Annotated in this window: 52 protein-coding genes, 2 tRNA genes and 3 pseudogenes (1 of these 57 running past the window's edge); 26 read left to right on the forward strand and 31 right to left on the reverse strand. The window is 47.6% G+C overall.

The features are described from left to right. Positions 1 to 209 precede the first annotated feature (209 nt). From EYR25_RS00005 to yceD, 11 genes are all read right to left on the reverse strand, one after another. Positions 210 to 1,085: an NAD(P)-dependent oxidoreductase gene (locus EYR25_RS00005; protein WP_133178117.1), complete on the reverse strand. Its 876-nt coding sequence runs from the start codon at positions 1,083 to 1,085 to the stop codon at positions 210 to 212. A 341-nt stretch (positions 1,086 to 1,426) separates the two neighbouring features. Continuing rightward, the gene (locus EYR25_RS00010; RefSeq protein ID WP_011623149.1) at positions 1,427 to 1,906 is read right to left on the reverse strand and encodes an acyl-CoA thioesterase; all 480 of its coding nucleotides are present in this window, start codon (positions 1,904 to 1,906) and stop codon (positions 1,427 to 1,429) included. A 116-nt stretch (positions 1,907 to 2,022) separates the two neighbouring features. Continuing rightward, positions 2,023 to 2,391, reverse strand: a complete 369-nt coding sequence (locus tag EYR25_RS00015) for a hypothetical protein (RefSeq protein WP_039978490.1) — start codon at positions 2,389 to 2,391, stop codon at positions 2,023 to 2,025. 177 nt (positions 2,392 to 2,568) lie between these two features. Beyond that, complete coding sequence (fabF, locus tag EYR25_RS00020) at positions 2,569 to 3,807, reverse strand: beta-ketoacyl-ACP synthase II (protein ID WP_039978489.1); 1,239 nt, start codon at positions 3,805 to 3,807, stop codon at positions 2,569 to 2,571. Between the two features lie 207 nt (positions 3,808 to 4,014). Next, positions 4,015 to 4,248 carry an acyl carrier protein gene (acpP, locus tag EYR25_RS00025; RefSeq protein WP_006081231.1) on the reverse strand — a complete coding sequence of 78 codons (234 nt, stop codon included), beginning with the start codon at positions 4,246 to 4,248 and terminating at the stop codon, positions 4,015 to 4,017. 163 nt (positions 4,249 to 4,411) lie between these two features. Next, positions 4,412 to 5,158 (reverse strand): 3-oxoacyl-ACP reductase FabG, encoded by a 747-nt coding sequence (gene fabG / locus EYR25_RS00030; RefSeq protein WP_011623152.1) that lies wholly within the window; start codon positions 5,156 to 5,158, stop codon positions 4,412 to 4,414. Positions 5,159 to 5,167: 9 nt separating this feature from the next. Then, on the reverse strand, positions 5,168 to 6,094 hold the full coding sequence (gene fabD / locus EYR25_RS00035) for an ACP S-malonyltransferase (RefSeq protein WP_133178118.1): 927 nt from the start codon (positions 6,092 to 6,094) through the stop codon (positions 5,168 to 5,170). 104 nt (positions 6,095 to 6,198) lie between these two features. Continuing rightward, complete coding sequence (locus EYR25_RS00040) at positions 6,199 to 7,158, reverse strand: beta-ketoacyl-ACP synthase III (RefSeq protein ID WP_133178119.1); 960 nt, start codon at positions 7,156 to 7,158, stop codon at positions 6,199 to 6,201. 9 nt (positions 7,159 to 7,167) lie between these two features. After that, positions 7,168 to 8,196 carry a phosphate acyltransferase PlsX gene (gene plsX / locus EYR25_RS00045; protein WP_023267848.1) on the reverse strand — a complete coding sequence of 343 codons (1,029 nt, stop codon included), beginning with the start codon at positions 8,194 to 8,196 and terminating at the stop codon, positions 7,168 to 7,170. 15 nt (positions 8,197 to 8,211) lie between these two features. Then, a complete protein-coding gene (rpmF, locus tag EYR25_RS00050) occupies positions 8,212 to 8,382 on the reverse strand; it encodes a 50S ribosomal protein L32 (RefSeq protein WP_011072715.1) in 171 nt (56 codons plus the stop codon). A 17-nt stretch (positions 8,383 to 8,399) separates the two neighbouring features. Next, positions 8,400 to 8,924, reverse strand: a complete 525-nt coding sequence (gene yceD, locus EYR25_RS00055) for a 23S rRNA accumulation protein YceD (RefSeq protein WP_023267847.1) — start codon at positions 8,922 to 8,924, stop codon at positions 8,400 to 8,402. Positions 8,925 to 9,210: 286 nt separating this feature from the next. Between yceD and EYR25_RS00060 the strand changes: the two genes are divergently transcribed. Further along, the gene (locus EYR25_RS00060; RefSeq protein ID WP_133178120.1) at positions 9,211 to 9,798 is read left to right on the forward strand and encodes a Maf family protein; all 588 of its coding nucleotides are present in this window, start codon (positions 9,211 to 9,213) and stop codon (positions 9,796 to 9,798) included. A gap of 160 nt (positions 9,799 to 9,958) precedes the next feature. On the opposite strand, the gene EYR25_RS00065 is transcribed toward EYR25_RS00060, so the two are convergent. Together EYR25_RS00065 and rluC are read right to left on the reverse strand one after the other, a co-directional pair. Continuing rightward, positions 9,959 to 10,633 carry an HAD-IA family hydrolase gene (locus EYR25_RS00065; protein WP_243729978.1) on the reverse strand — a complete coding sequence of 225 codons (675 nt, stop codon included), beginning with the start codon at positions 10,631 to 10,633 and terminating at the stop codon, positions 9,959 to 9,961. 112 nt (positions 10,634 to 10,745) lie between these two features. Then, the gene (gene rluC / locus EYR25_RS00070) at positions 10,746 to 11,705 is read right to left on the reverse strand and encodes a 23S rRNA pseudouridine(955/2504/2580) synthase RluC (protein ID WP_088211697.1); all 960 of its coding nucleotides are present in this window, start codon (positions 11,703 to 11,705) and stop codon (positions 10,746 to 10,748) included. 595 nt (positions 11,706 to 12,300) lie between these two features. Between rluC and rne the strand changes: the two genes are divergently transcribed. After that, positions 12,301 to 15,594, forward strand: coding sequence for a ribonuclease E (rne, locus tag EYR25_RS00075; protein WP_133178122.1), 3,294 nt, complete (start codon positions 12,301 to 12,303; stop codon positions 15,592 to 15,594). A gap of 340 nt (positions 15,595 to 15,934) precedes the next feature. Here the strand turns inward: rne and EYR25_RS21240 are convergent. From EYR25_RS21240 to EYR25_RS21460, 3 genes and pseudogenes are all read right to left on the reverse strand, one after another. Next, positions 15,935 to 16,420: pseudogene (locus EYR25_RS21240) on the reverse strand (transposase); the annotation flags it as partial. A gap of 18 nt (positions 16,421 to 16,438) precedes the next feature. Continuing rightward, positions 16,439 to 16,822: pseudogene (locus tag EYR25_RS21245) on the reverse strand (transposase domain-containing protein); the annotation flags it as partial. 12 nt (positions 16,823 to 16,834) lie between these two features. Next, positions 16,835 to 16,963 carry a hypothetical protein gene (locus EYR25_RS21460; protein ID WP_279535262.1) on the reverse strand — a complete coding sequence of 43 codons (129 nt, stop codon included), beginning with the start codon at positions 16,961 to 16,963 and terminating at the stop codon, positions 16,835 to 16,837. 170 nt (positions 16,964 to 17,133) lie between these two features. On the opposite strand from EYR25_RS21460, the gene sohB reads away from it, so the two are divergent. Both sohB and EYR25_RS21250 read left to right on the forward strand, forming a co-directional pair. Next, complete coding sequence (gene sohB / locus EYR25_RS00085) at positions 17,134 to 18,150, forward strand: protease SohB (protein WP_039977702.1); 1,017 nt, start codon at positions 17,134 to 17,136, stop codon at positions 18,148 to 18,150. 126 nt (positions 18,151 to 18,276) lie between these two features. Next, complete coding sequence (locus EYR25_RS21250) at positions 18,277 to 18,801, forward strand: transposase domain-containing protein (RefSeq protein ID WP_207953668.1); 525 nt, start codon at positions 18,277 to 18,279, stop codon at positions 18,799 to 18,801. 896 nt (positions 18,802 to 19,697) lie between these two features. On the opposite strand, the gene EYR25_RS00095 is transcribed toward EYR25_RS21250, so the two are convergent. The 8 genes from EYR25_RS00095 to pspF form a co-directional block, all read right to left on the reverse strand. After that, the gene (locus tag EYR25_RS00095) at positions 19,698 to 19,910 is read right to left on the reverse strand and encodes a TOBE domain-containing protein (protein ID WP_011717545.1); all 213 of its coding nucleotides are present in this window, start codon (positions 19,908 to 19,910) and stop codon (positions 19,698 to 19,700) included. Between the two features lie 118 nt (positions 19,911 to 20,028). Then, positions 20,029 to 21,231, reverse strand: coding sequence for an enoyl-ACP reductase FabV (fabV, locus tag EYR25_RS00100; protein WP_039978341.1), 1,203 nt, complete (start codon positions 21,229 to 21,231; stop codon positions 20,029 to 20,031). 105 nt (positions 21,232 to 21,336) lie between these two features. Beyond that, the gene (locus tag EYR25_RS00105) at positions 21,337 to 22,122 is read right to left on the reverse strand and encodes a peptide ABC transporter ATP-binding protein (RefSeq protein ID WP_023267526.1); all 786 of its coding nucleotides are present in this window, start codon (positions 22,120 to 22,122) and stop codon (positions 21,337 to 21,339) included. After that, entirely contained in the window at positions 22,103 to 23,110 is a 1,008-nt protein-coding gene (locus tag EYR25_RS00110) for a peptide ABC transporter ATP-binding protein (RefSeq protein WP_023267527.1), read from the reverse strand. The genes EYR25_RS00105 and EYR25_RS00110 overlap by 20 nt, the downstream gene beginning before the upstream one ends. A 3-nt stretch (positions 23,111 to 23,113) precedes the next feature. Beyond that, positions 23,114 to 24,004: an ABC transporter permease subunit gene (locus EYR25_RS00115; protein ID WP_023267528.1), complete on the reverse strand. Its 891-nt coding sequence runs from the start codon at positions 24,002 to 24,004 to the stop codon at positions 23,114 to 23,116. After that, positions 23,991 to 25,022 (reverse strand): ABC transporter permease, encoded by a 1,032-nt coding sequence (locus EYR25_RS00120; RefSeq protein WP_133178123.1) that lies wholly within the window; start codon positions 25,020 to 25,022, stop codon positions 23,991 to 23,993. Before EYR25_RS00120 ends, EYR25_RS00115 begins: the two co-directional genes overlap by 14 nt. Beyond that, on the reverse strand, positions 25,022 to 26,647 hold the full coding sequence (gene sapA / locus EYR25_RS00125; RefSeq protein WP_133178124.1) for an ABC transporter substrate-binding protein SapA: 1,626 nt from the start codon (positions 26,645 to 26,647) through the stop codon (positions 25,022 to 25,024). The genes EYR25_RS00120 and sapA overlap by 1 nt, the downstream gene beginning before the upstream one ends. 69 nt (positions 26,648 to 26,716) lie before the next feature. Beyond that, entirely contained in the window at positions 26,717 to 27,805 is a 1,089-nt protein-coding gene (pspF, locus tag EYR25_RS00130; protein WP_133178125.1) for a phage shock protein operon transcriptional activator, read from the reverse strand. A 177-nt stretch (positions 27,806 to 27,982) separates the two neighbouring features. Between pspF and pspA the strand changes: the two genes are divergently transcribed. From pspA to EYR25_RS00170, 8 genes and pseudogenes are all read left to right on the forward strand, one after another. Next, positions 27,983 to 28,666, forward strand: coding sequence for a phage shock protein PspA (gene pspA, locus EYR25_RS00135; protein WP_023267532.1), 684 nt, complete (start codon positions 27,983 to 27,985; stop codon positions 28,664 to 28,666). Between the two features lie 17 nt (positions 28,667 to 28,683). Further along, positions 28,684 to 28,923, forward strand: a complete 240-nt coding sequence (pspB, locus tag EYR25_RS00140; protein ID WP_011071929.1) for an envelope stress response membrane protein PspB — start codon at positions 28,684 to 28,686, stop codon at positions 28,921 to 28,923. After that, a complete protein-coding gene (gene pspC / locus EYR25_RS00145) occupies positions 28,910 to 29,296 on the forward strand; it encodes an envelope stress response membrane protein PspC (RefSeq protein ID WP_011717538.1) in 387 nt (128 codons plus the stop codon). Before pspB ends, pspC begins: the two co-directional genes overlap by 14 nt. Positions 29,297 to 29,390: 94 nt before the next feature. After that, positions 29,391 to 30,851 carry a YcjX family GTP-binding protein gene (locus EYR25_RS00150; protein ID WP_133178126.1) on the forward strand — a complete coding sequence of 487 codons (1,461 nt, stop codon included), beginning with the start codon at positions 29,391 to 29,393 and terminating at the stop codon, positions 30,849 to 30,851. Next, on the forward strand, positions 30,848 to 32,050 hold the full coding sequence (locus tag EYR25_RS00155; RefSeq protein ID WP_133178127.1) for a TIGR01620 family protein: 1,203 nt from the start codon (positions 30,848 to 30,850) through the stop codon (positions 32,048 to 32,050). Before EYR25_RS00150 ends, EYR25_RS00155 begins: the two co-directional genes overlap by 4 nt. A 325-nt stretch (positions 32,051 to 32,375) precedes the next feature. Beyond that, positions 32,376 to 33,569 carry a methionine gamma-lyase gene (gene megL / locus EYR25_RS00160; RefSeq protein ID WP_133178128.1) on the forward strand — a complete coding sequence of 398 codons (1,194 nt, stop codon included), beginning with the start codon at positions 32,376 to 32,378 and terminating at the stop codon, positions 33,567 to 33,569. Positions 33,570 to 33,774: 205 nt separating this feature from the next. Continuing rightward, entirely contained in the window at positions 33,775 to 34,140 is a 366-nt protein-coding gene (locus tag EYR25_RS00165; protein ID WP_023267537.1) for a ComEA family DNA-binding protein, read from the forward strand. 175 nt (positions 34,141 to 34,315) lie between these two features. Next, positions 34,316 to 35,698, forward strand: a pseudogene (locus tag EYR25_RS00170) (IS4-like element ISUnCu8 family transposase). Positions 35,699 to 35,750: 52 nt separating this feature from the next. Here the strand turns inward: EYR25_RS00170 and asnB are convergent. From asnB to purM, 5 genes are all read right to left on the reverse strand, one after another. Further along, a complete protein-coding gene (asnB, locus tag EYR25_RS00175; protein ID WP_133178129.1) occupies positions 35,751 to 37,415 on the reverse strand; it encodes an asparagine synthase B in 1,665 nt (554 codons plus the stop codon). A 469-nt stretch (positions 37,416 to 37,884) separates the two neighbouring features. Next, positions 37,885 to 39,558, reverse strand: coding sequence for a M28 family metallopeptidase (locus EYR25_RS00180; protein ID WP_133178130.1), 1,674 nt, complete (start codon positions 39,556 to 39,558; stop codon positions 37,885 to 37,887). 197 nt (positions 39,559 to 39,755) lie between these two features. Then, entirely contained in the window at positions 39,756 to 40,502 is a 747-nt protein-coding gene (locus EYR25_RS00185) for an HAD-IIA family hydrolase (protein ID WP_011626525.1), read from the reverse strand. A gap of 138 nt (positions 40,503 to 40,640) precedes the next feature. Further along, complete coding sequence (gene purN, locus EYR25_RS00190; protein ID WP_011623140.1) at positions 40,641 to 41,285, reverse strand: phosphoribosylglycinamide formyltransferase; 645 nt, start codon at positions 41,283 to 41,285, stop codon at positions 40,641 to 40,643. Beyond that, complete coding sequence (gene purM / locus EYR25_RS00195; RefSeq protein ID WP_133178131.1) at positions 41,285 to 42,322, reverse strand: phosphoribosylformylglycinamidine cyclo-ligase; 1,038 nt, start codon at positions 42,320 to 42,322, stop codon at positions 41,285 to 41,287. Before purM ends, purN begins: the two co-directional genes overlap by 1 nt. Before the next feature lie 327 nt (positions 42,323 to 42,649). Between purM and upp the strand changes: the two genes are divergently transcribed. Continuing rightward, a complete protein-coding gene (gene upp / locus EYR25_RS00200) occupies positions 42,650 to 43,276 on the forward strand; it encodes a uracil phosphoribosyltransferase (RefSeq protein WP_023267861.1) in 627 nt (208 codons plus the stop codon). A 189-nt stretch (positions 43,277 to 43,465) separates the two neighbouring features. Continuing rightward, complete coding sequence (locus EYR25_RS00205; RefSeq protein WP_133178132.1) at positions 43,466 to 44,866, forward strand: GGDEF domain-containing protein; 1,401 nt, start codon at positions 43,466 to 43,468, stop codon at positions 44,864 to 44,866. 74 nt (positions 44,867 to 44,940) lie between these two features. On the opposite strand, the gene EYR25_RS00210 is transcribed toward EYR25_RS00205, so the two are convergent. Beyond that, a complete protein-coding gene (locus EYR25_RS00210; protein WP_133178133.1) occupies positions 44,941 to 46,260 on the reverse strand; it encodes a Na+/H+ antiporter family protein in 1,320 nt (439 codons plus the stop codon). 370 nt (positions 46,261 to 46,630) lie between these two features. Between EYR25_RS00210 and EYR25_RS00215 the strand changes: the two genes are divergently transcribed. Continuing rightward, on the forward strand, positions 46,631 to 47,236 hold the full coding sequence (locus tag EYR25_RS00215; protein ID WP_011623136.1) for a peroxiredoxin: 606 nt from the start codon (positions 46,631 to 46,633) through the stop codon (positions 47,234 to 47,236). A gap of 113 nt (positions 47,237 to 47,349) precedes the next feature. Here EYR25_RS00215 and rnt read toward each other — a convergent pair whose 3' ends face one another. Next, positions 47,350 to 48,018 (reverse strand): ribonuclease T, encoded by a 669-nt coding sequence (gene rnt, locus EYR25_RS00220; RefSeq protein ID WP_133178134.1) that lies wholly within the window; start codon positions 48,016 to 48,018, stop codon positions 47,350 to 47,352. A 142-nt stretch (positions 48,019 to 48,160) separates the two neighbouring features. Here rnt and motY point away from each other — a divergent pair, with 142 nt between their 5' ends. The 11 genes from motY to EYR25_RS00275 form a co-directional block, all read left to right on the forward strand. Then, positions 48,161 to 49,033, forward strand: a complete 873-nt coding sequence (gene motY, locus EYR25_RS00225; RefSeq protein WP_039978495.1) for a flagellar protein MotY — start codon at positions 48,161 to 48,163, stop codon at positions 49,031 to 49,033. 780 nt (positions 49,034 to 49,813) lie between these two features. Further along, the gene (locus EYR25_RS00230; protein WP_133178135.1) at positions 49,814 to 51,994 is read left to right on the forward strand and encodes a prolyl oligopeptidase family serine peptidase; all 2,181 of its coding nucleotides are present in this window, start codon (positions 49,814 to 49,816) and stop codon (positions 51,992 to 51,994) included. A 170-nt stretch (positions 51,995 to 52,164) separates the two neighbouring features. Continuing rightward, the gene (gene ybgC / locus EYR25_RS00235; RefSeq protein ID WP_011626519.1) at positions 52,165 to 52,566 is read left to right on the forward strand and encodes a tol-pal system-associated acyl-CoA thioesterase; all 402 of its coding nucleotides are present in this window, start codon (positions 52,165 to 52,167) and stop codon (positions 52,564 to 52,566) included. After that, the gene (gene tolQ, locus EYR25_RS00240; RefSeq protein ID WP_011626518.1) at positions 52,556 to 53,242 is read left to right on the forward strand and encodes a protein TolQ; all 687 of its coding nucleotides are present in this window, start codon (positions 52,556 to 52,558) and stop codon (positions 53,240 to 53,242) included. The genes ybgC and tolQ overlap by 11 nt, the downstream gene beginning before the upstream one ends. Beyond that, positions 53,242 to 53,676 (forward strand): protein TolR, encoded by a 435-nt coding sequence (tolR, locus tag EYR25_RS00245; protein WP_011623130.1) that lies wholly within the window; start codon positions 53,242 to 53,244, stop codon positions 53,674 to 53,676. Before tolQ ends, tolR begins: the two co-directional genes overlap by 1 nt. Then, complete coding sequence (gene tolA / locus EYR25_RS00250) at positions 53,677 to 54,699, forward strand: cell envelope integrity protein TolA (RefSeq protein ID WP_133178136.1); 1,023 nt, start codon at positions 53,677 to 53,679, stop codon at positions 54,697 to 54,699. It abuts the gene before it with no gap. Positions 54,700 to 54,708: 9 nt separating this feature from the next. After that, a complete protein-coding gene (gene tolB, locus EYR25_RS00255) occupies positions 54,709 to 56,037 on the forward strand; it encodes a Tol-Pal system beta propeller repeat protein TolB (protein ID WP_023267868.1) in 1,329 nt (442 codons plus the stop codon). Between the two features lie 46 nt (positions 56,038 to 56,083). After that, positions 56,084 to 56,620 (forward strand): peptidoglycan-associated lipoprotein Pal, encoded by a 537-nt coding sequence (gene pal / locus EYR25_RS00260; protein WP_023267869.1) that lies wholly within the window; start codon positions 56,084 to 56,086, stop codon positions 56,618 to 56,620. A 24-nt stretch (positions 56,621 to 56,644) separates the two neighbouring features. After that, positions 56,645 to 57,397: a tol-pal system protein YbgF gene (gene ybgF / locus EYR25_RS00265; RefSeq protein WP_023267870.1), complete on the forward strand. Its 753-nt coding sequence runs from the start codon at positions 56,645 to 56,647 to the stop codon at positions 57,395 to 57,397. 142 nt (positions 57,398 to 57,539) lie between these two features. Then, positions 57,540 to 57,615: transfer RNA gene (locus tag EYR25_RS00270), tRNA-Lys, on the forward strand. 54 nt (positions 57,616 to 57,669) lie between these two features. Continuing rightward, positions 57,670 to 57,671 (forward strand) — tRNA-Lys (locus tag EYR25_RS00275) (it continues 74 nt past the right edge of the window).

A 57,671-nucleotide genomic window follows, 5' to 3' on the forward strand; every position in this document is an offset into this window, starting at 1 on the left:
TACATCAATATCCTGTGATTGGCAAAATTCAGCAGTAACAAGTAGCTCTTTAGAAAATTCAGACATAAAAAAATCAGCCGCAACTTAGGTTGCGGCTGATTATGAAGCCCTTGAAAGATCGTTCAACTATTTAAAACGATCTGCATTAAGTGCATGACTGGGCTTTTTTATGCCATCAAACCTATGATGGCAATCTATTAGGCAACAACCTACTTAGTGTTTTTCTCAAAACGCGCTAACAAGCTTGAGGTATCCCAGCGATTACCGCCCATGGCTTGAACTTCAGAATAAAACTGATCCACTAATGCGGTTAAGGGTAAGTGCGAACCATTGCGGCGAGCTTCTTCTAGGGCAATACCTAAATCCTTACGCATCCAATCGACGGCAAAACCAAAATCATAGCTTTGGCCCCACATGGTTTTGTAGCGATTTTCCATCTGCCAGCTTTGCGCCGCGCCTTTACTGATCACTTCAACCACTTTTTCACCGTCAAGGCCTGCTTTGCGGGCAAATTGCAGCGCTTCGGCAAGGCCTTGTACCACACCTGCGATACAAATTTGGTTGACCATCTTAGTGAGCTGACCTGCACCGACCTCACCTAAACGCTCTGCGCAGCGCGCAAACGCCTCGATAACGGGCTTTACACGCTCGAACACGGCTTGATCGCCCCCGACCATCACGGTCAGCACGCCATTTTCGGCGCCAGCTTGGCCACCCGATACTGGCGCATCGAGAAAATCGATGCCTTTTTCGGCCAGCGCTTTATGTAATTCACGGGCCACATCGGCAGAAGCCGTTGTATGGTCAACCAGAACTGTACCTTGAGCCATACCATGGATCACGCCATCATTGCCTAATACCACTTCACGCAAGTCGTTATCGTTGCCTACGCAGGTAAACACAATATCTTGGCCGATAGCCGCCTCTTTGGGCGTTGGGCAGCAGCGACCGCCGTAGTTCTCGACCCAAGCTTGTGCCTTAGCAAAAGTACGGTTATACACAGTAACCTCATGGCCCTTGTTGAGTAAGTGTCTTGCCATGGGGTAACCCATTACGCCTAAACCAATAAATGCGACTTTTGCCATGAGGAATTCCTTTAATTGATAAACAAGATGAAACGTTTTACACCGCACATTTGCTCTGCGTTCATTAACACCACTCAATTGGCGACACTGAATTGACAAAATGGACTAACGACACGCAGAACGCGCGCTTATGTTACTCCGAGAAAGACCCGACCTAAACTAAAAAAATGCGAGCAAGTGTTTCAACTTAAAGGGTCAATCGGTAGAAAAAACGCTGGCGGCAGTGTAGCACTCGCTTAGGCGAGCGTCAGAGCAATAATGCCCTCGGCAGCAAACGCAGTGTTCGACAGAAACAACAAAGGCGCACATTGGCGCCTTTGTATTTTAATCACAAACCAAAATCACTTTTGCACGTGGGCTTCCATTTCGGCGCCAATTTTCTTGCGCATTTCCATTAAACGCAGCGCAGAATCACGCAGGTGAATATCATGCTCAGTCTGCGGCACCCATTCAGGCACAGGTGTCGGTTGCCCGTTTTCATCCACGGCCACCATGATAACGATACAGTGAGTCGTGAGATGGCGCTCTGAGACCTTAGGGTCCCCTGCCCGCACATCAATACCGATATGCATCGAGGTCTTGCCGGTATAAATTACCTTAGCGCTAACTTCGACAATATTGCCAACGAGGATCGGCTGTACAAATCGAATTCCCCCCGCATAGGCAGTTATGCAATATTTACCACTCCAACCTGCTGCGCAGGCATAGGCCGCAAGGTCAATCCATTTCATCACAGCGCCGCCGTGAACCTTACCACCAAAATTCACATCCGCGGGCTCAGACAAAAATCTCAGGGTAATTTGTCTATCGATACCAGCCATATAACCTCAACTTATTCAGCCTCTGTGGCTCAATGATTTTGCAATAAGTTGAGTTTACGATAGAAATGCGCAATAGCGTAAAGATAATTGCGATTGTCCCAGTGAAGAGAACCGATTTAGCCAAAGTAGCTTATCAGCCCGCAGGAGAGTAATAATCCCGGCAACGCCAGGCGATACAACCACAGCTGTAATTGGCTGCTAACAAACCGAGTCCCCTTGCCATAAGTGTAAATACCCAACCCCGCCAAAAACAGCCCAATCACTTCAAATCCCGATGACATATGGTTGCTGCCACCGACACTGATGGCGGTCACCAACAACGCAAACCACACCAGCACATATGCGGCAATGGCAAAAGTGAAGGTCTTCATGCCGATATCCATATTGGGATGCCAAACTTTGGATTCACCACGGATAAGTTCGGTCAAATTTGCGGTTACGGCGCCAACGATTGGCACAAGCGGGATCACCAGAGGGTTTAACATGACAAGCATCCTTTTAAGCGATATATGCCTGTCATTATCGGCGGCAAGCTGGATTAAACAAGCTTGATGAACAAAGGTTAACTATTTGGATATCAGCACGTTAGAAAGTGATATTCGGCACAATTCGGGCATAAAAAATGCGCCAATAGGCGCATTTTTTATCGAGCTAACCGCAGTTTAGACTTTCTTAAACAGCAATGAGCCGTTAGTGCCACCAAATCCGAAGGAGTTACATAGAGCGTACTCTAATTTCACATCGCGAGCAGTGTGCGCAACGAAGTCTAAATCACAGCCTTCGTCTGGATTATCGAGGTTGATGGTCGGTGGTACGGCTTGGTCGCGCAGCGCAAGCAGGGTGAAAATCGCTTCTACTGCACCCGCAGCGCCCAGCAAGTGACCCGTCATAGACTTAGTCGAACTGACCAGCAGGTTGTAGGCATGATCGCCAAACACAGATTTCACTGCTGCCGCTTCGGCTTTATCGCCCGCAGGCGTTGAAGTGCCGTGGGCATTGATATAACCAATTTTTTCAAATGGCAGCTTGGCATCATTCACCGCATTGACCATAGCCGCAGCAGCGCCCGCACCATCGCTTGGTGGCGATGTCATATGGAACGCATCACCGCTCATACCAAAGCCGACGAGTTCGCCATAAATGGTCGCGCCGCGCGCCTTAGCGTGCTCGTATTCTTCCATCACCATCACACCCGCGCCATCGCCGATGACAAAACCATCACGGTCTTTATCCCATGGACGGCTGGCTGCCGTTGGGTCATCGTTACGGGTCGACAGCGCTTTAGCTGCGCCAAAACCACCCACGCCTAATGGACAAGTGACGTCTTCGGCGCCACCAGCAACCATCACGTCTGCATCGCCATAGGCGATAGTACGTGCCGCAAAACCTATGTTGTGCACACCGGTAGTACAAGCGGTCGTGACGGCAAAGTTAGGGCCTGTCATGCCGTACATAATCGATAAATGGCCAGCAATCATATTGATGATGGTGCTTGGCACGAAGAAAGGCGAAATCTTACGGGGGCCACCGCTTAAGAGTGCGCTGTGGTTTTGTTCGATTAACCACATGCCGCCCATGCCCGCACCAATTGCGGTACCGACGCGGCCAGGATTTACTTTGCTCATATCCAGACCCGAGTCTTGGATAGCTTGGATGCCCGCAGCCATACCATATTGAATAAAGAGGTCCATTTTACGGGCGTCTTTCTTGGTTAAGTACTGCTCAACATCAAAATCTTTTACAGAACCACTGAAACGAGTGGTGAATTCGCTGGCATCAAATTTGGTTATAGGTGCAATACCACTCTTACCCGAAAGCAGCGCCTTCCAAGTAGTATCGACAGTATTACCCACGGGAGTTACTAACCCTAAACCGGTTACCACTACACGACGTTTAGACACGGCAGTCACCTTTTAATGCTAAATAGATAAGGTTATGACAGATAACGGTGTTTCTATCATAAAGAATCTTCGCCAATCTGCGGCGAGCATCTCATGGACAAATGCAACACAGCTTCCAGAGACGATTGAATGGCACTATTGCAGAATTGGGCGGAGCTAAAACAAAAACAGGCGGCATATTTGCCGCCTGTTCTCTAGAATTCAGAATTACTGATTCTTAGAAACGTAATCGATCGCTGCTTGAACAGTAGTGATCTTTTCAGCTTCTTCATCAGGGATCTCGGTATCAAACTCTTCTTCCAGAGCCATAACCAACTCAACAGTGTCCAGAGAATCTGCACCCAGATCGTCAACGAAAGATGCCGCTGGTTTAACGTCTTCTTCTTTAACGCCCAGTTGCTCTACAATGATTTTCTTTACACGTTCTTCGATGTTGCTCATTAGTTTTCTTTCCTATTCAAATTACGCACTTGCGTAAGATTGCGAGTAGTTTATTAGATTTGGCTGACAATGCAAGCTTAGTTTTCGTGGTCTAACCACGAAATTTAGCGACCAATTGATACAGATCACTACTCAGTTGCGACAGTATCCCTGCCATCCGCCCTTAAACCATGTACATTCCGCCATTCACATGCAAGGTCTCGCCTGTGATATAAGCGGCAGAATCCGACGCTAGGAAGAGTACGGCATTAGCAATTTCTTGCGCTTGCCCTAATCGTTCCATCGGAACCTGAGACATGATAGCTTTTTGCTGATCTTCGGTCAGCTCATCAGTCATATCGGTCTGGATAAATCCAGGAGCGATAGCATTAACTGTAATTTGACGAGATGCAACCTCTCTTGCAAGAGATTTTGTAAATCCGATCAAACCAGCTTTTGCTGCCGAGTAGTTAACTTGACCTGCATTGCCCATAGTGCCTACCACTGAACCGATATTGATGATCCGGCCAAAGCGCTTTTTCATCATGGTACGCATCACAGGTTTTGATAGTCTGAATAATGATGTCAGGTTGGTATCGATGATATCGTTCCATTCATCATCTTTCATTCGCATCAGCAAGTTATCACGGGTGATACCCGCGTTGTTGACTAGAATATCAACATCACCCGCTTTTTCTTTGATCGAATCGAATAAATCGGTGACGGATTGACTATCGGTAACATTAAGCACTAAACCAAAACCTTTGTCACCCAGATATTCTTGAATTGCTGCGGCGCCCTTCTCACTTGTGGCAGTTCCAACCACAATCGCACCGGCTTCGACTAAGGTTTCGGCAATCGCGCGGCCAATACCACGACTCGCGCCTGTCACTAAGGCAACTTTGCCCGCTAAACTCAGATTGATACTCATACAAACTCCTTATTCAGTTAACGCGGCAAGGGATGCAACATCATTAACTGCTTGGGCAGAAAGAGATTTATTAATGCGTTTCGCAAGGCCTGTCAATACTTTACCCGGGCCACACTCAACTAACTGGGTAATGCCTTTTTCGGCCATAAACTCAACGGTTTCACTCCAGCGCACTGGGCAATACAGTTGACGAACCAGCGCATCTTTAATGTCGGCAACCGCAGTAGGTGATGCCACATCTACGTTATTGATAACAGTGATGCTTGGCGCATTAAACTGCACATCGTTTAACGCAACCGCCAATTTATCTGCGGCAGGTTTCATTAATGCACAGTGTGATGGCACGCTGACAGGTAAGGCAACCGCCATTTTGGCGCCCGCCTCTTTACAGGCCGCAGCGGCACGTTCAACCGCCTCTTTTTGACCAGCGATAACCACTTGGCCTGGGCTGTTAAAGTTAACAGGGCTCACCACTTCGCCATGGGCGGCTTCAATACACGCATTAGCAATGCCGTCATTATCCAGACCGATAATCGCGTACATGGCGCCAGTACCGGCTGGCACGGCTTGCTGCATCAGTTGACCACGGAGTTCAACCAGTTTGATCGCATCTTTAAAGTCGATGACACCAGCACAAACTAATGCAGAATATTCACCTAGGCTGTGACCCGCTAACATCGCTGGCATGGCCTTACCAGAAGCAACATAGGCACGCCAAATCGCCACACTTGCGGCTAATAAGGCAGGCTGGGTTTTATCGGTTTCATTTAAGGTTTCAACGGGGCCGTCTTGCACTAATGCCCACAGATCATACCCTAACACCTGACTCGCTTCGGCAAAGGTTTGTCCCACAATCGGCTGCGCACCAGCCAACTCGGCTAACATGCCTAGGGCCTGTGAACCTTGGCCAGGGAATACAAAAGCTACATTTTCCATATCAAATTACCTATGGCGAACTTAATTTATTGAACACTAAACCGTTATCTTGGACAGCAAACCAAGATAACGATAGTTAGGAATTTAGTCGTATCCAGATACGGTTAAAAACGGACGAGCGCACTGCCCCACGCAAAACCGGCACCGAAGGCTTCGAGCAGCAATAGCTGGCCACGTTGGATCCGGCCATCACGCACGGCTTCGTCTAAGGCAATCGGTACCGACGCCGCCGAGGTATTACCGTGTTTGGCAAGGGTTAACACCACTTTATCTAAGCTCATTTCCAGCTTTTTTGCCGTGGCATTAATAATGCGGAAGTTAGCCTGATGGGGAACCAACCAGTCGATTTCCGACTTATCGATATTATTCAGGCGCAATGTTTCAGTGACTACATGGGATAACTGAGTCACCGCCACTTTAAAGACGTCATTGCCTTTCATGGTCATAAAGCCAACCGCTTCAGAGGTTTCCCCCTGACGAGGTGGGAAAGCGCACTTAAGCAAGTCACCTTGACGACCATCGGCATAAATATGGGTTGAAATAATCCCAGGCTCATCGGAAGCACCGATAACCGCCGCCCCTGCACCATCACCAAATAGGATAATAGTAGTGCGATCTTCTGGCTCACACAGACGGGATAATACGTCGGCGCCAATCACGAGGACTTTTTTCGCGGTACCATTTTTAACGAATTGGTCCGCCACGGATAAGGCATACACAAAACCTGAACAAGCCGCCGCAATATCAAAGGCTGGAATGGTATGTACGCCGAGCATGGCTTGAATTTCGCAGGCCGCCGCAGGAAACGCATTTGCCGCACTTGTGGTGCCACAAATGATCATATCTAACTCTGATGCTTCTATGCCGGCCATCTCGAGCGCCATTAATGCCGCCTGATAGCCCATAGTTGAGACAGTTTCGTCTTGCGCCGCGATGCGACGCTCTGAAATACCTGTACGTTCAACAATCCATTGGTCACTGGTTTCCACCATTTTTTCCAAATCTTGATTGCTACGCACCTGCACTGGCAGATAACTACCAGTTCCGAGAATTTTTGTATGCATAAGGAGGAATCAGTTATTTATATCTAAAAGAATCGACTCCAAACGATCTTTTATCATTTCGGGGAGTCGACGTTGCGCTTCAGTCACTGCCAAACTAATTGCTTGTAAATAGGCAGTTTCATCCGCATTTCCATGGCTCTTTACAACTATGCCACGCAATCCTATCAGACTTGCACCATTATAGTGGTCGGGGTTCATCTGACTGAGGACCGCCTGAATGCGTGGGGCGATGAGTTTTGCCAAAAAACGCACGAAGAAACCTTGGGTTAGGCCACGTTTTAACTGATGAACCAATAACTTGGCAATGCCTTCAGAGGTTTTGAGCGTGATGTTACCCACAAAACCGTCACAAACGATCACATCCACATTGCCCGAATAGATTTCATCACCTTCGATAAAGCCGGTGTAATTAATCTGATCGGTGTTTTGTAGTATTTGCGCCGCTTGTTGAACCTGATCGTTGCCTTTGATTTCTTCTGTGCCCACATTAAGGAGTGCAACTTTAGGGCGGGATTTTTTATCCACTGCCTCACACAGCACAGAACCCATCACGGCAAATTGGAAAAGCGTTTCTGAATCGCAGGAGATATTGGCACCTAAGTCCAATAAATAAACTGGCTTTTGCGTGACCGAGGGTAAACAACTGACCAACGCGGGTCTGTCTACACCGGGCAAGGTCTTCAATAACACCTTGGCCATGGCCATCAAGGCACCAGTATTGCCCGCACTCACACACGCCGCTGCTCGTCCGTCACGCACCAGTTCAATCGATAAGCGCATCGAACTATTTTTGCGGGTACGTAAAGCGTGCACGGGTCTATCGGACATGCTCACCACTTCATCGGTGTGAATGACTTCAATACGTGAGAGTAACGGTTGTTCTGCTTGACGCAGATAGACATCAATTTCAGTCTTATCGCCGACTAAAATGATTTTAAGGGAAGAGTGAGATTTTAGTGCCCGCAAGGCTGCAGGCACCGTGACGTGGGGGCCATGATCGCCACCCATCGCATCTAACGCGAGCGTCAGACTCGTCATTAGGAAACCAACAAATTACTTGTTGATTACCTTTTTACCGCGATAGAAACCATCAGCAGTCACGTTGTGACGCATATGGACTTCACCGCTGGTAGCGTCAACAGACAGCTGAGCAGTGCTCAGTGCGTCATGTGAACGGCGCATACCGCGCTTAGAACGAGATTTTTTATTCTGTTGTACAGCCATTGGCCCTGTCTCCTAGATTACTTGCTCTTCAGTTTTTCTAACACTGCAAACGGATTTGGACGCTCCTCTTGAGCGGGTTCGATCTCGCCTACAACTATGTCCATTGACCCGATGTTGCAATCAGTTTCTTCATGCATCGGGATGATAGGCATAGCGACTATCAATTCATCTTCGATCAATTGATGCAGACGTACTTCGCCAATCTCATTGCACTCAATTGGGTCATACGCATCCGGGAGCTCATCGATTTCTGCCTTAGTCCGGCATGGACCGAAGCAAAACTCGACCGTAACCTCAGTGGTAAATAGCGTCATGCAACGTTGACAAACCAGAGTGAGCTCCGTCACAGCCTTCCCTTTCAGGTAGACTATCCCCTGCAAATCTACGCCACATTCAATCGACACTGCCACATCGGAACAGTCGCCGGCACATAACTCATTTAATCTTCTCAATTGCTGCCCAGGCACTATCCCCTCATAGGTAGAACGGCTCGAGGCGGCGCGAAAAGGATCAATTGAAACCGGTATCTTTACTGTTTGCATAAGGCGCGCATATTATAGTTTGAAAACGCTAGAGTCAAAGAAAAATTTCTAACTTAAGTCCCAGTTTGCGACTTAAGTGATTCTCTAGCCCCAACATTGAAATTAACGGAAGCGAAATTTTACCCAAGCACGGGGCGGCGCACAAGCGTAAGCCGTCTAAAATAGCCGCACTCATCGTAAGAATCCCCGATTACAGCCCTAAAGTCATGCTATCTGCCACCACTCGCTTGCATTCAAGCGGCCAGGTTAGCGACAATAAGTCAGGTTTTCTTATGGATTTTTACCAATGACGCCCCAGTTAATCCTCGCTTCCACCTCTGTTTACCGACAAGCACTATTACAAAAGTTAGGCTTAGCCTTTGAGACTTGCAATCCAGATATTGATGAAAGACCCATGGCAAATGAGTCCGCCCAAGACTTAGTCTTAAGGCTTGCCAAAGCCAAGGCCGAGGCAGGAGCGAGCCATTTTCCACAGGGATTCATTATAGGCTCAGATCAGGTCGCCGTGATTGACGGCAAAATTATTGGTAAACCATTAAATCGAGACAATGCGATCAAGCAGCTCAGCCAGGCCTCGGGCAAAGCAATCACCTTTTATACCGGTCTTGCGCTCTATAATGCCAAGACTGAAGAAGTGACAGCTCAGGTCGAACCTTTCACCGTGCATTTTCGTCACCTGACTGCCGCGCAAATCGCCGCTTATGTCGATAAAGAGCAACCTTTTTATTGTGCGGGTAGCTTTAAGAGCGAAGGCTTCGGAATTGCCTTGTTTAATCGCTTAGAAGGCCGAGATCCTAACACCCTGATTGGGCTGCCCTTAATACTGTTAACTGAAATGCTGCTCACTCAAGGAATCGATGTCTTAGCCGACTAGCGTGAAGCGGTTATTAAGGTTACATGACGCAAGTGCGGCTCGATATGGGTAAGCTAGATGACACTTGCCCATATCGCTTGCTCAAATGATTCAAAAAGCATTTGGATTACTCACGGTGCAGGTTTTCAGTGCTCATTAATCTGCACTAATGAGTCCATCACTATAAATGCAGCAAGAGTTTTTCAGGGGAATCAATTAAGGCAATAGGATTGGCTTGCAGGAGCATTGCTTCATTATGGGCGCCGTAAGTCACGCCCACAGCGTCAATCCCCGCATTCGCCGCCATAGTCAAATCCAACAAAGAGTCTCCGACCATCAAGGCGCGTTCAGGCTGAACGCCTAACTCCTGCAGCAGACTTAAGATCATTTCAGGATGAGGTTTACTCTGCGCCTCATCGGCGCAGCGAGAAGCGATAAAGTAGTGACCTAAGCCGGATTGCTCCCACACGCGCACTAAGCCTGCTCTCGCCTTCCCCGTCGCGACGGCAAGTTGATACCCAGCCGTTGATAATGATTCGAGTAATTGGGGGGCTTGGTTAAAAATCGGCGTTGGCGTGGTATCAAGGTGCAAATACTGCATCTTGAACTCGGCGCGCATCTTGATATAGCAATCATCGGTGCCCACAAGCGCTTGAGTTGCGCCCGCTTGTGCTGCGCTGCTTGCAGATCCGATACGCGGCGGCACTGAAGTCAAACCTGCGGGAAATAACACCTGTAACGCCTGCGTCATCGACAAGCCAATCACATTGCGGATATCCGCTTCTGAAGGCACAGGTAACGCCAGCGCCCTTGCCATATTCTCAATGCAAACAATAATCTTGCCGATGGAATCCATTAACGTGCCATCCCAATCAAAAATCACTAAATCATATTTTCGCGGGGTTGAATGGCTCACTGAAAATTTCACGCTCTCAGGTTATCCGTGGGTAATAGGCGCAGAAAAAACGCTAAGCGCGCTTTAACTTGCCTAGCAGTTGTTGCAAATTATCATCAAGCGGCGCGGAGACTCGCATCACCTCATCGTTTTCAGGATGAATAAACATTAACTCTGCCGCATGTAAAAACAGTCGAGTCAGACCCAGTGACCGCATACTGTCATCAAACGCCTGCTCGCTGTATTTTTCATCACAGGCGATGGGATGTCCCATATATTGGCAATGCACCCGAATTTGGTGGGTACGTCCTGTTACAGGACTCGCCTGTACAAGCGTACAGCCTTGATAACGCTGTACAATTTTAAAGCGGGTTTCGGAGGGTTTACCTTCGGCATTGACTCGAACGATACGTTCGCCCGACTTAAGTGTCAGTTTTAACAGTGGTTGTTTAACCACTTTATCCTGCGCCGACCACTCGCCTTTAACTAAGGCTAAGTAATCCTTTTGCATCTTTTTATAACGCAGTTGGTCATGCATATGCTTAAGCGCACTGCGTTTTTTCGCCACCAGTAACACGCCCGAGGTGTCTTTATCGAGACGGTGAACCAGTTCTAAAAACTTTTGTTGTGGACGCAAGGAACGCAATGCTTCAATCACACCATAATCGACGCCACTGCCACCATGGACCGCAATCCCCGCCGGTTTATTCAAAACAATCAGATGATTGTCTTCATGCAAAATACGGTCTTCAAGCTGTGACACTCTACTCAAGTTTGCGGAAGGCGCGGTACGATTATCCTGCTCAGCCATTCTGACCGGCGGTACGCGAACCACATCACCGATTTGCAATTTGTACTCGGGCTTAATGCGTTTTTTATTCACCCGTACCTCGCCCTTACGAACGATACGGTAAATCATGCTCTTAGGAACGCCCTTGAGCACTGTGATTAAAAAATTGTCGATTCGTTGGTCGAGGTGGTCTTCGTCAATCGTGATCAACTGCACCTGTAGCTGTGGAGATTCTGTATTCATGATGTGCCATCTGCTTAAAACGGCGGCCATTGTACAACACTTAAGAAGAATTGTGCCTTTCCATTGCTGAATTTTTTGATTATTGCTATATTTCACCAGCGATTAGGGATAAGCCGTGAATAAAGTGTTCACAAGATCCCAGTCCCAAGTGAAAAGCTTTATAGATTAAAAAAGATTTTCTTGATAGCAACTCATTGATTTGCAAATCGTATACTGAGTAAAAATACCACAAATGCGTTTTTTACGATTAAATCGAGAATCTAACCTTACTTTAACTAGGTTTATCTAAAGTTTTTCTCACCGATTTCGAAATATATTTTAACTTGTCGTCAGACAAACCGATTCGACTTGGGCATTACCGGAACGAAATGAAAGAATTTATGGGGTTGGTTGATGTTTTACAACGAATTCCTTGTTTTTGTAATCATTAAAAAATAAGCCATAAATAGGATGCGACACGCAGCGACTGCGTCTAACAGTAATGCGCACCTTGCCTAGCCACCAGCCGTGAGGCTTCGTTGACCTACTGCTAGGCCCGTAATGCAGCGAAACGCGATTGTTTGATGACCTCCATTTAAAGAAGAATGACGTCATCATGAAACGTATGTTAATCAATGCAACTCAATCAGAAGAGTTGCGTGTTGCCCTGGTTGACGGGCAACAACTGTACGATCTGGATATTGAAAGTCCTGGTCACGAGCAAAAAAAATCCAACATTTACAAGGGTAAAATTACCCGCGTAGAACCCTCTTTAGAAGCCGCTTTCGTTGACTATGGTGCCGAGCGCCACGGCTTTTTACCGCTAAAAGAAATCGCCAGAGAATATTTCCCTAAAGGTTATTCTTTCCAAGGTCGCCCAAACATCAAAGAAGTGGTCAGTGAAGGACAAGAAGTTATTGTTCAGATTGACAAAGAAGAGCGTGGCAACAAAGGGGCTGCACTGACGACCTTTATCAGCCTAGCGGGTTCTTACTTAGTCTTGATGCCAAACAACCCTCGTGCTGGCGGTATTTCTCGCCGTATCGAAGGTGACGAGCGCACCGAATTAAAAGAAGCCATGGCCGATTTAGAAGTCCCTGCGGGTATGGGGCTTATCGTACGTACCGCAGGTGTTGGTAAAGAATCGACTGAACTGAAGTGGGACTTAAAAGTTTTACAGCACCACTGGGCTGCGATTACTGAAGCCGCGCAAAGCAAACCCGCGCCGTTCTTAATTCACCAAGAAAGTAACGTCATTGTACGTGCAATTCGTGATTATCTGCGCCGCGATGTGGGCGAGATCCTAATCGACCACCCACGTATTTTTGAAGAAGCCAAGCAGCATATTGCACTGGTACGCCCTGATTTTGTTGAGCGTGTAAAACTCTACGAAGCCGAAGTGCCATTGTTCACTCACTTCCAAATCGAGTCGCAAATCGAATCGGCATTCCAACGTGAAGTGCGTCTGCCATCGGGCGGTTCGATTGTTATCGACCCGACTGAAGCTTTAACCTCAATCGATATCAACTCTGCCCGCGCAACTAAGGGCGGCGATATCGAAGAAACCGCATTAAATACCAACCTTGAAGCCGCCGATGAGATTGCCCGTCAATTACGTCTGCGTGACTTAGGTGGTTTAGTCGTGATCGACTTTATCGATATGACGCCTGTGCGCCATCAACGTGAAGTTGAAAACCGCCTGCGCGATGCCGTGCACCACGACCGTGCCCGCGTGCAATTAGGCCGCATCTCTCGCTTCGGTCTGATGGAAATGTCGCGTCAACGTCTGCGTCCATCGTTAGAAGAATCAGCTGCGCATATCTGCCCTCGCTGTCATGGCCAAGGCACGATTCGTAGTACCGAATCTTTAGCGCTGTCGATTCTACGTCTGATGGAAGAAGAAGCGATTAAGGAAAACACCTCACAAATCGAAGCCATCGTGCCTGTCGATGTCGCGGCCTTCCTGCTGAACGAAAAACGCAAAGCGATTCGTATCACAGAGCAACGCCACGATGTAGAAGTCTATGTGATCCCAGATCCGCATATGATGACCCCTGATTATCGCGTCATTCGTCACCGCACCGACGATGAAATCGATGAATCTAGCTACAAGCGCATCGAACAGCCAGAAGCCAAGTTATACGAGCCCCGTAAACTGGAACGCACTGCTGCGCCAGCACCTGCCCTAAAAGGCTTTACAGCACCACAGAAAGTCGAACAAGCCGCCGCACCAACTGCCAATAAAGTGGAAGCAACAGAGCCAGGTTTCTTCAGCAAACTGTTCAGTGCCATTGGCGCCTTCTTCAGCTCAAGCGATAAGCCTGCGGCTGAAAAGACCACAGAAACCAAAAAGTCTGACAGTCAAACGGCCAATGCGAACCGTCGTAATCGTCGTAATGACACTCGCCGTACTCGCAATAACCAAGATGCTGACAAAGCGAAAGAAGGCACCCGCGAGCCACGCACCCGCAATGCCAAGAAGTCGGCTGATGCACCTCAGGCTCAGGAGCGTCCAGCTCGTGAAAAAGACGAGAATGCAAAACGCACTAAGCCAGAGCCTAAGAGCCGTAACCAAGCACCAAAAGAAGTGGTAGCTGAGTCTCAAGACGACACGCCAAAGCAAGAAGTGGCCCGTGAGCGTCGTCAGCGCCGTAACATGCGTCGTAAAGTACGCATCGATAACGCCAATGAAACCACTGAAGCGCCAATTCAAGAAGAAGTGGTATTAGCCGAAGTGGCCGCTGTTAATGCTGCCAATACGGAGGTTGCAGCTGAATCACAAGCTGAAACCAAAGCACCGCGCTCACGTCGCCAACCACGCAAAGAAGCTGCGGTTGCCAACGAGACAGCAGAAGCGACTGATACAGTAAGCCAAGCTGAAGCAAGTGCTGAAGTGGCTGTAGAAGCGCCTGTAGTAGAAAACCGTGCTGATGCGCCAGCTGACGTAACAGAAAGCGTTAAGACTGAAGCCGAGACCGATGCGGATAACGCAGACGTCAGCGCCGATGCCGATGATAAAGCGAAACGTGAATCTCGCGATGGACAACGTCGTAGTCGCCGCAGCCCACGTCATTTAAGAGCAGCTGGTCAACGTCGTCGCCGTGATGAAGATGAGCAAGGCGCCTCTGCACCTGCGCAATTCGTACCAAACGACGCACTGGGCGAAGATCAGGACTACCCAGCTCCAAGCGCTCAAACGGCAGAGGTAGCTGAGACCACTGAAGCAAAAGCAATTGAAGCCATCGCTGAACCCACTGTGACTTCTCCTGCAGCTGTAGTCGAAGCGGCAGATGTCAGTGTGGTTGCTGAAACCACCGCCAATAAAGCTGTTGAGACTGAAGCTATTGAGGCAGCTGCTACCGAGCAAGTGGCTGAGATTAAAACCGAGGTTGCTGCAACAGAAGCTCCAGCTGACACTGCGGTAAACAACAAGGCTGAGACAAGCGTTAAAACTGAAGAAGTTGCAGTTGAGCCAGTTAAAACTGTAGAAGCGATAACGGAAGCAGTTGTGGCCCCAGCCGAAACTCCAGCTCAAGCGAAAGCTGAAGCAAAGGCCGTTGCAGTTGAAGCCGTAACGCCTGAAGCAGACAAAGCCGAAGCAAAAGAAGCCGTAAAATCTGTGGCCTCTGCGCCAATGGCAAAACCCGCTCCTATCGTTAAACCACAGGCAAAACCTGTTGTGACTCAAGCCGCAGCAGCGTCTACAGCAGAAGCTGTGGTGAGCAAACCCAAAGCGGCGAGTCGTTTTGGTTCTATGGTGTCATCAGAAATGACCAAGCCAACGGTAGAAGTTAGAGCTCAGGTAGAAGTGCCAAAAGGTCGCGAGTATGGCAATGTCGCCTCCACCGAAGCGGCTGCGCCTAAACTGAAACACAGCAATAGCGCTGAATCGGATATGGCTCGCCCATAATCCTCAACCTGTTGTGAAAAAAGCCATGCACTTGCATAATGCCACTCGCTTAAGAGCGAGTGGCATTTTTACTTGGATATTTCACCGTTTTCTTTAGCACCACACGCGGGTAGCTGGGCCGCTTCCTCTTCGGGGGTAAAATCAACCTTTTGCCATTTTCCCTCAGTCGTTTTAAGTGCTGTGGGATCGCTCCAGGACTCCCTCTGTCGCTCCAACCAAACTCATCCTGGATTAAAAACAGGGCATTAATGAAACTTATTCTCTGTGGCTCAACTTGATGCTGCACTGCCATGGCAGCCATCTCTAGCCGAACAATATTGTAGGTCGTCAAGATCCCCCATCATTCTTGATACACCCCATCCTTCTTCTTNCTGCGCAGGACAGGTTTATTTTCCAGTTGATATTGCTTCAGCTCACCATAACCCCTCTCTATCTCCCATCGCTGCCAATACACCTTGAGCAAATCGTTCACTGGATAAGTGTCGGGACATAGGCAGGACGTGATAAACCCTTTGATATCACCTTTGGGTGATGGNATAAGGATAAGGCGGGCTTGCCAGCGCTCCCCCAGATAAGGCGCTTGTTGTTTAGCTTGGGGTGATACCGGCATCTCAACCAGATGGTCATACTCTGAGAATGACTCGATAATGCTATAGCGGGTCTTAGACTTTATCGGGGTTAACCAATGGGTGTTAGTCCCGCTTCCTTGCCAGCTGATGAGCAATTCGGCAGACATAAACCCACGGTCAAACAACGTGAGCGAATGCTCGGGAGCTGAGCCAACCAATTGCTGTGCGTAGTGAATTTCACNGTGGGTAACAGGCCCGAAANCCGCATCAGAAAGTCAGTGGCTGCGAGTAGACATTAAGGTGACAGCCAGCACAGAAGGAAAAGAAGCCGTGCTTTGTGCAAAGCCAAAGTGATGGTTTTCTTCAGTGTTATGCGTCTTAAAATACGTCCCATCAACACTGAGCAATTTCAATCCCGCTATCTCATCAAATTCACACTGTGTTTCCCACTGTGCAGCGGTTGTTTTGAACAGATAACGCATGGGCTCTGAACCCAACTTTTCTTTGGCTTTGATGATGCTACTGGTCGCCAGTGGCGGGAGCTCCCCCTTGGCGTCGGGAAAGGCCAGTGAGAGCGTATCACAGACTTGCTGAATCGAGCGGTTACGCATCAAACCAATGCCTAGAACCAACCAAACAGCTTGCTCTGCAGGGAAACGACGGGTTCGAAGTTATGCCCTGCCAGTTTGTTGCACAGCCTCAGCCACCCAATCCATGGGAACATGTTTGGCGAATACATCAATATCCTGCGATTGGCAAAATTCAGCAGTAACAAGTAGCTCTTTAGAAAATTCAGACATAAAAAAATCAGCCGCAACTTAGGTTGCGGCTGATTATGAAGCCCTTGAAAGATCGTTCAACTATTTAAAACGATCTGCATTAAGCCTTTGCTGGGTTTTTTTATGGCGCTTTAGGCTGTTAGAATAGCGCGCACTAAACCGGATCACCTTGGGCCCCAACGGAGAGTACTTTGGAATTTCTATACGAATATGGCATGTTTTTGGCGAAAGCCGTGACGATTGTGGTTGCGATTGTTGCTGTGATCATTGTGGTGCTCGCGTCCACGGTGAAGCACAAATCGGATAAAGGTGAACTGAGGATCACTAACCTTTCTGAAGAACTGGAAGATCTCAAACACAGTTTGAAAGAAGAACTGCTGTCGAAGAAGCAATTTAAAGCTTACGAAAAGCAGCTGAAAGCTGACGAAAAGGCCAAGGAAAAATCGGCCGAAGAAGACCGCAAAGGCAAAGTTTTTGTTATTGATTTTAAAGGCAGTATTGATGCCGCCGAAGTGGCTTCACTACGGGAAGAAATCAGCGCAATTTTAACCATTGCCGAAAAGGGTGACGAAGTGGTGGTGAATGTCGAGAGTGGCGGTGGTATGGTACATGGCTACGGTTTAGCCTCTAGCCAGCTTGACCGCCTGCGTCAGGCCGAGATCCCATTAACGATTTGCGTGGATAAGGTCGCCGCCAGCGGTGGTTATATGATGGCCTGTGTGGCAAACAAAGTGTATGCCGCGCCATTCGCTATCGTTGGCTCAATCGGTGTTGTTGCCCAGTTGCCTAACTTCAACCGTCTATTGAAGAAACATGAAATCGACTACGAGCAACACACGGCCGGTGATTTTAAGCGCACCTTAACCGTGTTTGGTGAAAACACTGACGAAGGCAGACAGAAGTTCCAGCAGGAGCTGGAAGAAACCCACGTGTTGTTTAAAGCTTTTGTGAGTAAATATCGCCCTCAGCTCGATTTAGCAAAGGTGGCCACGGGTGAACATTGGTACGGCCAACAGGCGATTGAATTAGGCCTTATCGATGCGATTTCAACCAGTGATGATGTGTTAATGCAGTTAGCAAAAGAACGTACTGTGTATAAATTGCGTTATCAGGTCCGCAAGAAGTTGGCCGATAAAATCGCCCATGGTGCGTCCTTATCGGTCAATGCGATTTTTAATCGATTAGTTGAGAAAAATCGTCCCATGTAAGCCGACGAGCTGATTTAATCCTGAAGAAAACGCCTGCGAATATGCTAATGCAGATCGTTTTAAATAGTTGAACGATCTTTCAAGGGCTTCATAATCAGCCGCAACCTAAGTTGCGGCTGATTTTTTATGTCTGAATTTTCTAAAGAGCTACTTGTTACTGCTGAATTTTGCCAATCACAGGATATTGATGTATTCGCCAAACATGTTCCCATGGATTGGGTGGCTGAGGCTGTGCAACAAACTGGCAGGGCATCACTTCGAACCCGTCGTTTCCNTGCAGAGCAAGCTGTTTGGTTGGTTCTAGGCATTGGTTTGATGCGTAACCGCTCGATTCAGCAAGTCTGTGATACGCTCTCACTGGCCTTTCCCGANGCCAAGGGGGAGCTCCCGCCACTGGCGACCAGTAGNATCATCAAAGCCAAAGAAAAGTTGGGTTCAGAGCCCATGCGTTATCTGTTCAAAACAACCGCTGCACAGTGGGAAACACAGTGTGAATTTGATGAGATAGCGGGATTGAAATTGCTCAGTGTTGATGGGACGTATTTTAAGACGCATAACACTGAAGAAAACCATCACTTTGGCTTTGCACAAAGCACGGCTTCTTTTCCTTCTGTGCTGGCTGTCACCTTAATGTCTACTCGCAGCCACTGACTTTCTGATGCGGNTTTCGGGCCTGTTACCCACNGTGAAATTCACTACGCACAGCAATTGGTTGGCTCAGCTCCCGAGCATTCGCTCACGTTGTTTGACCGTGGNTTTATGTCTGCCGAATTGCTCATCAGCTGGCAAGGAAGCGGGACTAACACCCATTGGTTAACCCCGATAAAGTCTAAGACCCGCTATAGCATTATCGAGTCATTCTCAGAGTATGACCATCTGGTTGAGATGCCGGTATCACCCCAAGCTAAACAACAAGCGCCTTATNTGGGGGAGCGCTGGCAAGCCCGCCTTATCCTTATTCCATCACCCAAAGGTGATATCAAAGGGTTTATCACGTCCTGCCTATGTCCCGACACTTACCCAGTGAACGATTTGCTCAAGGTGTATTGGTGCTCAAGGTGTATTGGCAGCGATGGGAGATAGAGAGGGGTTATGGTGAGCTGAAGCAATATCAACTGGAAAATAAACCTGTCCTGCGCAGCAAGAAGAAGGATGGGGTGTATCAAGAATGATGGGGGATCTTGACGACCTACAATATTGTTCGGCTAGAGATGGCAGCCATGGCAGTGCAGCATCAAGTTGAGCCACAGAGAATAAGTTTCATTAATGCCCTGTTTTTAATCCAAGATGAGTTTGGGTGGAGCGATAGAGGGAGTCCAGGAGCGATCCCACAGCACTTAAAACGACTGAGGGAAAATGGCAAAAGGTTGATTTTACCCCCGAAGAGGAAGCGGCCCAGCTACCCGCGTGTGGTGCTAAAGAAAACGGTGAAATATACAAGTAAAAATGCCACTCGCTCTTAAGCGAGTGGCATTAAAGTGTTTACTTGGCCTTTTTGTTTGTCTTGAAACCGTGTTATTAAACGATAAGTACGCTATTTCAGCCGCTTAATCATCCACGCCAATCATCACGCTGCTGGCTTTAATGAGTGCGTAAGCTGAATCACCTACCTTCAAGTTTAAACGCTCACAGGAAGCTTTAGTCACGACAGAGGTTAACACTACGCCCGGTGCCAGTTCGATAGTGATTTCGTTGTTTACAGAGCCAATTTCAATCGCGGTAATAGTGCCACTTAGGGTATTACGTGCACTGATCTTCATTCTTTATCCTTAGTTAGTGTTTGAATGGTCATGCTAGTTTAGCCTATTGCCGTGGGTTTGCAGCAAATAAAAACGCCACCCGAGGGTGGCATTTAAAGGTAAGGTGTCATCGCGCCGATTACAGCTCGATCACATCGAACTCAACGTATGGATTAACATCTGCATCGTAGTCGATGCCTTCGATGCCAAAGCCGAACAGTTTAATGAACTCGGCTTTATATTCTTGATAATCAGTCAATTCTGACAGATTTTCAGTGGTCACTTGTGGCCACAGATCACGGCAATGCTGCTGGATATCTTCGCGCAGTTCCCAATCGTCTAAACGCAGACGGTTGTCGCTGTCGGTCTCAGGTTTGGCACCATCGGCACGGAACAGACGCTCACTGAACATGCGATAGATCTGCTCCATACAGCCTTCGTGCAGACCTTCTTGGCGCATCTTCTTAAATACCATCGCAATATACAGTGGCATTACTGGAATGGCGGAGCTGGCTTGGGTGACAACGCTCTTCAGCACGGCAACGTTAGCGCTGCCGCCTTTGGTTGCTAGCTTATCATTTAAGGCTTTAGCCGCGCGGTCTAAGTCCATCTTGGCTTGACCTAATGCGCCGTGCCAGTAGATTGGCCAGGTTAACTCAGTACCGATATAGCTGTAGGCTACGGTTTTACAGTTATCACTCAATACACCAGCCTCGGCGAGTGCGTTAATCCACAGTTCCCAATCTTGACCGCCCATCACAGTGACAGTATCGGCAATCTCTTGCTCAGTCGCAGGCTCAACGGTGGCTTCGATAATGCAGTCTTTGTTGGTATCAACGGCAGTCGCTGTATACACTTCACCGATTGGCTTGAGTGCAGAACGCACTAGCTCACCTGAGTCAGGCAGTTTGCGCACGGGCGATGCTAATGAATAGACCACCATGTCCACTTGACCTAAATCTTGCTTGATAAGCTCGATAACTTTTTGCTTAGCTTCATGGCTGAAAGCATCGCAGTTGATGCTCTTAGAGTACAAACCTTCAGCTTTGGCAAACTTGTCGAAAGCGGCAGAGTTGTACCAGCCCGCGGTACCAGGTTTTGCTTCAGTACCAGGCTTTTCGAAGAACACACCAATGGTTGCGGCATCGCTACCGAAGGCTGCGGCAATGCGTGAAGACAGGCCATAGCCACTTGATGAACCAACAACAAGGACTTTCTTTGGACCGTTGGCGATTTTGCCTTTGGCTTTGGTTAAAGCAATTTGTTCTTTAACGTTAGCTTCACAACCAACGGGATGAGTTGTGGTACAGATGAATCCACGAATTTTGGGTTTGATAATCATGTTTAAGCTTCTTCTATCAAAATGACAAATAGGATAAATACTTCGGCGGCTAAATGGCATCTATTTTTAGCCAATTCGCCTGAATATTTAAGTGGTTGGAGCAGTTTAACGCTTATGAACAAACAGGCTCTGCTCCTGAATCAGCCTTTGGGTATATTCGTGCTGAGGCGAATTAAATATCTGTTCTGTTGGGGCTTTCTCAACCATGACCCCTTTGTGTAACACCATAATTTTATCGCTGACATGGCGAATAATATTGAGGTTATGGGACACGAAGATATAGGACAAGCCTAAGTCCTTCTGCAGTTTAAGCAGCAAATTGAGGATCTGTGAGCGTACCGAGAGATCTAGGGCAGTCAAAGCTTCATCGGCGATGATGATCTTCGGATTGAGCATTAGCGCCCGCGCCACCGCAACCCGCTGTTTTTGACCCTCAGAAATCATATGGGGATAAAAATCCGCATGCTCAGGTAATAAACCGACTTTCCTTAAGGTATCTATCACTTGGCCACTACGCTCCTTGGCGGATAACGCAGTGTTAAAGCGCAGCGGTTCATCCAGTAATTGACCAATCGTCAATCTTGGATTGAGTGAGGTATTGGGATCTTGGAAAATCATCCGAATAAGGCGGCAGCGCTGCTTAATATTGCGACTATCGAGCGCCTCGCCCTCAAAGTAAATTTCACCGCCGCTGCGGGGCTCTGCGCCCACCAAAATACGCGCTAACGTACTCTTACCTGAACCCGCTTCACCCACAATCGCTAAGGTTTCGCCGCGGTTTAATTCAAAGGAAACCGGGGCTAAGGCATCGTTATATTGGCGAGTAAAGCCCTTGTAGCCCGTATCATACCTCTTAAAGAGATCGTTAACTTTAAGCAGTGGGGTCGTCATTTGTCGTTTCACCGTGGTAAGGGAAATGGCAAGCAAAGTAGCGGTCGCGTAAATGACTCAAACTTGGCTGATTAACGCATTTCTTTTGTGCCTCAGGGCATCTTGGCCCTAGGCGACAACCAATGGGCAGATGCTGCAGGGCGGGGGCCGAGCCTGGCAGGGTCGGCATAATTGCCTTGTGCGCCTCTATCCCCGAGTAATCCGGCATATTATCCAAGAGTGCCTTAGTGTAAGGATGATAGGGCTGATTGATCAGTTCTTCCGTTGGGCCCGATTCCATCACTTGGCCGCAATATAGCACGGATAGGTGATCGCACCATTGTGCTAGGGTCTCAAGCTCGTGGCTGATGATTAAAATCGACACGTTTTGCAGTTGGTTAAGCTGTGACAGTAGACGGAAAATCTGTGCCTGAGTACTCAGCTCCATCGAGTTGGTCGGCTCGTCGGCAATCAATAATCGCGGTTGGTTGGCAATCGCCATGGCAATCATCACTTTTTGGCATTCGCCTTCCGAAAGCTCCCAAGCATAGCTGGACATGACTTTTTGCGGATTCTTAATCCCGACCTTATGCAACCATTTTTGTGCTGTGAGTTTGGCATGTTTGTGCTTTTGCCAAAAATAAGCCTTCGGATTCTTAGGCATGGCCTGCATCAGCTGGCTGCCCACAGTTTGCGAAGGGTCAAGGCTGCCAGATGGGTCTTGGAAGATCATTGCCATATCTGAGCCCATCAGATTACGGCGCTCCTTCGAGGTCATGGCCATCAGATTATTACCATCCCACATCATGCGGTCGGCGGTAATGGTCCAATTGGGGCCTGGGATCCCAAGAATGGCTCTGGCGAGCAGACTACGGCCCGAGCCCGATTCTCCCACAAGACCGTGGATTTCCCCCGCGTTCAGGGTCAAACTCACTTTCTCAAGGGCGCGCACTCTGCCGTGGGGCGTGTCGAGCTCAATGGTCAGGTTTCTAACGTCGAGTAATGGCATAGGTTAGTTTCTGATGGGCGCAAGCGCCGATCTCAAGCCATCGCCCACCAAGTTAATGGCGAGCACACTAAAAAGAATCGCCAGCCCTGGAATGGTCACAGTCCAAGGTGCGGTCAACAAATTATCCATGCCTTGGGCGACCATTGCCCCCCATTCAGGACTGGGAGCTTGGGCACCAAGGCTTAAAAAGCCAAGGGCGGCAATATCTAAAATCGCGGCAGAAATGGCTAAGGTGGTTTGAATAATCACTACTTCCCACACGTTTGGCATGATCACATACCAAAAAATCTGTAGCGAATTGGCGCCGTCCAAACGGGCGGCAGTCACATATTCTTTCTGTAACTCTTCATGCACCGATTGATGAATGGAGCGTACAAACTGGGGCGTCAAGGCAATGCCTACGGCCCAAAACACGTTTTCAAGTCCTGGCCCCATCACGGCAACCACTAAAATTGCCATCAAAAGCGAAGGGATAGACAGTAAAGCATCAAGCAAATGCCCCAAAATACTAGATTTTAATCCACGCATCATGCCGGAAAGTGAGCCGATGATAAATCCAGTAAACAGCGCCGTACCGACAATCATTAATGCCATGCCAAAGGTTAAATGCGCTCCATGTAGCAAGCGGCTAAAAATATCGCGGCCAAGATCGTCTGTGCCTAAAAAATGTGCCACAGTGCCTGAAGGATCCCAAGAGGGAGGTAATAATAGTGCGCGAGGATCCTGCGCCTCGGGGGAGAAGGGGGCAATCATAGGTCCAAACAGGGTGAGTAGCAGCAGAAAAGCAATGGTCCACAGACCCGCTAAGGCAAAGGGGTTTGCCGAAAAATTCTGCCAGATCCGCATCATGGGCGAGGCGATTTGATCTTCTTGATAAATTTTAATTGGAGGCATAAAGATCTTTTCTGCTCAAGGGATTGAAGACGGTATGCAGCACTTCAATCAAAATACTTAAAAAGATGATCAACAAGGCTACGGCTAAAATCCCGCCTTGGATAACCGTATAGTCCCGTTGGTAAATGCCCGACACTAACCAAGAACCCACTCCCGGCCAAGAGAAAATCATTTCAACAACAATCGCATAGCTGGCAAATGAGCCGAGCATTAAGCCCAAGTGCTTCAATACGGGGATCAGCGCGTTGGGTAAGGCGTGGCGCAAAATAATGGTATTGGTGTGCATGCCTCTGGCTTCGGCGGCGCGAATAAAGGTTTGGTTCATTACATTCATCATTGCCGAGCGCGTACTGCGTACGACCACGGTAAAAGGCAGCACTGCGAGTGTGGTGGCGGGCAGGACGATATGCAATAAGGCATCCTTAAAGGCCGATATCCGATATTCAGAATCGGACAGTAAAATGTCGACTAACATAAACCCCGTAACGGGTTTTATCTCATATAAAAGATTGAGTTGCCCTGAAATAGGCAGCCAGCCTAAGTCGACACCAAACCAGAGTGACAAATACAAGCCTAACCAAAATACTGGCACTGAATAGCCTGTGAGAGTAATCGCCATAATGGTATTTTGGGTGAGTTTATGCTGACTTTGAGAAGCCAACACCCCAAGCGGCACACCTAAACCTATGGCTATCACGGCCGCCATAACCGCAAGTTCAAAGGAGGCGGGAAGCACAGTGCCCAATTCTTCAGCAACGCTTTGATGGGATGTCACTGATACCCCTAAATTACCGCTTAATCTTTGTTGCAAATAGGCAATAAACTGCATGAAACCATTACTATCTAGCTTATAGTCTTGCTCTATTTGTATGAGTTGACTTGCCGTAGGGGAATGTATTCCTGTCAGGGCAAAGGTTCGTTCAACGGGAAATAAACCCGTTGCGTAAAATAGAACACCGATCATTACCAGTGAGGTGGCAAGGAATAAATTAAGCCGCCGTAACAGGTATCTAAACATCAGTTTTTCTCCTGTATTGTTTGGCTGGTTTGGGCGAAGGAGATCCCGCCGAAGGGAGTCAACTGCATATCGTGAATATCACTGCGGGTGAGTGCGACTCGCTTGGCATGGGCCAGACTTAACATTGGCACTTGCTCGGCTAAGAAGGCTTCAGCTTCTTGGTAAATTTCCTTGCGCTCGGCCTGAGTCGAGACTTCCCTGGCTCTGTCTAGAATGGCATCAAACTCTTTATTGCACCAGCGAGAGCGATTGTTGTTTGATTGCATCGCCGAGCAACTCAGCAGTGGTGTGAAAAAGTTATCGGGGTCACTGTTATCGGCGTTCCAGCCGATGAGTACTGAGTCATATTCATCGCGGCTCAATCTTTGGCTAAAGACGCTCCAATCGTAACTGATTATATTGACCTTAACGCCGATATTAGCCAAGTCAGATTGAATTAACTCAGCGGTTTTCAACGCGTTAGGGTTGTAGGCGCGGGCGACTGGCATGGCCCAGATATCGATACTGAGATTGTTGATTCCCGCTTCTTTTAACAAATCCCGCGCCTTTTGCGGATTGTAATCTAACAGTTTTTTATTGCTGTCGTAGGCCCATGATGCTGGCGGCAACACTCCTATGGCTTCTATGGCGGTGTTTTGATACACGGCACGTAAGATATTTTGCTTATCGACGGCATAGGCGAGGGCACGGCGCACGCGTACATCATCTAAAGGAGGCTTTTGTGTGTTAAAGGCCCAAAAGGCGACGTTAAGACCGGGTTGAGACTCAATGTTCAGCTGTTCATGTTGTTTGATAACGGGCAGTTCCCCCGCTTTGGGCAGGGCCGATACGCTGCAGTCGCCGGCGATAAGTTTTGCCAGTCGCACCGTGCTTTTTGGGGTGATATCGTAGACCAGCATATCGACTTTGGCGGGCTCTCCCCAAAAGTCGGGATTGCGGCGATAGCGAATATATTCGTTTTTAGCGTAGTGCACTAAGGTAAAAGGCCCTGTGCCGATGGCGAAATGATCGAGATTTTCAGGGTGACCCAATGCCAGTTGCTGATCGGCATATTCGCTCGAGAGGATAACGGCAAAGTCGGTGGCAAGATTCGATAAAAACGACGCATCTTTGCGCGCTAGGCGAAAGATCACCTCGTGGTCATTGATTTTTTCGACACTTTTAACTTGTTCAGAAAAGCCAATACTTTGGAAAAAGGGGTAACCGGTACGTGAAACACCATGGTAAGGATGATGTTTGTCGATAATCCGATTGAAGGAAAACAGCACATCGTCGGCATTAAAATCGCGACTCGGGGTAAAACGGGATGAATGTTGAAACTTAACATTTTCCCTGAGGGTGAAACGGTAACTTAAGCCATCGTCACTCTCGGCCCAACTGGTGGCCAGCGCTGGCACGAGCTGGCCCGAGAGCGCATCATAGTCCACTAGGCGGCTATAAATTTGGTGTGAGGTCGCGTCGATAGTGGTGCCTGAGGTCACCAACTGCGGATTAAAAGACTCGGGGTTCCCTTCGGAACAATAGACCAAACCAGAAGGGAGTCGTTGGGGGCCACATGCAACCAACAACCCACTCATGCAGAAAACTGCAGTTGATAGGCACAGGCGTCTTATCAGCACACTCATTTATAAATCATTATTTTATCGACTATGAACGGCTATTTTAGCAGTGCATCTCGCCCGTGGGCAATCTGCTTATGCTTTATCGAGCAAATTGTACTTTTTCAGAATGCCGCGCAGCTGGTGATAGCTTAAACCAAGGATTTCAGCCGTCTTCTTTTGATTGTACTGACTGGCCGATAAGGCTTGTTGGATGAGCTCCATCTCATAACGCTCGGTTTGCTCTTTAAAGTCCAAAGGAAAACTAAACGGATTGGTCATGGACTCTGCAATGACCGCCGTGTCGGTATCGGTTTTGGCCGACGTGACCACAGGCGCGCTCAGCGGCGCTTCAGGTGCGGTGATTTGGCGCTCGCGTGTCCGCACACGCGTGGTTGGGCGATAGGGGGACGCAAAGGGGTCGAGAATAATCTGCTCAATAGGGCGGTTCTCACCGCTACTGCGATACACACTGCGCTCGACCACGTTTTTTAGTTCACGGATATTCCCTGGCCAGTCATGGCTCATCAGTTGATCTATCGCGCTAGCACTGAAGCCACTGAAGAGTTCCAGCTTAAGTTGCCGCGCCATGCCCACGGCAAAGTATTCTGCTAAGGTCATAATATCTTCGGGGCGACAACGCAGTGGCGGCAAGGTGATTACATCGAATGCTAAGCGGTCGAGCAAGTCGGCCCTAAATTCGCCAGCTTCGGCCAGTGAGGGTAAATCTTCGTTGGCGGCGCAGATAAGGCGCACATCCGCTTGGATGGTTTTACTGCCGCCGACCCGTTCAAACTCACCGTATTCGATGACCCGCAGCAGTTTTTCTTGGATTAATCCCGAGGTGTTGGCTAACTCATCAAGGAATAGGGTGCCACCGTCGGCGCGCTCAAAACGACCTTCGTGTTTGCCTTTGGCGCCAGTAAAGGCGCCTGACTCATGGCCAAATAATTCACTTTCGAGCAAATTTTCACTCAAAGATGAACAATTTAACTTAATAAAACTTTGATCCCAGCGTTTAGACAGATAATGTAAGCGTTCAGCAATCAGCTCCTTACCCGTACCCCGTTCACCAATAATGAGCACAGGTTTAGAGAGTGGCGCTATTTGCGAAACATGTTCTAGGACTTCGAGTAGGGCGTTCGATTGGCCGATGAGGTTGTCTTGCTGAAATTTATTATCCACGATATTTTTTAGTCTTTCGCGCTAAATTTTGGTGAAAATGATAATAAGTGGCTTGAGGCATAAAATAAAGAAAAAGTTAAAAATATGTTTATCATTATGAATTTAAACATAAAATAAAAGTTGGCACACTTAGTGTATTACCCTAAGCGAGACCAACATCAATTTGAGGATAGCATTATGGGAATTTTCTCTCGTTTCGCCGATATCATTAACTCCAATATCAGCGCATTACTCGATAAAGCAGAAGACCCTGAAAAAATGGTTCGTCTGATTATCCAAGAGATGGAAGATACACTGGTAGAAGTTCGTTCAACGTCAGCAAAAGTGTTAGCTGAAAAGAAAGAATTAATCCGTCGTATCGGCCGTGTTGAAGAACAAGTTCAAGATTGGCAAGACAAAGCGGAGCTAGCACTGTCGAAGGATCGCGAAGATTTAGCCAAGGCCGCTTTAGTTGAAAAACAAAAAGCCGCGGGTTTAGTGGATACCTTAAACCAAGAGTTGGCGGTGATCGACGAGCACATTGTGCGCTTAAAGGATGAAGTTAGCCTGCTGCAAGAAAAGTTACTGGATGCTAAAGCGCGCCAAAAGACCATTATTTTGCGTAAACAAACCGCCTCATCACGTTTAGAAGTGAAGAAGCAGTTAGACTCAAGCAAAATCGACAACGCTATGCTGAAATTTGAGCAATATGAGCGCCGTGTCGAAGGGTTAGAAGCGCAGGTTGAATCCTACGATCTGGGTAATAAAAAGACATTAGCCGATGAGTTTGCCGCACTGGAAGCTGAAGATTCAGTGAATGCCGAGCTGGAAGCATTAAAGGCCAAAGTAAAAGGCAAAGCTGCGACTAAGTCAAAAGAATAACAATTCAGAGGTGAGTTATGGATATGGACATACTAATGGCACCAATTATCATCTTTATGATAGTGGTGGCGCCCATATGGTTAGTTCTTCATTATCGCAGTAAGCGACAAGTGAGCCAGGGACTCACTGAGGAAGAGTTTTCACAGCTCAATGATTTGATTGCTAAAGCCGATAAGATGGCTGCACGCATCGAAACCTTAGAGGCCATTCTGGATTCAGAATCGCCTGAATGGAGGGGCAAACATGAGAGGAACTAGTGGCCGTACTATGTATCGCATTCCCCAGTCAGGTAAAGTCGCAGGTGTGTGTGCGGGGATAGCCGAATACTTTGCAATTGAAACATGGTTAGTGCGAGTACTTGCGGTTTCTATCTTCCTATTAGGTGGTTCGGGCGTCGTGTTTATCATCTATGTTGCGTTATGGGTGATTCTCGACATCAAACCCCAAAATAGCACTGTTAGGGATGACATTGAGGTGAAGAAGAAACCTTGGCAATCGGGAGAGCCTGCTAAACAAGCGCTGAGCGATGTGAGCAGGCAATTTAGAAGCCTAGAGGTGAGACTGCAAAACCTTGAACGCCATGTAACATCTGATAACTTTGATTTAAAAAGACAAATCAATAGCTTGTAATCCCTCTTAAGGGCGGCTATGTCCGCCCTTGTTGCTTAATCTCCCGTCAAATCCAGTGTATAGTTAACCTCATTCAACATTTAGGGACATCCTTATGGGAATGCTTGACGTTTCGCTCCATAAATTAACTCAGAAGAGCCAATCCCTGCTCCATAGAACGGCTGACAGGCATTTACGACTCGCGGTAACAGGGTTATCGGGGGCGGGCAAAACCGCATTTATTACCGGATTAGTCAATCAACTACTCAATAGTGGCGCGGCTTCTCAGGTCTCCCATTCCCGCCATGGGAATGCCTTGCCATTGTGGCAAGTGAGCCGTGAGCAACGTTTGCTCGGGGTGAAGCGGGCGATGCAGCCGGATCTTGAAATTGCCAGCTTCGATTATCAGGGCGCAATGTTAGCGCTTACTTCGACGCCTCCAACTTGGCCTGCATCAACCCGCACGATTTCGGAGCTGCGCTTAGCCATCAAATATCAGCCGCAGAAGGGGCTACTAGCCAAGTTTGCCGATACCGCTACGCTGTATTTAGATATTGTCGATTATCCTGGCGAGTGGCTATTAGATTTACCTATGTTGCGCCAAAGCTTTATCGAGTGGTGCAGCGCGCAGCAACAGCGTGTCGCGGTGTTAAAAAGCTCGCCGCTATATGCAGAGTTTCAAGCCTCGTTAAGTGCGCTTAATTTAACCGAGGCCGCCGATGAGCAGCAACTCAAACGCATTGCGGACGAGTATCAGCAGTTATTGCACGATTTAGTGCATGTGCAGGGCTATTATCAGGCGCAACCCGGACGGATGTTATTACCAGGGGAGTGGGAAGGCGCGCCGCTGCTGGCGTTTTTTCCGCTGTTATCTGTGACAGAAAATCAGTGGAGCGAGCTTAAACAAAGCGATAAACACAGCGCCTTTCATGTCCTAGAAAAACGCTATCAAGAATACGTGGCCAAGGTGGTAAAGCCTTTCTATAAACAGCATTTTGCAGGGTTTGATCGCCAGGTAGTGCTGGTAGATTGCTTCAGCGCCTTAAACCGTGGCAAAACCCAGTTTGAGGATATGGGCGCCGCGTTAAATGCCATTATGGAAAGCTTCCAATACGGCCAATCCAGTTACTTACGCCGATTGTTTGCGCCGCGAATAGACAGATTATTATTTGCCGCCAGTAAGGTTGACCATGTGACGCGGGACCAACAAAGTCATGTGTTATCCCTGCTCACCGATATGCTCAAACACAGCCAACACTTTGCCAGTTTCGATGGTTGTAAAGTCGAGACTATGGCCATTAGTGCCATTAAGGCGACACGGCATGGCATGGTGACCACTCAAGAAGGGGATGTGGAAGTCGTGCAGGGGATTGGATTGAACGGCCAAGCCCTGACGCTTTTCCCCGGCGAAGTGCCCACTCGCTTACCCGAGCCCAACTTTTGGCGCGATCAGGGGTTTCATTTTATGGGATTTGCTCCGCCGAATAACAGCAATGTGGATCCATCTGCGGTGCATTTTGACCATATCCGTCTCGATCACCTTCTGCAGTACCTCGTGGGGGATAAACTGGAATGAGTTTAGATTCGTTATCAGCTTCAAGTGAGTCAGAGACAAACGGGCTCGATAAGCCAATGTCTGAAAATACACTTGGAAGCCAACCGCTCAAAAAACAACAAGTATTTGATTCTGACAAGGTCAAACTTCAGTCAGTATCCGATGAGCTTAAGAGTGCCCAAACCTTTGCACCACAGACACCCTTAAAAGTGGTAGATGAGGTTGTCGATGATGCCTTGGCGGCCCATCCGCAAGCATTGGATGTGTCATCCATTCGGCCAACACTGCATCAATCTCGCCGTTGGTCTTGGCTGGCGCGCTTTTCCGTCTTTGGATTATTACTACTGGTTTTAGTGCAAACGGGATTAGGTTTGCGGGATGCTTGGTTAGCAAGCCCTTGGTTATTTAGCTTTTATGGCACCGTACTCGGTTTAGTCGGCAGCTGGGCTATGGTAGGAGCCTTGGGCGAATACCGTAAATTAAAACGCCTCAAGCAGGTTGCCGATACGCAAGAGTCGGGCGCAAGGCTTGCCCTCAGTATGCAAATGGGGGAAGCCGATGGCTTTATCAATAACATAGTGCGCCATTATCCCGATAGTCAGGGGTTACAGCGGCTACGGCAGTCGCTCAAAGATGAACACAACGATGCCGAAAAAGTGCTGCTATTTGAGGACTTAGTGCTGACGGAGCGGGATGAACTGGCAAAAAAAATCGTCCGTCGATACGCGGCCGAGTCAGCCGTGTTGCTTGCCGCGAGTCCGCTGGCGGCATTGGATATGGCCATTATTCTTTGGCGTAACCAACGCATGCTGCGGGATGTCGCTGCCTGTTATGGGATAGAGTTAGGCTATTGGAGTCGGATTAAACTCATTCGCAGCATCATCATTAACATCATCTATGCCGGTACCAGCGAGTTAGTGACCGATTTGGGGACCCAACTGCTGTCGGTTGAGATGACGGGAAAGTTATCCGCACGGCTTGCCCAAGGCTTAGGTGGCGGACTGCTTACGGCACGCTTAGGCTATCAAGCCATGGCGCTATGTCGACCTATTCAGTTTAGGGAGGAGCAGCGCCCCAAATTGTCCAAAGTTCATCAAGAGTTGTTGGTTGAGCTTAAACAGTTTGCCGGCAAGTTATTGACTAAAGACGGACGTGATGCGCTTAAGAGCCAATTAGAGGCTGCTGAGCTTAAAACAGGCTCCACACCCAAAGAGAAATAACCTAGCCGAATGCACAACATAGCGAGTGCACTTCAGACTTACCGCTTGATTTAAATGCGCTAATGACCCTGTCATTGGCGCATTTTTTATTGCTGTTTGCCTGCCAAAAATCCTTGAATGTAACAACTTAGTTACAGCACCCCTGATGCTATTTTCACCTTGGTACTGGTTTCACTCGCTCGGAGGGGTATGTTAGTGCTTATTCGATAGGGCTAATGTTTCATTAACTTATCAATAGGACTTATCAAGACGCTGAGTATGGCCTCATTCAAACAAACAATGAAACAACAAGCGAATGAGGCACTGCGACAACAAGGAGTGAGCAATGCAAGATGAATCAAGCAAGCCGTGGAAAGCCGCGACCCAAGCTATTCATGCCGGACATGAGCGAGAAGCCTTTGGTACTTTGGTGACGCCACTTTATCAAACTGCGACCTTTGTCTTTGAGTCGGCCCAGCAAGGTGGCGAGCGATTTGCCGGCAACGAATCCGGTTACATTTATACTCGCCTAGGTAACCCGACCGTTGCCGAACTGGAACGTAAAATGGCGATTTTAGAAGGCGCTGAAGCGGCGGCGGCAACGGCTTCTGGTATGGGGGCTGTGTCGGCGGCGTTGCTGGCCAACTTGCAGATGGGCGATCATTTAGTGGCTTCCAATGCGGTTTATGGTTGCACCTTTGCCCTTATGACCAGCCAATTTGCCCGTTTTGGTATCGATGTCACCTTAGTCGATTTTACCGAATTAGCGGCAATTGAGCGGGCGATCAAACCAAATACTCGAGTGATTTTTTGCGAAACTCCTGTTAATCCTCATCTACAGGTATTTGATCTAAAAGGAATCGCCGATATTGCGAAACGGCATCAACTTGTCAGCATTGTCGATAATACTTTTATGACGCCGCTACTGCAGCAACCCTTAGCATTTGGCATCGATTTAGTGGTACACAGTGCGACTAAGTATTTGAATGGGCACGGCGATGTAATTGCTGGCGTCGTGTGTGGCAGTGAAGAGCAGCTGCACAGAGTGAAATATGAAATCCTAAAAGATATCGGCGCCGTGATGTCTCCCCACGATGCTTGGCTGATTTTGCGAGGGCTGAAAACCTTAGATGTGCGTTTGCAGCGCCATTGTGACAGTGCCCAGCGTGTCGCCGAGTTTTTGGAGCAACATCCCGCAGTGACTCGGGTCTATTATCCCGGGCTTAAATCCCATTCAGGGCATCGATTTATCGGTGGACAGATGGCACGGGCTGGCGGTGTAATAGCCTTTGAATTAGCTGCAGATCTTGAGCAAGCAATGGCCTTTGTCGGTAACCTTAAGCTGTTTTCAATCGCCGTGAGTCTGGGTGATGCGGAATCACTTATCCAGCATCCTGCCTCCATGACCCATTCGCCCTACACGCCAGAGGCGCGCCAAGCTGCGGGAATAAGCGATAATTTACTGCGGATCTCAATTGGTTTAGAGGATTGTGACGATATCATCGAGGATTTAAACCAAGCCTTGGCGATGCTGGCTTAATGGTTTTGCGGTACTCGCGAAAGGATGCCTTAACGGCGTCTTTTTACTTTCTTTGCAAGGATAATCCATTAAGCAAATGGGCTATTTTAGTCATAGATAATATTTCTACTCAAAGATTTTGGAAATTCATAAAAGCTTCGTCTATGTTTGATTGAGGCCATGGAAGTAGGACGCAAGGCCGAATTTCAAGCAAAGAGGAAGCATTATGAAAGTAACACATCGTTTACCTGTGATGGTGAGTGCCATTGCATTATCAGCCCTGTTAGCTTTACCTGCGGTGGCAGCCGATCCTGTTAAAGAAGCCAGCAAAGTACAAACCCAAACTAAAGCCGATGCTAAAAATATGGCAGCGGATGCCAAGCAACATTTACCTAATTCAGCACAAGTGAACATCAATACCGCTTCATCTGAGCAGTTACAACTGCTTAAGGGGATTGGTGCAGCTAAGGCGCAGGCCATCATAGACTATCGAACGCAAAATGGTAAATTTAAGGCCATTGATGAGCTAGCGAATGTCTCTGGCATTGGCGCTAAGCTGATTGAGCAAAATCGTCACATGATAGAACTCTAGGGGTAAGGGGCGCTTAGTTTGTTGCTGGTTAAGTCTTTATATGAAAAAGCCTGCATTAGCCTGTCTCTCATACACAAATCCCTGAGCAATGCTCAGGGATTTTTTTTGAACTCATTCCCCGCATTGTGATCAGATCGTCTAGGGCTAAATATTCGAGGCGATTATGATGAAGATGATGGATCCAGAGCAGTGGGCGCAATGTCAATTTGGGCACGCAAACCTCAACGACCCAAGACGTACACAAAGACTTGTTTCACTGGCTACCTCAATTACCCAACAACCCGGAGTTGCCGTGTCCAGACTTCCCTTATCCCCCGCTGAGATGGAAGGGGCCTACCGATTTATCCGCAATGAGAATATTCAAGCCAGTGATATTGCTGAAGCGGGTTTTCAAGCCACCGCGCAGCAAGCTCGAGAGCATGACATCTTGTTAGCACTAGAGGATACCACCTCGCTGACTTACAAGCATGACAGTGTCAGGGAGGAGTTAGGTCATACCAATCAAGGGGATAAAAACCGTGCCATTCTGGCGCATTCAATCTTGCTGTTTTCACCGCAAAGCCAGCAAGTCGTTGGGCTGATTGAGCAACAGCGTTGGACGCGGGATATCACTAAGCGCGGGCAACGCCGCCAACATGCTACTCGCCCTTACGAGGAAAAAGAGAGCTACAAATGGGAACAAGCCTCCGCCAATATGTCTGCCCGTTTAGGCGAGCATATCAACAAGGTGATTTCCGTCTGTGACCGTGAGGCTGATTTGTTTGAATATCTGACCTATAAAACCCAGCACCAACAGCGCTTTGTCGTCCGCTCGATGCAGAGCCGATGCATTCAAGAGCATGCACACAAACTCTATGACTACTCGAATACATTACCGCTTGCAGCGACGAAATCNCTCCTCATTCCTCAGAAAGGCGGAAGGAAAGCCCGGGCGGTGACGCTGGAAATGAGATATGCCCGAGTGACCCTCAAAGNTCCAGCCAACAAACGCACTCAGGCAGACATCCCTCTGTATTACGTCAGTGTCGTAGAGCAAAGTCATCGTGAAGAAAAACTGGCATGGCACTTACTCACCTCCGAACCTATCACATGCTCGAAGGAGGCACTGGAGGTTGTCGGCTATGACGAGCGCCGTTGGTTGATTGAAGATTACCACAAGGTATGGAAAAGCAGTGGCACCGCGGTGGAAGAGCTGAGAATGCAGTGCCGTGAGAANCTGGAGCGNATGAGTGTGATACTGGCTTTTATCGCCACACGCTGACTCCAGCTTCGCTTTATGAAGGTATCCAAAGCGGAAGTGGCAGCACAATGTTGTGAAACGCTATTGGGTCAGAAAGCGTGGAAATGACTTTGGNTGAAAATGGAGGGACGTCCGTTANCTCAACAGGCACCCGATATGCAGTGGGCGTACGAGCGTCTGGCCAGATTAGGGGGTTGGAAAGATACCAAGCGGACAGGTCGAGCTTGTGTAGAGGTATTGTGGGAAGGATGGTTTAGGTTACAAACCATCCTTGAGGGTTACGAATTGGCCATGTCTCTCAATCACGAAGACTTGTGAGCAAGAGACAGGCATAGGGTGGCTTTGTGCTGTTGATGGCATGCCTCAGCGATTAATAGCTGGCGGCATGCACTGAGCGTACGGCGCGACCAGAGGGGTCGATAATGCCGCGTAGGCTTTCATCCCATGCCAGCGCTTCAGGCGTAGAGCAGGCGACCGACTTGCCACCGGGCACGGTTTCAGCGGCACTTGGTAATGGATAATGCTCCTCAAAGAAACAACGGTAGAAATAGGCTTCCTTGGTTTCTGGCGTGTTGTACGGGAAGCGGAACTTCGCGTTAGCCAGTTGCAAGTCGTCTACTTGCTCTGCAGCATGGGCCTTTAAACCATCGATCCAAGAGTAGCCTACGCCATCGCTGAATTGTTCCTTTTGGCGCCAGGCGACTTCTTTAGGTAATTTATGCTCAAAGGCTTGGCGCAGAATGTGTTTCTCAATTCGGCCATCCTTAGACATTTTCGCCTCAGGGTTGATACGCATCGCCACATCCATAAATTCCTTATCGAGGAAAGGCACACGGGCTTCGAGTCCCCACGCCGCCATGGCCTTGTTGGCGCGTAGACAGTCGAACAGATGCAGTTTATCCAGTTTACGCACGAGTTCCTCGTGGAAGGCCTGCGCGTTTGGCGCCTTATGGAAGTACAAGTAACCGCCAAAGAGTTCATCGGCACCTTCACCCGATAACACCATTTTGATCCCCATCGCCTTGATTTTACGCGCCATCAGGTACATAGGTGTCGCGGCACGAATGGTGGTGACATCATAGGTTTCTAAGTGGTAGATGACTTCTTTAATCGCATCTAAACCCTCTTGGAAGGTAAAGTTGATCTCGTGGTGAATGGTACCAATCGCATCGGCGACCTTCTTAGCGGCGGCTAAATCCGGCGCGCCTTTTAAACCGACAGCAAAAGAGTGCAGCTGCGGCCACCAAGCGCCACTTTGATCATCATCTTCTATGCGGCGTTTGGCAAAGGTTTGGGTAATCGCCGAGATCACCGAGGAATCTAAACCGCCAGACAACAACACGCCGTAGGGCACGTCGGACATCAATTGGCGCTTAACTGCGGCTTCGAGGGCATCACGTAATTCTTCCTGGCTGGCGCCGTTATCTTTCACTGCATCAAAGCTCTGCCAATCGCGAGTGTAGTATTGCACTGGCTCACCTATGCTTGAGTACAGGTATTGCCCAGGCTGGAATTCGGCCACGGTTTTACAGACGGGCATCAGTGCTTTCATTTCGGAAGCCACGTAGAAGTTACCCGCCACATCACGCCCAGTGTATAGCGGGATAATGCCCATATGGTCGCGGCCAATAAGGTAGGCGTCTTTGGCTTTATCGTAGAGAACGAAGGCGAAAATACCGTTTAATTTATCAAGGAATTCAGTGCCATATTCTTGGTATAGCGCCAAAATGACTTCGCAGTCAGAGTTGGTTTGATAGCTGTATTTATCGCCGAGTTGGGCTTTGAGTTCTTTATGGTTGTAGATCTCACCGTTGACCGCGAGGATAAGGCTGCCGTCTTCGGTTAGCAGTGGCTGCGCGCCGTGTTCAATATCGACAATCGCCAAGCGCTCATGGGCCAAAATCGCTTTATCGCTAGCGTAAATGCCTGACCAATCGGGGCCGCGATGGCGCATCAGTTTGGACATTTCCAGTGCCACTTGGCGTAGCTCTTTCGCATCGGATTGAATATCTAAAATTGAAAAAATCGAACACATAATGCAACTCCTAAACCGCTGTATTTCATTTGAGGATGTCTCAATTGAGTATCAATGTGCCAGCGATTCGGAATTTTGCCAAATACTATTTTTGATGATTTGTTCTATTTATGGTGTTTTTAGTGCGTTTAATTTATTTTAAAAATGCTTTTAATTGATGTTTATTTAATTAATTTCGCATTTTTATGAATAAAGTGCCTTTAACCGTTGATTGCAAAGCGGGATATTGGCAAATACATAATGTTCACTCAAGAAAATCCGTTTTTGGAAAAATCATCATAAATGTGAGCAAGATAGTGATCCAAGCGTAAATATTGCTGATTTAATAAGCAGCATATCGGCAACCATTGCGCGTGCTGTTACAGCCAAGGTCAAACTGTGAGTCTAAAGTAGGGCGGCTCATAAAATAATAAGGCACCTCTCAAGGTGCCTTATAGGGATGTTTCAGCGATGAATCGTTTTCAAGTGCTTACTTTGCGGTCGTGGCAAGTTCCGTTTTGGCAGGACGCAGGCTGTTAAACTCAGTGCCTTGATAATAGCCTGGCCAATCTTGGCTGTTACCTAAGGTGCGAGTCACCTGATAGTAAACTTCGAGATCTTGAATCGCACCGCTCAGATCCCAGTCTTCATGGTATTCATCGCAGACATTGTGGTAGCAGCCCTTCATGGTCGCCTGCATTTGAGTTTTATAGCTTGCCGTTGCGGCATCTATGGGCTCGCTTCCTCCACCGGCAAAGACCGCAGGCACGCCAAGTTTGGCAAAGCTGAAGTGATCAGAGCGGAAGAAACCGCCCGATGCAGGATTCTTTTCACCCAAAGCAATACGGTTTTGCTGTTTGGCAGCATCGACTAAGTAGTTCTCAAGCTCGGACTTACCTTTACCGACGATAGTGAAGTCCTTGGTTTTTCCATAGATATTGGTGCTATCTAAGTTGAGCACCGCCACCGTTTTATCAATGGGGTAGATAGGATTTGCAGCGTAGTAACGTGAGCCGAGTAAACCTTGCTCTTCACCCGTCGTCGCGATAAAGGTCACCGAGCGAGCTAAGCCGTGGCCCTGTTTAGCGTTATCGGCCAGTTGTCTGGCGATTTCTAAAATGCCCGCAATGCCCGATGCGTTATCCATGGCACCGTTATAAATTTTATCGCCTTCTTTACTGTCATCTTTGCCAATATGGTCCCAGTGGCCGGTAAATAGGATTTGCTCATCGGCTTGCTTCGTGCCGGGAAGGGTGGCGACCACGTTATAGCTGTTGGCGTATTCGGCTTTGTTTTTAAAGGCGATGTTGGCCGTTTGCTCAAGGGGTAAGTTAATCGGGCTATCGGCGGCGCGCGCCATCAGCGTTGTTAGGGATAAACCTGCTTTTTCAAATAATTGTGTTGCAGCATCTAAGGTTAACCAGCCTTCGACTTGCACGCGACTGTCTTGCTCGGTTTTGCTGAGGACTAAATCCTGCTGTGCGCCAGTCCAGCTGTTTTCAACCACGGACCAAGGATAAGAAGCAGGCTCTGTATCGTGAATGATCAATGCGCCGAGTGCGCCTTGACGGCTGGCTTCTTCAAATTTGTAACTCCAGCGACCATAGTAGGTCATGGCTTTACCGTTAAACTTGCCAGAGTCGGGACGGGCAAACCCGGGATCGTTCACAAGGATCACCGCAATTTTCCCTTTCATATCCACATCTTGGTAATCGTTCCAGCCATATTCAGGCGCATTTACACCGTAGCCAACAAACACTAAGGGCGCATTTTCGATATTGACGCCGCCATTATCGTGGCGACTATTTAAGACGATATCTTTGCGAAAGGTTAATGGAAGTCCCGCCAAGCTGATTTGCTGCGCATCGTAGGCGGTATAACTCACCATAGGTACAGGTTGTAAAAAACTGCCTTGATAGGCGCCTTTGAGTCCCATCTCGGCAAAGGCCTTAGACAGATAATCTAAGGTGAGCTTTTCACCGTGGGTGGTGGGGGCACGGCCTTCAAACTCATCGGAGGAAAGGTTTTTAATGTCGTTTCTAAAGCGTGCTTCATTCATTTGCACGGGTTTCAGTGCTGCACTGCTGTTGGCATCGGGCTGGGCCGAATTAGGGCTGCAGGCGCTGAGCATGGCTAGCGCGCAGACAGGATACAAACGTCGCATAGGTTAATCCTACTGTTGTTTTTAGGGCGTATTTCACGCATATATCAAAGGGGTATGTCGCGCCTTATCATGAAGCAAGCGCTATTGGCGGACAAGGGAGAGCCAAGGGGAAAAATGTTACTTAATGTTGCTTTACCGTATCGAGTCTGTTGTTGTTCTCAGCACGCTAAGGTGCTGAGAATCGGGCGATTTAAGGATTAAACCACATCAATATCGCCGGCACAGGCGAATACATGATTGGGGCGGAAAGGTTCTTTATCGATATCTTCAAGCTTACTCACGCCGCTGGTGACCAGAATAGTCTCAAGCCCTGCTTGAAAACCCGCCAGAATATCGGTGCGCATATTGTCGCCAATGATCACGGTATTTTCGGAATGGCCGTCGATATGGTTGAGCGCGGAGCGGATAATCCACGAACTCGGTTTGCCTACGTAGAAGGGTTTTTTGCCTGTAATCCGCTCTATCGGTGAACACAGGGCGCCGCAGGCTGGACTGTAAGCGGGGCCGTGAGTGTCGGGGTTGGTGGCGATAAAACGGGCGCCACGGGCGACAAATCCGGCGGCCTTATGGATCATATCCCAGTTATAGGAGCGGGTTTCACCGACAATCACGAAGTCAGGGTTAATGTCGGTAATGGTAAAACCAGCCTTGTAGAGCTCATGGGTGAGGGCGCCTTCGCCAATCACAAAGGCTTTACTGCCTTCTTGATGCTTTAAAAAGTCGGCGGTGGCCATGGCCGAGGTGTAAAAACATTCTTCTGGTACGTCTATCCCGGCGGCGCTGAGGCGGTTTTGCAGATCTTTACCCGTTTGTACTGGGTAATTGGTCAGAATAACGAGGGGATTGCCTTGGTCGAGAACGCGGTGGATAAATTTATCACTGCCGGGGATCAGCTTATTGTCGTGCAGGAGTACACCATCGATATCGCAGATAATATTTTTCATCTAATAGTCTCTTGTATGCCGAACAAAATCACTTTTCGTTAGCTTATCTAATGCCACATTAGGCGAGAAAACAATGATTTTGTATGACAAGACGAAAAAAAAGAGACCCTTAGGGTCTCTTTTTTCGCGAGGCAGTGTTTAATCGGGGGCGTAGCCGTTAGGTCCGATTAAGGTGCCATCGAGATAGGCTTGGCCGTCCTGCATTTTGAGGCGCTGATGGCTGAACCATTTCACCACTAAAGGATAAATCGCATGCTCTTGCTCATGGACACGAGCGGCGAGCATCTCAGCAGTATCATCCTCATAAACAGGGACTTTTGCCTGTAAAATCACCGGGCCTGCATCCAGCTCTGGCGTGACAAAATGCACACTGGCGCCATGTTCAGTGTCTTTGGCATCGATGGCGCGCTGGTGGGTGTTTAATCCGGTATATTTAGGCAGCAATGAAGGGTGAATATTGATCATGCGTCCTAAGTAACGATTCACAAAATCGTTGGTCAGAATACGCATAAATCCAGCCAACACGATCAAATCGGGTTGGTACTTTTCAATCGTTGCCATTAACCGTGCATCGTAATCAGAGCGAGATTCACCTGAATGAGCAATCACGCAGCTGGTATCAATTTCACTATGATGGGCGCGAATTAAACCGTAGGCATCGGGTTTATTACTGATCACTCCGACAACTTCGGCCTGCAGATTATCGTCACAACCGTCGATAACGGCTTGCAGGTTACTGCCATTTCCGGAAATTAATACAACTACACGACAGCTTTGGGGCATTACAGGATCTCCACTTGCTCTTCATTGCCTTCGCGAGCAGCGATAGCACCGATTAGCCAAGCTTGTTCGCCTTCGGCGGCGAGCAGTGCCAGTGCGGCATCGACTTTATCGGCTGGCAGCGCAACGATCATGCCGACACCACAGTTAAAGGTGCGGTACATTTCATATTCTGCAATGTTACCGTTTTCCATTAACCAATTGAAAACAGCAGGCCATTGCCATGAATCACCTTGGATAACGGCTTTGCAGTTTTCAGGCAGTACGCGGGGGATGTTTTCCCAGAAACCGCCGCCAGTGATGTGCGCCATTGCGTGCACGTCCGATGCTTCAATCAGCTTGAGCAATGATTTAACGTAAATTTTGGTTGGTTCTAACAGATGTTGGATCAATGGCTTGCCATTGAGATCCTGTTGAGGGTCCGCTTGGCTGACTTCTAATACTTTACGAACTAATGAATAGCCATTTGAATGAGGACCGCTTGAGGCTAAGGCGATCAGCGCATCACCCGCAGCCACTTTACTCCCGTCAATGATGTCGGCCTTTTCAACCACGCCCACACAGAAACCTGCTAGGTCGTAATCTTCGCCTTCATACATGCCTGGCATTTCAGCGGTTTCGCCGCCGATTAACGCACAACCAGATTGGAAACAACCTTCGCCGATGCCGTTAACAACCGAGGTTGCTGTTTCTACATCGAGCTTGCCTGTTGCGTAGTAATCGAGGAAAAACAATGGCTCAGCGCCTTGAACGATCAAGTCGTTCACACACATGGCCACTAAGTCGATACCGACTGTGTCGTGTTTTTTGTAATCGATAGCTAAACGCAATTTAGTACCAACACCATCGGTGCCTGACACTAAAACAGGTTGCTTGTATTTAGTGGGTAATTCACACAGTGCGCCAAAACCACCTAAGTTGCCCATTACCTCTGGACGACGGGTACGTTTAACAGCCGCTTTAATGTTATTTACCAGTGCATTACCAGCATCAATATCAACGCCAGCGTCTTTATAGCTCAGTGGGGTAGGAGTGCTCACGGAGGATCCTCTCGGGTACATCGTTATTGGATTTTTATGCGGCGGTATTCTATCAGCTTGTGCTAGGGGTCGAAAGTCATGATTTGGATTTATCAGCTTGTGGGGAGTATTTTTAGCTTCACAGGGGGATATTTCACATTTTCTATTCTGCGATTGGTCATAAAATAGTATACGAATGGGCGTATCTTAAGCGATTGGCAATAATTCTTGGGATATTGCTCACGATTAGCTCGAATGGCAAAACTTTATGTTTTACCCAATAAACAAATCATCTAGAATCTGAAAAATTTGCCTAAGATAATTCGCGAACAATAGTAGGAGAGAAAAATGAAAGTTGTCGAGGTTAAACACCCGTTAGTGCGTCACAAAATCGGCCTGATGCGTGAAGGTGACATTAGCACTAAACGTTTCCGTGAGCTAGCCGCCGAAGTGGGCAGCTTGTTAACCTATGAAGCTACCGCAGATTTCGAAACCGAAACTGTTACGATTGAAGGCTGGAATGGTCCAGTTGATGTGGATCAGATCAAGGGCAAAAAAGTGACTGTTGTGCCGATCCTGCGTGCGGGTTTAGGCATGATGGACGGCGTGCTTGAGCATATTCCAAGTGCGCGTATTTCGGTTGTAGGTATTTACCGCGACGAAGAAACCTTAGAGCCTGTGCCATATTTTGAAAAGCTGGCCAGCGACATGAACGAGCGTATTGCACTGATTGTTGACCCTATGCTGGCAACTGGTGGCTCAATGATTGCGACTATCGACCTGCTGAAAAAACGCGGTTGTACCTCAATTAAAGCCTTAGTGTTAGTTGCCGCGCCCGAAGGGCTCAAAGCCCTTGAAGCGGCTCACCCGGATGTTGAGCTGTATACTGCCGCAATCGACAGATGCTTAAACGAGAAGGGCTATATCCTGCCTGGTTTAGGTGATGCGGGCGATAAGATTTTTGGGACTAAATAATGTTCTGATGGCTTAAATGCTATCTCGATTTGACAAGGGGGCTTAGGCTCCCTTTTTGTTTTTTATGATTCCATTTTTGCCGACTCGTTCTACAGTTAACGATAAGATTAATTTTGACATAATGCGTTTTGCGCGGCGCAGTAGGTTTGCAATAAATCAATTTAACTCAGTTCATGATCGGAGATTATGATGGTTTCAAAACTAAGTTGGTCACTTGTTCGCCAATCTTGTTTATTAGCTACCTTGATATTTGTTGTGTTACTGCTGATCCTTTTACCCCTGCGAATAGAGAAAGAACACAGGGCATTTACCAAATTTGTACGGGCGAAACACGTGGCGCCAAGTTATTTAGAGTTGCTTGGTAAGAGCTTGTCTTTACACGATATTATTGATTTTAATAGTGCGCTACTGACACCATTTAAGCTTGATTCCTCCCGCTTATTATTGCCTTCAGGCGGAGCCTTATCACCAGAAGAAGAGTTGATCCTGCGCTATTTTGACTATTTATATTCAAATAATAAAAATCCTGTCAGAAGTGAGTTTATATATATCGGTCTATACAAAAGTAATGCGCTATATTTTGCCTCCACGATTCCTGATGAGGTGAAAAGTCGCTTAATACACGAAAATTCTTTCACCAATGAGTTTTGCCAACGGCTGCATTATTGCAGTAAGGATGCCTCTGCTGACTCCTTAGTTGATGATATTGTGCTGTCTGTCCCTTATCGTGATGAAGTAACGGGAAAGATTATTCTTTCTATGGCGGCGCCCATTTCATCCTCACATGCGCCTGAGCATCTTTGGGGGGATGTGATTGCTGATACATCATTTATGGCAACGGATTTTATGCAAAGAAAAGTGTTTGAAACTCAGTACACTGCTTATGGTACAGAGATTGTTATTAGCGGAGATAGTTTTTGGACACGGATCACGCCCAACTTTCTGTTTTATGCTATGAGTCATCACTTAGATAATCAGAGTGTTTTAACATATAAAACCAGTACGTTAAGGTTTTTTATGCAATATTTGCCTCTTTGGTTATTGCTGTCGGGCTTAACAATTATTTTCCAACTTAAATTTATGCGTCTCAAGCAGTTACGTACTGAGCGTCAGCAATTTTCTGAAGCTATGCTGTTGGATCCATTTACGAAGACCTACAATAAAAAAATCTATGAAACACTTATTTTTAAGGCTGCAACTGCGTCTCAATATGCTGTGATTTGTATTGATGGCGATAAAATAAAAACGATTAACGACACCCATGGGCATCAATTAGGTGATTTGGCGATAATGCAAATTGTCGAAGCGATGCGAGCCGTTTTTCGGGAAAACGACATTATTATCCGTACCGGTGGTGATGAGTTTGTGGTGATTTTAGCGAGTTGTCCCTATGAGAAAGCTTTAGAACTTGCCAAAAAACTAAGAGAAAATGTGGCACAGCGACATTTTTTAAACATGCTAACAGTATCATGTGGAGTGGCAGATTCGATGGATTATCCATCCTTTGATGCGACACTGCAGGCTGCTGATAAGGCGCTTTATGCGGATAAAAAGCACAAAAGAGAAGGTTGTGAGGATACTCAGCGTTAAGGCTGGAAAATACAGCTAGGCATCTTACATTAAACAAAGCGTGGCATTGCCACGCTTTTGTATTGCTATCTGCCCTAGAGTACCATGGCGGCAATCCAACCAAAGCCCAGTAAGGGGATATTGTAATGGATAAAGGTTGGAATAACGCTGTCGCGAATATGGTCGTGCTGACCATCGGCATTTAAACCCGAGGTTGGACCCAGTGTAGAGTCAGACGCTGGTGAGCCCGCATCACCCAATGCCGCAGCGGTGCCGACTAACGCGATAGTTGCGGGCACAGAAAAACCAAAGCTTAGCGCCAAGGGCACATAAATGGTCGCGATAATAGGAATGGTCGAGAAAGACGAGCCAATGCCCATAGTGATCAAAAGACCGACCAGTAACATCAAAAAGGCAGCAAGGGCTTTATTGTCGCCAATTAATGAACTTAATGACGAGACAAGCGTGCCGACTTCGCCGGTTGCTTTGACTACCGCAGCAAAACCTGCTGCGGAGATCATGATAAAGCCGATATTGGCCATCATGCGCACGCCTTGGGTGAAAATATCTTGGTCGGCAACGTGCTTAAGCGCGCCTGAAAAACTGAAGATCATAAAGCCGACTAAGGCGCCGAAGATCATTGAATCTGTCTCTAGCTGCACAAACAGAGTCGCCAGAATCGCAAATGCGGCGATAGCGATATTGCGTTTATTGAGGCTCTCTTCTGGCTCTGCTGTGAGTACTTTAGCTTCATCGTAAACCCTAGGTTTGCGGTAACTGAAAAATACTGCGATCAGCAGGCCGACCACCATGCCTGCGGCGGGGATCAGCATAGCGGGGGGAATTTGATCGCGTACAGCAACCAATCCATTGCCCGTAAGGTTAGAGAGTAAAATATCATTCAAGAAAATCCCACCAAAGCCCACGGGTAAAATCATATAAGTAGTGACAAGACCGAAGGTCAGCACGCAGGCTACCAGACGGCGGTCGATATTCAGCTTGGTCATCACATGCAGTAGCGGCGGTACCAATATCGGAATAAAGGCAATATGGATCGGCAGGATATTTTGCGATGCCATCGACATCACGAGCAAAGATAACAACAATAACCAGCGGACCCAGTTGGTGTTGGTGGCATTGGGATCTTTGCCAAGGCTTTTAATGATGGAGTTGGAGATCAAGGTCGTTAAGCCCGAATGGGATAGTGCTACGGCAAACGCCCCGAGTAAGGCATAGCTGAGGGCAATTTGTGCGCCGCCACCTAATCCCGTATTGAAGGCATCAATCGTTTGATGCAGATCCATTCCCCCCACTAAACCAGCAACGAGGGCACTGATAGTGAGTGCAATCACCACATTCACCCTCGCTAAACTGAGGGCTAACATTAAACACACTGCAATAACGACTGCATTCATAGACAATATCTTAATTCTGTAAACCAAAGGGACTATTTTTGACTGCAAAGGCCGTGTCTGTCCAGTTTACGGCGGCTTAATCTGAAAAATATCTGAAAATGTGAATTGGGTGGGTTTTTACTGTTAGACGAATGTGTGCTCGAACGCCTACCACTCGTCTAGATTGCTCTATCCTTAAGCAGTAGTGTCAAAATGCCCTTGAAAAATGTGATATTGGTCTTAAATAGGTTGTAAGGCAAAACGCACGACTTATAATGCCTAAAGATTTGATTGGTAAGCTCCCTCAAAGACACTTGCGCAAATCGGTGCAAGCGTGTTTAGGGGATGTTTTACTTTAATAGTTAGTTCAACTCATAGATGGAGATATAAAATGAGCGTATTAGTAGGCCGTCCGGCTCCTGATTTTACTGCTGCAGCTGTATTAGGTTCTGGCGAAATCGTAGATAGCTTTAACTTAACTGCGGCCATCAAAGGTAAGCCAGCGGTTGTATTTTTCTATCCACTTGACTTCACTTTCGTTTGTCCATCAGAGTTGATCGCTTTCGATCACCGCATGGAAGAGTTCACTAAGCGTGGTGTTGAAGTGATCGGTGTGTCTATCGATTCTCAATTCACTCACAACGCATGGCGCAACACCCCAGTTGAAAAAGGTGGTATTGGCCAAGTGAAATACACTTTAGTTGCTGACGTTAAACACGACATCTGTAAAGCATACGATGTTGAGCACCCAGAAGCTGGCGTGGCTTTCCGTGGTTCATTCCTGATCGACAAAGAAGGTATGGTACGTCACCAAGTGGTTAACGATCTGCCATTAGGCCGTAACGTTGACGAAATGCTGCGTATGATCGACGCTCTGCAATTCCACGAAGAGCACGGTGATGTATGCCCAGCGGGTTGGGAAAAAGGCGACAAAGGTATGAACGCAAGCACTGAAGGTGTTGCGGCTTACTTAGCAGAAAACGCAAGCTCTCTGTAATTTGCAAACCTTTAGTTAGGTAAAAAGAAAGCTGCCAAATGGCAGCTTTCTTGTTTTAGGTGGAAATAAGTGTCAACTTATTTCAGGACGGGACAAGGCAATTGTTGGTAAAACTATGCTTCGCTATCCGAATCATCAGGTTCGTTGCTGGCTAAGAGTGGCCAGCCACCTAAAGATTTCCAGCGGTTGACGATATAACAAAAGAGTTCAGCGGTGCGCTCGGTATCGTAGAGTGCTGAATGAGCTTCCTTATTATCGAAGGGGATACCCGCCATAATACAGGCTTTGGCCAACACGGTATGGCCAATCGCTAAACCTGCGAGTGTCGCAGTATCAAAGGTAGCAAAAGGGTGGAAGGGGGAGCGTTTTAAGTCACAGCGCTCAATCGCTTTGCTCACAAAACCATGGTCGAAGGCAGCATTGTGCGCCACGATAATACTGCGGTGACAATCCGAGGCCTTCTGCGCCTTTTTAACGGCTTTAAAAATCTCCAAGAAGGCTTCTTTTTCGCTTACAGCGCCGCGTAATGGATTGGTGGGATCGATACCATTAAAGGCCAGTGCCTCGGGTTCTAAGTTGGCGCCTTCAAAGGGCTCAATATTGAAATGCAGGGTTTTATCAATCCCGAGCAAGCCTTCATCATCCATTTTTAACAGCGTGACGGCTATTTCCAGCAACGCATCGGTTTGAGAGTTGAAGCCCGCGGTTTCGACATCTATCACTACAGGAAAGTAGCCTCGAAATCGGTGTTTCAATTTGTTTGCGTCGCTAATATCACTCATTAAAGTACCCAAGAAAAATCACAGGGCGCTATTATGCTAAATGTACTAGGATGTGTCATGTTTGATTGGTGGTTTTATGAGCTAAAGGAACTAAAAAGTTTGCCGATAAAACTTCGTAACCGAATAAACACGAGTAAGGGCTATGTGGCGAAAACTGATATTAGTATCAATTTTATGCGTTCCAGCAACTGCAATGGCAGAGTTGCGCCACTATGTGGCCTCTTTGGGCGAATCCCAATGGCGAGTCAGTCAAAACAGCCCCATCGTATGCCGTCTTGAGCATGATATTCCATCTTACGGTAAGGCGATTTTCACCAGCGAAGCGGGTAAACAGTTAAACCTTAACTTTACCTTGGACATGTGGGTGAAACCGGACCAAGTTACACAGGCGACCTTGATGAGTCGCGCCCCCCAGTGGCGTCCTGGTGTGGTATCGAAAGAAATCACTTCACTACGTTACCAAAAGTATTTTAATGGTGAAGTGCCTAAGCGCGCCGCTTGGTCAATGTTGACTGAGTTGAGCCGTGGTATGGAACCCACTTTTTATTATGCCGATTGGTATAACGAATCGAATAAAATTGCCGTAGGGCTGTCGGCGGCGAACTTTGGCCGTAAATATGCTGAGTTTAAGTCATGCCTATCGCACTTATTGCCCTACAGCTTCGAAGATATTGCCTTTACCGTACTGAATTACGAAGAAGGTGGGACCAATTTAACCCGTTTCTCACAGCAGCAGCTTTCGCGTATTCAGGAATATCTATCTTACGATCCTGATGTAGAACTGGTGTTAGTCGATGCCTATACCGACAGTTACGGTGGCCGCTCCGTTAACCAAAAAGTCTCGGATAAGCGCGCAGAATCGGTAAAAGATTTCTTTGTCGCCAGCGGTATTCCTCAGGATAGAATTGTGACCGTCGGCCATGGTGAGCGCCGTCATGTGGCGTCGAATGATGATATTGAGGAGCGAGCACTCAACCGCCGCGTCGTTATCCGGATCAGTAAGCCACTGATGTGAGTTATCGTGTTTAAAAGTTAATGGCCGTAACTTATCGCTTATAAGATAGTGTTACGCCTAGTTCTAGTACGTTACAAACAGCAATGCCAAGTCTTCGGACTTGGCATTGTCATTTCTGAAGTGTGCATCTCGTAAACGCATGAATGCTATTCCAATCTGAGTCATTTAAGTGCTGCAATGCTAAGAGTGACGCTAAGGCATGAGGTCATTGCTGCGTTTTTAGGGAAGAGGATTAGATTTTTATGTAACAAAAGACGACTGAAAATCGCTAGATTTTCACGGTATGTTTGAATCGAAATAAAAAAAAAGCCCGCTTAATCTAAGCGGGCCGCAAAAAATGCATTTGCAATCAACAAATTGAAGGAAGGAAGTCAAGCATAAGAACCAGGGATGAACTGACATCTTAAAAAGACACCAGCTTAAAAGTTCTTTGTTTTCCATATCCGCTAGCGGATATCTCCTGAAAACAAGCACATTCTAGTGCGTCCCAAGGGCTCAAGCAAACGAGAAAAATTGCCCAGACGCATTAGCAAAACTAATGATTAATTAAGTGATCTGGCTCACTTAAGTCACTATTTAGCTTGATTAACAACTTGTCAGTCAGAATTAATGCATAAAAATACACTTCAATAAACTCATCATTGCTACCACTTTGTTAAATCTTGCCTCTTCGCTAGAAAAGCTCATCTTTTGCTGCGGCATTGCCATGAAAAATTTTGCTTGTATAGTACTTGCTGCAAAAGAGCGTTAAGCCGGACATCACCAAAAGGACGATAAAAGATGGCATTAAGATTTCGCCTTGCCCAGCAAGGTTTATTAGTGGCCACATTGGGCATGGCGTTGGCCGCCTGCCAGAGTGGCAATACGCCAGAAGAGGCTGCACAGCAGGTCAGCGCCAACAAATTGGTTTACCCAGAAACTCGAAAAGACAGCTTAGTCGAGACAATTCACGGTGTGGCAGTGGCGGATCCTTACCGTCACCTTGAAGAAAACACGCCAGAAACCGAAAGTTGGGTAAAAGAACAACAGGCCTTTGGTCAAGCATACTTGGCGAAGATCCTCAATAAACAAGCCGTGGTTGACCGTATCACAGAGCTGTGGAACTACGAGAAAATCTCAGCTCCTTTCGAGAATGGCGATAACCAGTTTTATTACCGTAACGATGGTTTACAAGCGCAATCGGTGCTCTATGTAAAAGGCAAAGATGGAGTTGAGAAACCTGTACTCGATCCAAATGGTTTTTCAGCCGATGGGACTGTGGCGCTTTCCGGTGTTTCTGTCAGTAATGACGGCAAGATTTTAGCCTATGGTGTGTCTAAGTCGGGCTCTGACTGGCAGCAGTGGCAGTTTATCGATATTGCCACGGGTAAAAAGCTTAAAGATGAGCTCAACTGGATTAAATTCTCCAGCGCAGTGTGGGATAAGGAAAACCAAGGTGTTTTCTATGCCCGTTACGATGCGCCAGCGGGTGGTGATTTACTGGCCGATGTGAATTTTAATCAAAAAGTGTATTACCACAAATTAGGCACAGATCAGCGCCAAGATTTATTGATTTACGAACGCCCACAAAATAAAGATTGGGGCTTCGGCATCGATGTGTCTGAGCAGGGCGAATATTTACTGTTGTCAATTTCCCAAGGCACAGACAAACGTAATCGTTTCTTCTATAAATCACTGTTTGAACCTAAAGCGCAGGTGGTGGAATTAATCCTTAACCTCGAAGCGGAATATGAGTTTTTAGGTAATGATGGCGCCGTATTTTATTTCAAGACCGATTTAGATGCGCCAAACGGTAAAGTGATTGCCATCGATACCCGTAATAGTGATAAATCCCAGTGGCAAACCATTATTCCAGAATCGAAAGATCCTATTAATAAAGTGGCCATTATTAATGACCATTTAGTCGTGAGTTATTTGCACGATGTATTGGGACAGTTATCGATTTTCAGCATGGGCGGACAAAAGCGTCAGGATGTCACTTTACCTGGTAAAGGTAATGTCGCCGGACCTTTCGGCAAGGCGAGTAAAGACTATTTCTACTATGTCTTTAACAGCTATATTCAACCCGAAACTACCTATAAGTTCGATTTTAAAACCGCAGAGTCGACAGTGGTCGCTAAGCCGCAGGTTTCATTCAATCCCGATGACTACGTGTCTGAGCAAGTGTTCTACACCAGTAAGGACGGTACTCGCGTCCCTATGATGGTGTCCTACAAGAAGGGGCTGGTGAAGAATGGTCAAAACCCAACGCTACTCTATGCCTATGGTGGTTTTGCGATTTCAATGACACCGCGTTTTAGTCCTGCCAACATCGCTTGGTTAGATATGGGTGGCATTTACGCCGTACCAAGCTTACGTGGCGGCGCCGATTACGGTGAAAGCTGGCACCAAGCTGGGATGTTCGATAAAAAGCAAAATGTGTTTGATGACTATTTTGCGGCGGCCGAATACCTGATCAACGAAAAATACACTAACAGTACTAAGTTAGGTGCTTATGGTCGCAGTAACGGTGGTTTGTTGATGGGCGCTGCTGTCACCCAACGTCCAGAACTGTTTGCCGCCGTGTTACCGGCCGTGGGGGTGCTGGATATGCTGCGTTTCCACAAGTTCACCATTGGTTGGGCTTGGACCAGCGAATACGGTAGTGCCGACAACGCTGAGCAATTCCCTGCGTTATTGGCTTACTCGCCTTACCATAACGTTAAAGCGCAGGCCTATCCTGCGACTATGGTGATGACGGCTGACCATGACGATCGCGTAGTTCCGCTACACAGCTTTAAGTTTGCTGCCATGATGCAAGAGAAGCAGCAGGGCGATAAACCCGTCATTATGCGCATTGAGTCCAATGCAGGGCACGGTGCGGGCAAACCGACGGCGATGAAGATCGACGAGTTTGCCGACATTTACAGCTTCCTGTGGCAAAGCTTCGGGCTGACATTGCCGCAAACTCTCGCAAAATAGCGAACTATGTTAATGAAATGGGGTCGTTTGACCCCATTGTTATTTACAAATTCCTCAATTGCGCTGAAACCCGCGCTATCCCTATCTATATCTTCGTCGGGTCATTCACAAGTCTTGTTTCCCTAGGTATAGTAAGCGTCAATTTTTCAACCAAAATTTGCTGATTTCAAATGACGTTTAATTGGCCCATTTCAGTCTATTACGAAGACACCGACGCAGGCGGCGTTGTCTATCATTCGAACTATCTCAATTTTTTTGAGCGGGCGCGAACCGAGTGGTTAAGAGCCTTAGGCGTAAGCCAGACTGCACTGTTAGCCGATGATACGGCGTTTGTGGTTAAGCGGGCGGAATTGGATTTTAAAAAAGCCGCGCGTTTTGAACAGAACCTTATTGTAGAAACTAAGGTCATAGAGTTGAAAAAGGCCTCGTTGGTATTTCATCAACGTTTAGTTGATCATCAGGGAGACTGTTATTGTGAAGGTACAGTGCTAGTAGCCTGTGTTGCCTTATCACGAATGCGGCCCCGAGCTATCCCCTTAAATATTGTGCAGGAGTTTGACAGTGCAAGCTGATATGTCGATTGTCGGGTTATTTTTACAAGCCAGTTTATTAGTGAAATTTGTGATGTTCACTTTACTTTGCTTGTCTGTAATGTCTTGGACGGTGATTTTACAACGCCGTAGCTTATTGACATCTGCAAAAAGTAAATCGGCAAAATTTGAAGATAAATTTTGGTCAGGCGTTGATTTAAATCGTCTGTATAAAGAATTATCGGCTCGTCCAGATAATACTGGCTTAGAGTCATTATTTGTGACGGGTTTTAAAGAATATTCACGCCTAAATAAATTAAATAGCAAAGTGCCCGATGCGGTGATGGATGGGACTTCACGTGCCATGCGCGTCACCTTATCCCGTGAATTAGAAAAGTTAGAGGCCAACTTACCTTTATTGGCAACCATTGGTTCGACTAGCCCTTATATCGGTTTGTTTGGTACGGTATGGGGTATTATGAATTCATTTATCGCTATCGGCTCAATGGAAAACGCGACGCTTGCCATGGTGGCGCCAGGTATTGCAGAAGCACTGATCGCAACCGCAATGGGTCTGTTTGCGGCAATCCCTGCTGTTATCGCTTATAACCGTTTTGCCACCCAAGTTGAAAAGCTGGAAATCGGTTACGCTAACTTTATGGAAGAGTTTTCTAGCATCCTGCATCGCCAAGCGTACAGTGAGAAGGAAGGCGTATAATGCAAGTCGGTTATCAGCGTAAACGTCGTCGCCCCGTTGCCGAAATCAACGTGGTGCCTTATATCGACGTCATGCTCGTGCTGCTGATTATTTTCATGGTAACAGCGCCGATTGTGACCCAAGGGGTGAAAGTGGAGCTGCCTCAAGGTGCGGCGGAAGTTCTGCCAGCAGACAGTAAGCCACCAGTGGTAGCGTCTATCGATGCCGACGGTGCTTATTTCCTCAATCAGGGCGGTTCCAATAACGAAGAGATGGAATTGGATGAACTAGCCACCGCTGTCGCGGCGATCATGGTGACTGAGCCTGAGCGCCCAGTGGTGGTGAAAGCCGATAGAAATATTCCTTACGATAACGTGATCCAATTGATGGTGACCCTGCAGCAGGCAGGTGTTCCCTCAGTCGGTTTGATGACGGATTCACCCAAGGAGAAATAGGTGGCGGATAATTCAAATGTTGCATTACCTCTGTCGATTTCAGCAGGTATTCATATTGGCGTGATAATTATTCTGGCCATTGGCATAGATTTCACCCATAAACCTGAACCTGTGCAACAAGTTAGCGCCCCTGCAGTAAAAGCTGTTATGGTTGATCAGCAAAAAGTGGCTAATCAAGTTGAAAAGCTTAAGCAGGAAAAGCGCGATGCTGAGCGCCGCGAACGTGAGCGCCAAGCCGAACTTGAACGCAAAGCACAGGAAGCAAAGCAAGCCCGTGAGCGTGAACAAGCACAGCTGAAGAAACTAGCGGAAGAACGTAAGCAGCAGGAGATTGAGACCCAAAAGGCCAATGATGCTGCGAAAGCCGCCCAGTTAAAACAGCAACAGGAAAAGGAAAAAGCGCAGAAAGCTGAAGCCGAACGCAAGCAGAAGGAGCAGGAGCGTAAACTTGCTGAAGATGCAGCACAAAAAGCGGCGGAAAAACGCAAAGTAGAAGAGGCCGCAGCCGCAAAAGCCGAGGCCGACCGTAAGCAGAAGGAAGCCGAAGCCAAGGCGAAAGCTGAGGCAGAAGCTAAAGCCAAAGCGGAGGCAAAAGCTAAGGCCGATGCAGAAGCGAAAGCAAAAGCCGAAGCTAAGGCAAAAGCGGATGCAGAAGCCAAAGCACGTGCCCAGCAAGAGCAGGAAATGGCCGATGCGTTAGCCGCCGAGCAGGCTGCATTATCGCAGACCATGAATAAGCAAATGCAAACGGAAGTGGGTAAATACACCGCGATGATTAAATCGACAATTCAACGTAACCTAGTGGTTGACGAGTCGATGCGTGGTAAAACCTGTACCGTTTCTGTGCGTTTAGCCAATGATGGTTTTGTGATCAGCAGCCAGGCGCAGGGTGGTGATCCTAATGTGTGCCGCGCAACTAAAGCGGCGATCTTAAAAGCGGGCAAGTTACCAGTGTCTCCGGATCCTGCGGTTTATAACTTGATGAAAGAAATTAACTTAATCGTTGAACCAACGTTTAATTAAAGGAGTCCCATGAAAATTTTGGCAAAATGGTTAGCATTGGCGGTTCTGCTTTGCACTATGCCGGCAAAAGCGGCGCTGGATATTGTGATCACTGAGGGTGTGGATGCGGCGCGTCCAATCGCAGTGATGCCATTCCAATGGCAAGGTGCGGGTGCACCACCTCAGGCGATCGCCGATGTGGTGATGTCTGACTTGATTCGTAGCGGTACCTTTAAACCATTAGATGAATTAGGGTTACCACAACGTGGTATCGGTGCTTTAGCTCAGTTTGATGCAAGTGCTTGGGCCAATGTAGGTGCCGAAGCCGTTGTTGTGGGGTCGGTAAAACCCTATGGCACAGATCAGTTTTTGGTGAGTTTTGACCTTATCGATTTGGTTAAAGCGCAAAACCAAGCGCTAAAAGGGCCTACCAGTGCGACAGAATTTTTGATGGACAGTCGCCAAACGGTGATTTCTGCGGCGCAGTTCCGTCAATATGGCCACCGTATCAGCGATATCGTCTATGAGAAGCTCACGGGTATCCGTGGCGCCTTCTTGACCCGTATTTCCTACGTGGTGGTGAATCACAGCCAGAAAGCGGCTTATTCGCTGATGATCGCCGACTATGACGGTTATAACGAGCAAATGTTACTGCGCTCTCCAGAGCCTTTAATGTCGCCCGCTTGGTCACCTGATGGTCGTCGTTTAGCCTATGTAAGCTTTGAAAACAAAAAGGCTGAGATTTTTGTTCAGGATCTTTACACCCAAGTTCGTACTAAGGTAAGTAGCTTCCCTGGCATTAATGGTGCCCCTTCTTTCTCTCCCGATGGTAAATCATTGGCAGTGACCCTCTCTAAGGATGGTCAACCTGAGATTTATGTTATCGATATCGCCACTAAAGCGATTAAACGTATTACCAACCACTATTCCATCGATACTGAGCCTTCTTGGTATCCCGATGGTAAGTCATTGTTGTTTACCTCCGAGCGCGGTGGTAGACCACAGTTATATCGTGTAGATTTAAATTCAGGCAAAGTGACCCGTGAAACCTTTGAAGGTGAATGGAATTTAGGTGGTTCAATTACCCCTGATGGTCGCAGCATGATTTTTGTGAATCGCACAAACGGTAAATTTAATATTGCACGTATGGATTTAAGTACGCGCTTTATGCAGGTGCTGACATCGACACGTTTGGACGAATCTCCAAGTGTGGCCCCTAATGGTACTATGGTGATTTATGGCACTACGTATCAAGGCAAGCAAGTTTTAGCAGCTGTTTCTACGGACGGACGCTTTAAAGCGAGATTACCGGTAGGTCAGGGCGAGGTGAAATCACCTTCTTGGTCTCCGTTTCTCTAATGTATTAGCTCGATTTATTCACATTTAATTTTATAAGGAACAGATAATGGATCTGAACAAGTTGTTAAAAGCTATGTTGGTAGCACTTCCAATTATGGCTATTAGTGCGTGTAGCTCAACTTCTGAATCAGAAACTGATGCAATGGGCTCTACAAACGGTTCGGGTAGCGAACTGAATGGTGGCGGCGTTCAAACTGGCGGTATTGGTGGAATGTTAACACCTGAAGAGCAACAACGTCAGCAACTTGAGCAGTTGAGAAAAGAACACATCATTTACTTCGACTTCGACCGCAGTGAAGTTCAAACTGAATATGCCGCCGTACTCGAAGCCCACGGTACCTATTTAGTTGAACACCCAAGCGTACGCGTATTGATTGAAGGTCATGCCGATGAGCGTGGCACGCCAGAATACAACATCGCACTGGGTGAGCGTCGTGCTAAAGCTGTTGCTAAATACTTACAAGGCATGGGTGTACAACCTAGCCAAATGAGCATCGTAAGCTATGGCGAAGAGAAGCCACTTGACTTCACTCGTACCGATGAAGGTTTTGCTAAAAACCGTCGTGCAGTTTTAGTTTACTAAGATTGAATTACGGAGAGTAACGAGATGAAACGTGCCGTCTTAATTACGGCAATGTTCTTCGGCGCAGGAGCTGCAGTTGCAGCTCCTGCTCCTGTTGAAGATATTGCTGGTGGTTCAGGTGATGACAGACTTGCTCGTTTAGAGCGCATTGTAAAATCGAGACAACAAAGCGAAATTGATATGCAGCGCCGTCTGGATACTTTGCAGCAAGAAGTTCTCGACTTACGTGGTTTGACTGAACAACAGAATTATCAAATAGAGCAGATGCAACAACGTCAGCGTCAGCTTTACGATGAAATTGCCAATTTATCCTCCAAAGCCGCTGCCGCGCCAGCTGCTTCTACTCCTGCAACGCCCGCTGCTGTGGCAGCAAGTGCCAATGCCGCCGCCAGTAGCTTAAGTGAAACGGCCAGCTATGAAAGTGCGGTGAACTTAGTGCTGAAAGAGCGCAAGTATGATGATGCTATCCCAGCGTTTCGCGCCTTCATTAAACAGTATCCAGATTCAGTCTATGCTGCCAATGCCAACTATTGGTTAGGACAGTTACTGTTTAACAAGAGTGAATTTGCTGAAGCTAAACAAGCCTTCAATACCGTCGTGACCCGTTTTAGTGACTCCAACAAACGTGGTGACAGTTTAGTGAAGCTTGGCATGATCGCAGAGAAAACCGGTGATAAGGCCGGCGCGACTCAATACTACCAACAAGTGGTAAAAGACTACGCCAACAGTGCTGCAGCACGCATTGCCCAACAACAATTGGCTGCAATTAAAGCATAATTAACTAAAAAACATACTCTTAGTCTGTTTTTCATGCAAACGACAAAAAATTGGGAATTTACGCTTGCATGGGAAAATGAAAAAGGTATTATAGGCGCCCTCGGAACGGCGAGGTCGTTCGGGGCGCAAAATACCAGTAAATGGGTCGTTAGCTCAGTCGGTAGAGCAGTTGGCTTTTAACCAATTGGTCGAAGGTTCGAATCCTTCACGACCCACCACTTACTCTAGTAAATAGAATAAGTTAGCGGTATTTGAAGTGTTGTAAATAAGATGG

Source organism: Shewanella decolorationis (genome assembly GCF_004354305.1).
Classification (GTDB): domain Bacteria; phylum Pseudomonadota; class Gammaproteobacteria; order Enterobacterales; family Shewanellaceae; genus Shewanella; species Shewanella decolorationis.

Coding starts and splice junctions, on each gene's coding strand:
- EYR25_RS00005 (WP_133178117.1), bottom strand. CDS start 1,085: ATGGCAAAAGTCGCATTTATTGGTTTAGGCGTAATGGGTTACCCCATG.
- EYR25_RS00010 (WP_011623149.1), bottom strand. CDS start 1,906: ATGGCTGGTATCGATAGACAAATTACCCTGAGATTTTTGTCTGAGCCC.
- EYR25_RS00015 (WP_039978490.1), bottom strand. CDS start 2,391: ATGTTAAACCCTCTGGTGATCCCGCTTGTGCCAATCGTTGGCGCCGTA.
- acpP (WP_006081231.1), bottom strand. CDS start 4,248: ATGAGCAACATCGAAGAACGTGTAAAGAAAATCATTGTAGAGCAACTG.
- fabG (WP_011623152.1), bottom strand. CDS start 5,158: ATGAGTATCAATCTGAGTTTAGCGGGCAAAGTTGCCTTAGTGACAGGC.
- fabD (WP_133178118.1), bottom strand. CDS start 6,094: ATGGAAAATGTAGCTTTTGTATTCCCTGGCCAAGGTTCACAGGCCCTA.
- EYR25_RS00040 (WP_133178119.1), bottom strand. CDS start 7,158: ATGCATACAAAAATTCTCGGAACTGGTAGTTATCTGCCAGTGCAGGTG.
- plsX (WP_023267848.1), bottom strand. CDS start 8,196: ATGACGAGTCTGACGCTCGCGTTAGATGCGATGGGTGGCGATCATGGC.
- rpmF (WP_011072715.1), bottom strand. CDS start 8,382: ATGGCTGTACAACAGAATAAAAAATCTCGTTCTAAGCGCGGTATGCGC.
- yceD (WP_023267847.1), bottom strand. CDS start 8,924: ATGCAAACAGTAAAGATACCGGTTTCAATTGATCCTTTTCGCGCCGCC.
- EYR25_RS00060 (WP_133178120.1), top strand. CDS start 9,211: ATGACGCCCCAGTTAATCCTCGCTTCCACCTCTGTTTACCGACAAGCA.
- EYR25_RS00065 (WP_243729978.1), bottom strand. CDS start 10,633: ATGGATTCCATCGGCAAGATTATTGTTTGCATTGAGAATATGGCAAGG.
- rluC (WP_088211697.1), bottom strand. CDS start 11,705: ATGAATACAGAATCTCCACAGCTACAGGTGCAGTTGATCACGATTGAC.
- rne (WP_133178122.1), top strand. CDS start 12,301: ATGAAACGTATGTTAATCAATGCAACTCAATCAGAAGAGTTGCGTGTT.
- EYR25_RS21460 (WP_279535262.1), bottom strand. CDS start 16,963: ATGTCTGAATTTTCTAAAGAGCTACTTGTTACTGCTGAATTTTGCCAA.
- EYR25_RS00095 (WP_011717545.1), bottom strand. CDS start 19,910: ATGAAGATCAGTGCACGTAATACCCTAAGTGGCACTATTACCGCGATT.
- fabV (WP_039978341.1), bottom strand. CDS start 21,231: ATGATTATCAAACCCAAAATTCGTGGATTCATCTGTACCACAACTCAT.
- EYR25_RS00105 (WP_023267526.1), bottom strand. CDS start 22,122: ATGACGACCCCACTGCTTAAAGTTAACGATCTCTTTAAGAGGTATGAT.
- EYR25_RS00110 (WP_023267527.1), bottom strand. CDS start 23,110: ATGCCATTACTCGACGTTAGAAACCTGACCATTGAGCTCGACACGCCC.
- EYR25_RS00115 (WP_023267528.1), bottom strand. CDS start 24,004: ATGCCTCCAATTAAAATTTATCAAGAAGATCAAATCGCCTCGCCCATG.
- EYR25_RS00120 (WP_133178123.1), bottom strand. CDS start 25,022: ATGTTTAGATACCTGTTACGGCGGCTTAATTTATTCCTTGCCACCTCA.
- sapA (WP_133178124.1), bottom strand. CDS start 26,647: ATGAGTGTGCTGATAAGACGCCTGTGCCTATCAACTGCAGTTTTCTGC.
- pspA (WP_023267532.1), top strand. CDS start 27,983: ATGGGAATTTTCTCTCGTTTCGCCGATATCATTAACTCCAATATCAGC.
- pspB (WP_011071929.1), top strand. CDS start 28,684: ATGGATATGGACATACTAATGGCACCAATTATCATCTTTATGATAGTG.
- pspC (WP_011717538.1), top strand. CDS start 28,910: ATGAGAGGAACTAGTGGCCGTACTATGTATCGCATTCCCCAGTCAGGT.
- EYR25_RS00150 (WP_133178126.1), top strand. CDS start 29,391: ATGGGAATGCTTGACGTTTCGCTCCATAAATTAACTCAGAAGAGCCAA.
- EYR25_RS00155 (WP_133178127.1), top strand. CDS start 30,848: ATGAGTTTAGATTCGTTATCAGCTTCAAGTGAGTCAGAGACAAACGGG.
- megL (WP_133178128.1), top strand. CDS start 32,376: ATGCAAGATGAATCAAGCAAGCCGTGGAAAGCCGCGACCCAAGCTATT.
- EYR25_RS00165 (WP_023267537.1), top strand. CDS start 33,775: ATGAAAGTAACACATCGTTTACCTGTGATGGTGAGTGCCATTGCATTA.
- asnB (WP_133178129.1), bottom strand. CDS start 37,415: ATGTGTTCGATTTTTTCAATTTTAGATATTCAATCCGATGCGAAAGAG.
- EYR25_RS00180 (WP_133178130.1), bottom strand. CDS start 39,558: ATGCGACGTTTGTATCCTGTCTGCGCGCTAGCCATGCTCAGCGCCTGC.
- EYR25_RS00185 (WP_011626525.1), bottom strand. CDS start 40,502: ATGAAAAATATTATCTGCGATATCGATGGTGTACTCCTGCACGACAAT.
- purN (WP_011623140.1), bottom strand. CDS start 41,285: ATGCCCCAAAGCTGTCGTGTAGTTGTATTAATTTCCGGAAATGGCAGT.
- upp (WP_023267861.1), top strand. CDS start 42,650: ATGAAAGTTGTCGAGGTTAAACACCCGTTAGTGCGTCACAAAATCGGC.
- EYR25_RS00205 (WP_133178132.1), top strand. CDS start 43,466: ATGGTTTCAAAACTAAGTTGGTCACTTGTTCGCCAATCTTGTTTATTA.
- EYR25_RS00210 (WP_133178133.1), bottom strand. CDS start 46,260: ATGAATGCAGTCGTTATTGCAGTGTGTTTAATGTTAGCCCTCAGTTTA.
- EYR25_RS00215 (WP_011623136.1), top strand. CDS start 46,631: ATGAGCGTATTAGTAGGCCGTCCGGCTCCTGATTTTACTGCTGCAGCT.
- rnt (WP_133178134.1), bottom strand. CDS start 48,018: ATGAGTGATATTAGCGACGCAAACAAATTGAAACACCGATTTCGAGGC.
- motY (WP_039978495.1), top strand. CDS start 48,161: ATGTGGCGAAAACTGATATTAGTATCAATTTTATGCGTTCCAGCAACT.
- EYR25_RS00230 (WP_133178135.1), top strand. CDS start 49,814: ATGGCATTAAGATTTCGCCTTGCCCAGCAAGGTTTATTAGTGGCCACA.
- ybgC (WP_011626519.1), top strand. CDS start 52,165: ATGACGTTTAATTGGCCCATTTCAGTCTATTACGAAGACACCGACGCA.
- tolR (WP_011623130.1), top strand. CDS start 53,242: ATGCAAGTCGGTTATCAGCGTAAACGTCGTCGCCCCGTTGCCGAAATC.
- tolB (WP_023267868.1), top strand. CDS start 54,709: ATGAAAATTTTGGCAAAATGGTTAGCATTGGCGGTTCTGCTTTGCACT.
- pal (WP_023267869.1), top strand. CDS start 56,084: ATGGATCTGAACAAGTTGTTAAAAGCTATGTTGGTAGCACTTCCAATT.
- ybgF (WP_023267870.1), top strand. CDS start 56,645: ATGAAACGTGCCGTCTTAATTACGGCAATGTTCTTCGGCGCAGGAGCT.